This is a genomic window from Corynebacterium evansiae (assembly GCF_027570065.1).
Lineage (GTDB): Bacteria > Actinomycetota > Actinomycetes > Mycobacteriales > Mycobacteriaceae > Corynebacterium > Corynebacterium evansiae.
Genome location: NZ_JAKMUT010000001.1, coordinates 230,687 through 285,858 on the forward strand (window position 1 = coordinate 230,687; position 55,172 = coordinate 285,858).

At 61.7% G+C, this 55,172-nt stretch carries 62 protein-coding genes and 1 pseudogene (2 of these 63 running past the window's edge); 54 read left to right on the top strand and 9 right to left on the bottom strand.

Annotated elements, in window-relative coordinates:
- Both L8V00_RS00980 and L8V00_RS00985 read right to left on the bottom strand, forming a co-directional pair.
- A protein-coding gene (locus tag L8V00_RS00980) for a GntR family transcriptional regulator (protein ID WP_070488748.1) crosses the window boundary here: on the bottom strand, positions 1-11 show its 5' end (the start). Its footprint begins 748 nt before the window's first position; 11 of the gene's 759 nt are visible here — the first part of the coding sequence; the start codon lies at positions 9-11; its stop codon lies beyond the left edge, outside the window.
- On the bottom strand, positions 12-401 hold the full coding sequence (locus L8V00_RS00985) for a hypothetical protein (protein ID WP_269943973.1): 390 nt from the start codon (positions 399-401) through the stop codon (positions 12-14).
- Between the two features lie 714 nt (positions 402-1,115).
- On the opposite strand from L8V00_RS00985, the gene rpsJ reads away from it, so the two are divergent.
- The 15 genes from rpsJ to L8V00_RS01060 all read left to right on the top strand — a co-directional run bounded on the left by rpsJ (position 1,116) and on the right by L8V00_RS01060 (position 10,912).
- Entirely contained in the window at positions 1,116-1,421 is a 306-nt protein-coding gene (rpsJ, locus tag L8V00_RS00990; protein WP_010120790.1) for a 30S ribosomal protein S10, read from the top strand.
- Between the two features lie 46 nt (positions 1,422-1,467).
- Positions 1,468-2,124, top strand: a complete 657-nt coding sequence (gene rplC, locus L8V00_RS00995; RefSeq protein WP_011274167.1) for a 50S ribosomal protein L3 — start codon at positions 1,468-1,470, stop codon at positions 2,122-2,124.
- Positions 2,121-2,774 (top strand): 50S ribosomal protein L4, encoded by a 654-nt coding sequence (rplD, locus tag L8V00_RS01000; RefSeq protein ID WP_011274166.1) that lies wholly within the window; start codon positions 2,121-2,123, stop codon positions 2,772-2,774. Before rplC ends, rplD begins: the two co-directional genes overlap by 4 nt.
- Positions 2,771-3,076: a 50S ribosomal protein L23 gene (gene rplW / locus L8V00_RS01005; protein ID WP_011274165.1), complete on the top strand. Its 306-nt coding sequence runs from the start codon at positions 2,771-2,773 to the stop codon at positions 3,074-3,076. Before rplD ends, rplW begins: the two co-directional genes overlap by 4 nt.
- Positions 3,077-3,114: 38 nt before the next feature.
- Entirely contained in the window at positions 3,115-3,957 is an 843-nt protein-coding gene (rplB, locus tag L8V00_RS01010) for a 50S ribosomal protein L2 (protein WP_034986205.1), read from the top strand.
- Positions 3,958-3,973: 16 nt separating this feature from the next.
- The gene (gene rpsS / locus L8V00_RS01015; protein WP_269943974.1) at positions 3,974-4,252 is read left to right on the top strand and encodes a 30S ribosomal protein S19; all 279 of its coding nucleotides are present in this window, start codon (positions 3,974-3,976) and stop codon (positions 4,250-4,252) included.
- 2 nt (positions 4,253-4,254) lie between these two features.
- Positions 4,255-4,617, top strand: a complete 363-nt coding sequence (gene rplV / locus L8V00_RS01020) for a 50S ribosomal protein L22 (RefSeq protein WP_005291960.1) — start codon at positions 4,255-4,257, stop codon at positions 4,615-4,617.
- The gene (rpsC, locus tag L8V00_RS01025) at positions 4,617-5,360 is read left to right on the top strand and encodes a 30S ribosomal protein S3 (protein ID WP_005291959.1); all 744 of its coding nucleotides are present in this window, start codon (positions 4,617-4,619) and stop codon (positions 5,358-5,360) included. The genes rplV and rpsC overlap by 1 nt, the downstream gene beginning before the upstream one ends.
- A 5-nt stretch (positions 5,361-5,365) precedes the next feature.
- A complete protein-coding gene (rplP, locus tag L8V00_RS01030; protein ID WP_005291957.1) occupies positions 5,366-5,782 on the top strand; it encodes a 50S ribosomal protein L16 in 417 nt (138 codons plus the stop codon).
- Entirely contained in the window at positions 5,782-6,015 is a 234-nt protein-coding gene (rpmC, locus tag L8V00_RS01035; protein WP_005291954.1) for a 50S ribosomal protein L29, read from the top strand. The genes rplP and rpmC overlap by 1 nt, the downstream gene beginning before the upstream one ends.
- Positions 6,012-6,305, top strand: coding sequence for a 30S ribosomal protein S17 (gene rpsQ / locus L8V00_RS01040; RefSeq protein ID WP_005291953.1), 294 nt, complete (start codon positions 6,012-6,014; stop codon positions 6,303-6,305). Before rpmC ends, rpsQ begins: the two co-directional genes overlap by 4 nt.
- A gap of 727 nt (positions 6,306-7,032) precedes the next feature.
- A complete protein-coding gene (locus tag L8V00_RS01045; RefSeq protein WP_269943975.1) occupies positions 7,033-7,989 on the top strand; it encodes an iron-siderophore ABC transporter substrate-binding protein in 957 nt (318 codons plus the stop codon).
- Positions 7,990-8,025: 36 nt separating this feature from the next.
- On the top strand, positions 8,026-9,057 hold the full coding sequence (locus L8V00_RS01050; RefSeq protein ID WP_269944069.1) for a FecCD family ABC transporter permease: 1,032 nt from the start codon (positions 8,026-8,028) through the stop codon (positions 9,055-9,057).
- Positions 9,054-10,106, top strand: coding sequence for a FecCD family ABC transporter permease (locus tag L8V00_RS01055; protein ID WP_420840014.1), 1,053 nt, complete (start codon positions 9,054-9,056; stop codon positions 10,104-10,106). Before L8V00_RS01050 ends, L8V00_RS01055 begins: the two co-directional genes overlap by 4 nt.
- Complete coding sequence (locus L8V00_RS01060; RefSeq protein ID WP_005291949.1) at positions 10,103-10,912, top strand: ABC transporter ATP-binding protein; 810 nt, start codon at positions 10,103-10,105, stop codon at positions 10,910-10,912. The genes L8V00_RS01055 and L8V00_RS01060 overlap by 4 nt, the downstream gene beginning before the upstream one ends.
- Before the next feature lie 9 nt (positions 10,913-10,921).
- On the opposite strand, the gene L8V00_RS01065 is transcribed toward L8V00_RS01060, so the two are convergent.
- Entirely contained in the window at positions 10,922-11,845 is a 924-nt protein-coding gene (locus L8V00_RS01065) for a siderophore-interacting protein (RefSeq protein ID WP_269943976.1), read from the bottom strand.
- 162 nt (positions 11,846-12,007) lie between these two features.
- Positions 12,008-12,382, bottom strand: a complete 375-nt coding sequence (locus L8V00_RS01070) for a hypothetical protein (protein ID WP_269943977.1) — start codon at positions 12,380-12,382, stop codon at positions 12,008-12,010.
- Between the two features lie 611 nt (positions 12,383-12,993).
- Between L8V00_RS01070 and rplN the strand changes: the two genes are divergently transcribed.
- From rplN to rplE, 3 genes are read left to right on the top strand one after another with little or no spacing between them, the layout of a single operon-like run.
- Complete coding sequence (gene rplN / locus L8V00_RS01075; protein WP_034984969.1) at positions 12,994-13,365, top strand: 50S ribosomal protein L14; 372 nt, start codon at positions 12,994-12,996, stop codon at positions 13,363-13,365.
- On the top strand, positions 13,366-13,680 hold the full coding sequence (gene rplX / locus L8V00_RS01080; protein WP_005291939.1) for a 50S ribosomal protein L24: 315 nt from the start codon (positions 13,366-13,368) through the stop codon (positions 13,678-13,680). It abuts the gene before it with no gap.
- A gap of 2 nt (positions 13,681-13,682) precedes the next feature.
- A complete protein-coding gene (gene rplE, locus L8V00_RS01085) occupies positions 13,683-14,252 on the top strand; it encodes a 50S ribosomal protein L5 (protein ID WP_005291938.1) in 570 nt (189 codons plus the stop codon).
- Positions 14,253-14,389: 137 nt separating this feature from the next.
- Here the strand turns inward: rplE and L8V00_RS01090 are convergent, their stop codons facing one another.
- Positions 14,390-14,818 carry a hypothetical protein gene (locus L8V00_RS01090; protein ID WP_269943978.1) on the bottom strand — a complete coding sequence of 143 codons (429 nt, stop codon included), beginning with the start codon at positions 14,816-14,818 and terminating at the stop codon, positions 14,390-14,392.
- Positions 14,819-15,292: 474 nt separating this feature from the next.
- Here L8V00_RS01090 and L8V00_RS01095 point away from each other — a divergent pair, with 474 nt between their 5' ends.
- From L8V00_RS01095 to rplQ, 17 genes are all read left to right on the top strand, one after another.
- Positions 15,293-15,748 carry a hypothetical protein gene (locus tag L8V00_RS01095; RefSeq protein WP_269943979.1) on the top strand — a complete coding sequence of 152 codons (456 nt, stop codon included), beginning with the start codon at positions 15,293-15,295 and terminating at the stop codon, positions 15,746-15,748.
- A 287-nt stretch (positions 15,749-16,035) separates the two neighbouring features.
- Positions 16,036-16,434 carry a 30S ribosomal protein S8 gene (gene rpsH / locus L8V00_RS01100; protein ID WP_011274137.1) on the top strand — a complete coding sequence of 133 codons (399 nt, stop codon included), beginning with the start codon at positions 16,036-16,038 and terminating at the stop codon, positions 16,432-16,434.
- Positions 16,435-16,452: 18 nt separating this feature from the next.
- Positions 16,453-16,989, top strand: coding sequence for a 50S ribosomal protein L6 (gene rplF / locus L8V00_RS01105; protein ID WP_011274136.1), 537 nt, complete (start codon positions 16,453-16,455; stop codon positions 16,987-16,989).
- The gene (gene rplR, locus L8V00_RS01110) at positions 16,989-17,393 is read left to right on the top strand and encodes a 50S ribosomal protein L18 (RefSeq protein WP_011274135.1); all 405 of its coding nucleotides are present in this window, start codon (positions 16,989-16,991) and stop codon (positions 17,391-17,393) included. The genes rplF and rplR overlap by 1 nt, the downstream gene beginning before the upstream one ends.
- A gap of 40 nt (positions 17,394-17,433) precedes the next feature.
- Positions 17,434-18,075: a 30S ribosomal protein S5 gene (rpsE, locus tag L8V00_RS01115; protein WP_035003035.1), complete on the top strand. Its 642-nt coding sequence runs from the start codon at positions 17,434-17,436 to the stop codon at positions 18,073-18,075.
- Between the two features lie 3 nt (positions 18,076-18,078).
- Entirely contained in the window at positions 18,079-18,264 is a 186-nt protein-coding gene (gene rpmD, locus L8V00_RS01120; protein WP_011274133.1) for a 50S ribosomal protein L30, read from the top strand.
- Between the two features lie 2 nt (positions 18,265-18,266).
- Positions 18,267-18,716, top strand: coding sequence for a 50S ribosomal protein L15 (gene rplO, locus L8V00_RS01125; RefSeq protein WP_034984966.1), 450 nt, complete (start codon positions 18,267-18,269; stop codon positions 18,714-18,716).
- A 332-nt stretch (positions 18,717-19,048) separates the two neighbouring features.
- Positions 19,049-20,383, top strand: a complete 1,335-nt coding sequence (secY, locus tag L8V00_RS01130) for a preprotein translocase subunit SecY (protein ID WP_269943980.1) — start codon at positions 19,049-19,051, stop codon at positions 20,381-20,383.
- Positions 20,380-20,925, top strand: coding sequence for an adenylate kinase (locus L8V00_RS01135; RefSeq protein ID WP_035003036.1), 546 nt, complete (start codon positions 20,380-20,382; stop codon positions 20,923-20,925). Before secY ends, L8V00_RS01135 begins: the two co-directional genes overlap by 4 nt.
- Before the next feature lie 136 nt (positions 20,926-21,061).
- Positions 21,062-21,856 (top strand): type I methionyl aminopeptidase, encoded by a 795-nt coding sequence (gene map, locus L8V00_RS01140; RefSeq protein ID WP_269943981.1) that lies wholly within the window; start codon positions 21,062-21,064, stop codon positions 21,854-21,856.
- A 264-nt stretch (positions 21,857-22,120) separates the two neighbouring features.
- The gene (locus L8V00_RS01145; RefSeq protein ID WP_269943982.1) at positions 22,121-23,314 is read left to right on the top strand and encodes a dicarboxylate/amino acid:cation symporter; all 1,194 of its coding nucleotides are present in this window, start codon (positions 22,121-22,123) and stop codon (positions 23,312-23,314) included.
- Between the two features lie 250 nt (positions 23,315-23,564).
- A complete protein-coding gene (gene infA / locus L8V00_RS01150; RefSeq protein ID WP_003854422.1) occupies positions 23,565-23,783 on the top strand; it encodes a translation initiation factor IF-1 in 219 nt (72 codons plus the stop codon).
- A 244-nt stretch (positions 23,784-24,027) separates the two neighbouring features.
- A complete protein-coding gene (rpsM, locus tag L8V00_RS01155; RefSeq protein ID WP_005291872.1) occupies positions 24,028-24,396 on the top strand; it encodes a 30S ribosomal protein S13 in 369 nt (122 codons plus the stop codon).
- 3 nt (positions 24,397-24,399) lie between these two features.
- Positions 24,400-24,804 (top strand): 30S ribosomal protein S11, encoded by a 405-nt coding sequence (gene rpsK / locus L8V00_RS01160; protein WP_005291870.1) that lies wholly within the window; start codon positions 24,400-24,402, stop codon positions 24,802-24,804.
- A gap of 26 nt (positions 24,805-24,830) precedes the next feature.
- Entirely contained in the window at positions 24,831-25,436 is a 606-nt protein-coding gene (gene rpsD / locus L8V00_RS01165) for a 30S ribosomal protein S4 (protein WP_005291869.1), read from the top strand.
- A 144-nt stretch (positions 25,437-25,580) separates the two neighbouring features.
- Positions 25,581-26,594, top strand: coding sequence for a DNA-directed RNA polymerase subunit alpha (locus L8V00_RS01170; protein WP_035003040.1), 1,014 nt, complete (start codon positions 25,581-25,583; stop codon positions 26,592-26,594).
- A 55-nt stretch (positions 26,595-26,649) separates the two neighbouring features.
- Positions 26,650-27,186 carry a 50S ribosomal protein L17 gene (gene rplQ / locus L8V00_RS01175; RefSeq protein WP_049049757.1) on the top strand — a complete coding sequence of 179 codons (537 nt, stop codon included), beginning with the start codon at positions 26,650-26,652 and terminating at the stop codon, positions 27,184-27,186.
- Between the two features lie 400 nt (positions 27,187-27,586).
- On the opposite strand, the gene L8V00_RS01180 is transcribed toward rplQ, so the two are convergent.
- Positions 27,587-28,201: a cation efflux transmembrane domain-containing protein gene (locus L8V00_RS01180; RefSeq protein WP_070488718.1), complete on the bottom strand. Its 615-nt coding sequence runs from the start codon at positions 28,199-28,201 to the stop codon at positions 27,587-27,589.
- A 102-nt stretch (positions 28,202-28,303) separates the two neighbouring features.
- Between L8V00_RS01180 and truA the strand changes: the two genes are divergently transcribed.
- Positions 28,304-29,317, top strand: coding sequence for a tRNA pseudouridine(38-40) synthase TruA (gene truA, locus L8V00_RS01185; RefSeq protein ID WP_269943983.1), 1,014 nt, complete (start codon positions 28,304-28,306; stop codon positions 29,315-29,317).
- Positions 29,318-30,604: 1,287 nt separating this feature from the next.
- Positions 30,605-31,900: a type VII secretion protein EccB gene (gene eccB, locus L8V00_RS01190; RefSeq protein WP_269943984.1), complete on the top strand. Its 1,296-nt coding sequence runs from the start codon at positions 30,605-30,607 to the stop codon at positions 31,898-31,900.
- 218 nt (positions 31,901-32,118) lie between these two features.
- Here the strand turns inward: eccB and L8V00_RS01195 are convergent.
- Both L8V00_RS01195 and L8V00_RS01200 read right to left on the bottom strand, forming a co-directional pair.
- Positions 32,119-32,982: pseudogene (locus L8V00_RS01195) on the bottom strand (S8 family peptidase); the annotation flags it as partial.
- Positions 32,982-34,133: an EsaB/YukD family protein gene (locus L8V00_RS01200; RefSeq protein WP_049049760.1), complete on the bottom strand. Its 1,152-nt coding sequence runs from the start codon at positions 34,131-34,133 to the stop codon at positions 32,982-32,984. The gene L8V00_RS01200 and the pseudogene L8V00_RS01195, both read right to left, overlap by 1 nt.
- 232 nt (positions 34,134-34,365) lie before the next feature.
- Here L8V00_RS01200 and L8V00_RS01205 point away from each other — a divergent pair, with 232 nt between their 5' ends.
- The 11 genes from L8V00_RS01205 (at position 34,366) to L8V00_RS01255 (ending at position 46,098) form a co-directional block, all read left to right on the top strand.
- Positions 34,366-37,542, top strand: a complete 3,177-nt coding sequence (locus tag L8V00_RS01205; protein WP_049049761.1) for an FtsK/SpoIIIE domain-containing protein — start codon at positions 34,366-34,368, stop codon at positions 37,540-37,542.
- A 53-nt stretch (positions 37,543-37,595) separates the two neighbouring features.
- Positions 37,596-38,924, top strand: a complete 1,329-nt coding sequence (locus L8V00_RS01210) for a type VII secretion-associated protein (RefSeq protein ID WP_070488783.1) — start codon at positions 37,596-37,598, stop codon at positions 38,922-38,924.
- A 150-nt stretch (positions 38,925-39,074) separates the two neighbouring features.
- Positions 39,075-39,362 carry a WXG100 family type VII secretion target gene (locus L8V00_RS01215; protein ID WP_070488703.1) on the top strand — a complete coding sequence of 96 codons (288 nt, stop codon included), beginning with the start codon at positions 39,075-39,077 and terminating at the stop codon, positions 39,360-39,362.
- A gap of 60 nt (positions 39,363-39,422) precedes the next feature.
- On the top strand, positions 39,423-39,704 hold the full coding sequence (locus L8V00_RS01220; protein ID WP_034984950.1) for a WXG100 family type VII secretion target: 282 nt from the start codon (positions 39,423-39,425) through the stop codon (positions 39,702-39,704).
- A gap of 384 nt (positions 39,705-40,088) precedes the next feature.
- Entirely contained in the window at positions 40,089-41,024 is a 936-nt protein-coding gene (locus tag L8V00_RS01225; protein ID WP_035003054.1) for a PRC and DUF2382 domain-containing protein, read from the top strand.
- A gap of 297 nt (positions 41,025-41,321) precedes the next feature.
- Positions 41,322-41,765 carry a 50S ribosomal protein L13 gene (gene rplM, locus L8V00_RS01230; RefSeq protein WP_034984948.1) on the top strand — a complete coding sequence of 148 codons (444 nt, stop codon included), beginning with the start codon at positions 41,322-41,324 and terminating at the stop codon, positions 41,763-41,765.
- Positions 41,765-42,325: a 30S ribosomal protein S9 gene (gene rpsI, locus L8V00_RS01235; RefSeq protein WP_005291842.1), complete on the top strand. Its 561-nt coding sequence runs from the start codon at positions 41,765-41,767 to the stop codon at positions 42,323-42,325. Before rplM ends, rpsI begins: the two co-directional genes overlap by 1 nt.
- Positions 42,326-42,485: 160 nt before the next feature.
- On the top strand, positions 42,486-43,829 hold the full coding sequence (gene glmM / locus L8V00_RS01240; protein WP_035003055.1) for a phosphoglucosamine mutase: 1,344 nt from the start codon (positions 42,486-42,488) through the stop codon (positions 43,827-43,829).
- Positions 43,830-44,003: 174 nt separating this feature from the next.
- Positions 44,004-44,312 (top strand): hypothetical protein, encoded by a 309-nt coding sequence (locus tag L8V00_RS01245; protein WP_049049762.1) that lies wholly within the window; start codon positions 44,004-44,006, stop codon positions 44,310-44,312.
- Positions 44,309-45,862 carry a hypothetical protein gene (locus L8V00_RS01250; RefSeq protein ID WP_269943985.1) on the top strand — a complete coding sequence of 518 codons (1,554 nt, stop codon included), beginning with the start codon at positions 44,309-44,311 and terminating at the stop codon, positions 45,860-45,862. The genes L8V00_RS01245 and L8V00_RS01250 overlap by 4 nt, the downstream gene beginning before the upstream one ends.
- On the top strand, positions 45,859-46,098 hold the full coding sequence (locus L8V00_RS01255; protein ID WP_237746216.1) for a hypothetical protein: 240 nt from the start codon (positions 45,859-45,861) through the stop codon (positions 46,096-46,098). Before L8V00_RS01250 ends, L8V00_RS01255 begins: the two co-directional genes overlap by 4 nt.
- Positions 46,099-46,152: 54 nt before the next feature.
- On the opposite strand, the gene L8V00_RS01260 is transcribed toward L8V00_RS01255, so the two are convergent.
- Positions 46,153-47,028: a dienelactone hydrolase family protein gene (locus tag L8V00_RS01260; protein ID WP_035003060.1), complete on the bottom strand. Its 876-nt coding sequence runs from the start codon at positions 47,026-47,028 to the stop codon at positions 46,153-46,155.
- A 61-nt stretch (positions 47,029-47,089) separates the two neighbouring features.
- On the opposite strand from L8V00_RS01260, the gene glmS reads away from it, so the two are divergent.
- The 6 genes from glmS to tsaD form a co-directional block, all read left to right on the top strand.
- Positions 47,090-48,952 (top strand): glutamine--fructose-6-phosphate transaminase (isomerizing), encoded by a 1,863-nt coding sequence (glmS, locus tag L8V00_RS01265; RefSeq protein ID WP_269943986.1) that lies wholly within the window; start codon positions 47,090-47,092, stop codon positions 48,950-48,952.
- A gap of 78 nt (positions 48,953-49,030) precedes the next feature.
- The gene (gene alr / locus L8V00_RS01270) at positions 49,031-50,764 is read left to right on the top strand and encodes an alanine racemase (RefSeq protein ID WP_269943987.1); all 1,734 of its coding nucleotides are present in this window, start codon (positions 49,031-49,033) and stop codon (positions 50,762-50,764) included.
- Between the two features lie 391 nt (positions 50,765-51,155).
- Positions 51,156-52,007, top strand: a complete 852-nt coding sequence (locus L8V00_RS01275; RefSeq protein ID WP_269943988.1) for a hypothetical protein — start codon at positions 51,156-51,158, stop codon at positions 52,005-52,007.
- 6 nt (positions 52,008-52,013) lie between these two features.
- A complete protein-coding gene (locus L8V00_RS01280) occupies positions 52,014-52,697 on the top strand; it encodes an FHA domain-containing protein (RefSeq protein ID WP_041626214.1) in 684 nt (227 codons plus the stop codon).
- 21 nt (positions 52,698-52,718) lie between these two features.
- Positions 52,719-54,131 (top strand): serine/threonine-protein kinase, encoded by a 1,413-nt coding sequence (locus L8V00_RS01285; protein WP_269943989.1) that lies wholly within the window; start codon positions 52,719-52,721, stop codon positions 54,129-54,131.
- A gap of 112 nt (positions 54,132-54,243) precedes the next feature.
- Positions 54,244-55,172 carry the beginning of a tRNA (adenosine(37)-N6)-threonylcarbamoyltransferase complex transferase subunit TsaD gene (gene tsaD, locus L8V00_RS01290; RefSeq protein WP_269943990.1) on the top strand. Its footprint extends 1,633 nt past the window's final position, so the window shows 929 of its 2,562 coding nt (coding positions 1-929); the start codon lies at positions 54,244-54,246; the stop codon falls past the right edge of the window.

The window sequence follows — 55,172 nt, forward strand, 5'->3', positions numbered from 1 at the left end:
CGGGTGGGCATCTACTTGTCTCCCTCGCGGTAACCGCGCCGGAACTCCTGCGGCAGCTTGTGCAGCAGCGTGTGGCGGAGGTTGCCGGCGAAGCGTCCGGCGTTGCGGGCGAAGTTCTCAGCCACGCCCATGGCTTGTTCGGCCACGTCCATCGCCTGCTCGGCCTTGTCCTCGGGGATGAAGCTAGGCCGGTGCTCGCGGACTTGGCGGCGCAGGCGTGCGCGCCGGTCCCAGGCTTCGTCGAGGGCGCGCAGCGCGTCGATCAACTCGGCGTCCGTCCCGCCCGCATCGGGGTGGTGTTTCCGCACCAGGGCGCGCCGTTGCCGCTGGTACTCGGGGTTGTTGCGGTAGTCGCTCATTGCTGTTCCTTCTTTAGGTGACGCCACCTCATCGCCATTCACGTGAAGTCTGAACTTACGTGGCGATTCTAGTGCTCAAAGGGCTACGGAGGTAAAAGGTAACCGGCGCGTAGGGGCGTCAAGAAAGAAAGGACAGAAGTGATTTGGTTTCGGCACGCCCGGTGTGGTTGAATACTTGACGTTGCTTTAACACGGCACATGAGGCCAGCAGCGCAGCAGCGAGGCTGAGTCAAGAAGGTGTCGATGGTGAAGTGAGCATGATCCATCGTCGGTGAAGAACCTCGCGAAAGTGATCCGCAAAGGTCACAGTGGGGCTGCTTTGCTGTGCGGTACTTAAAAAGCGGAAAGGCGACACGCCCGACCGCGGGTGCCGGAGGATGGGGCATGGTAAATGAACAGCGGCAGTAAGCGAAGGGACTCCCTTCCAACAAGGCGCGGAACACGTTTCCAAGCTTGTACTCCATATATTTCGTATATAAGGCCTCGGTAAAACGAATCCGGCCATGGAGCGAGCAAAGGGGCGGGAACCGGGTGTTGTTACATCACTTGATTAACCAAGTGCGTATGGCGTGTGTTCATTAAAACCAAATGACCCGCTATCCGTCGATGGCACAAACAAGTAAATGTAAGACACAAGCGACACTGGCGACTGGACCAGGCCCCAAGGCCGGACAGCGTTAAGACTAAGACAGATAAGAAGCGTGACTACCAGCTGTTTTAAATAGCAGGGAAGCGCTTTGAAGGAAGAGGACAAGCGTGGCGGGACAGAAGATCCGCATTAGGCTCAAGGCCTACGATCACGAGGCTATCGACGCTTCTGCCAAGAAGATCGTCGAGACGGTTACCCGTACCGGCGCTCGTGTTGTCGGCCCAGTGCCACTGCCAACTGAAAAGAACGTGTACTGCGTCATCCGCTCTCCGCACAAGTACAAGGACTCGCGCGAGCACTTTGAGATGCGTACGCACAAGCGTCTGATCGACATTCTCGACCCAACCCCGAAGACCGTTGACGCCCTCATGCGCATCGATCTTCCGGCCAGCGTCGACGTCAACATTCAGTAAGCGGCAAACGAGTCTGAACTACTGAAACGGCAGCGGAAGAGAAACTATGAGTGATATTGAGATCAAGGGCATCCTGGGCAAGAAGCTCGGCATGACTCAGATCTTCGACGAGGAAAACCGTGTTGTACCGGTCACCGTCGTCGAGGCTGGGCCCTGTGTCGTAACCCAGGTGCGTTCCAAGGAAACCGACGGCTACGAGGCCGTACAGATCGCCTTCGGCGAGATCGACCCGCGCAAGGTAAACAAGCCTGCAGCAGGTCACTTCAAGAAGGCTGGCGTGACTCCGCGCCGCCACGTTGCTGAGATCCGCGTTGCAGACGCATCCAGCTACGAGGTTGGCCAGGACGTCACCGTCGACATCTTCAACGATGTCAAGTTCGTCGACGTGACGGGCACCACCAAGGGCAAGGGCTACGCCGGCGGCATGAAGCGCCACGGCTTCGCCGGCCAGGGTGCTGCTCACGGTAACCAGGCCGCTCACCGCCGCGTGGGCTCCATCGGACAGGCAGCCACCCCCGGCCGCGTGTTCAAGGGCAAGCGCATGGCAGGCCGCATGGGTAACGACCGCGTTACCCAGCAGAACCTGAAGCTGGCCAAGGTCGACGCAGAGTCCAACCTGCTCCTGATCAAGGGTGCAGTTCCGGGTGTCAACGGCGGCCTCGTCGTTGTCAAGACCGCAGTGAAGGGCGGTGCACACGCATGAGCAATCTAAAGCTTGATGTCCACACCGCTGACGGTAAGACCAACGGCACGGTCGAGCTGCCCGCATCCATCTTCGATGCAGAGGCCAGCGTCGCACTGATGCACCAGGTCGTTACCGCTCAGCTCGCAGCAAAGCGTCAGGGTACCCACGCTACGAAGACTCGTGGCATGGTGTCCGGCGGTGGCCGTAAGCCGTTCCGCCAGAAGGGCACCGGTCGCGCACGTCAGGGCTCCATCCGCGCTCCCCACTTCACCGGTGGTGGCACGGTTCACGGCCCGCAGCCGCGTGACTACTCCCAGCGCACTCCGAAGAAGATGAAGGCCGCCGCTCTGCGTGGCGCCCTGACCGATCGCGTGCGTCACGACCGCATCCACGTGGTCGAGGAGCTGGTCCCGGGCCAGACCCCGTCCACCAAGGCTGCACGCGCTTTCATCGAGCGTCTGACGGACCGCAAGTCCGTGCTGGTCGTCCTGACCCGCGAAGACGTCACCGCATGGAAGTCCGTGAACAACCTGCCGCAGGTGCACACCCTGGTCAACGACCAGCTGAACACCTACGACGTTCTGAACGCGGACGACGTTGTGTTCTCCGTGGAGGCACTGAACGCTTTCATCAACGCCGCTGATAAGACCAAGGAGGAGGCAAAGTGAGCACTGTAGCTGATCCTCGCGATATCATCATCGCCCCGGTCGTATCTGAGAAGTCCTACGGCCTGATGGAGCAGAACGTCTACACGTTCCTGGTTCACCCCAGCTCTAACAAGACCCAAATCAAGATTGCCGTCGAGCAGATCTTTGGTGTGAAGGTCGCCAGCGTTAACACCGTTAACCGTGAGGGCAAGCGTAAGCGCACCCGCACCGGCTACGGCCAGCGCAAGGCAACCAAGCGCGCCATGGTGACCCTGGTCGCCGGCAGCGATCCGATCGACATCTTCGGTGGAGCGACCGCCTAAGGCGGCCGGACACCGAAAGGTAAAGAGGAAGCAAAAGTATGGCTATTCGTAAGTACAAGCCGACTACGCCGGGTCGCCGCCAGAGTTCTGTCTCCGAGTTCGCGGAAATTACCCGTTCGACTCCCGAGAAGTCTCTGCTGCGCCCGCTGTCGAAGACCGGTGGCCGTAACGTTCACGGCCACATCACGACCCGTCACAAGGGTGGTGGCCACAAGCGCCGCTACCGCGTTATCGACTTCCGTCGTAACGACAAGGACGGCGTGATCGCCAAGGTCGCTCACATCGAGTACGACCCGAACCGCACCGCTAACATTGCGCTGCTGCACTACCGCGATGGCGAGAAGCGTTACATCATCGCCCCCCGCGGCCTGAAGCAGGGCACGCTGCTGGAGTCCGGCCCGAACGCCGACATCAAGGTTGGCAACAACCTGCCGCTGCGCAACATCCCGACCGGTACCACCATCCACGCTGTGGAGCTGAAGCCGGGCGGCGGCGCCAAGATGGCTCGTTCCGCTGGGGCCTCCATCCAGCTGCTGGGTAAGGAAGGCAAGTACGCAGTTCTGCGTATGCCGTCTTCCGAGATCCGTCGCGTAGACATTCGCTGCCGCGCCACCATCGGCGAGGTCGGCAACCAGGAGCAGATCAACATCCGCTGGGGCAAGGCCGGCCGTATGCGCTGGAAGGGCGTACGCCCGACCGTCCGCGGTGTTGTTATGAACCCGGTTGACCACCCGCACGGTGGTGGTGAGGGTAAGACCTCCGGTGGTCGTCACCCTGTGTCTCCTTGGGGTCAGCCTGAGGGACGCACCCGCAAGCCGAACCGTCCCAGCGACCGGATGATCGTTCGCCGTCGTCGCTCCAACAAGAACAAGAAGCGCTAAGAGGAGGTAGTAGAGAATGCCACGCAGCCTGAAGAAGGGCCCATTCGTCGACGAACACCTCCTTGCGAAGGTGGACGTTCTGAACGAAAAGGGCAACAAGAACGTCATCAAGACGTGGTCCCGTCGCTCGACCATTCTCCCCGATTTCATCGGGCACACTTTCGCCGTCCACGACGGTCGTAAGCACGTGCCGGTGTTCATCGATGATTCCATGGTCGGTCACAAGCTAGGTGAGTTCGCTCCTACGAAGACCTTCAAGGGTCACGTCAAGGACGACAAGAAGGGTCGTCGATAATCATGTCTGACACCGTAACCACCGCACGCGCAACCGCGCGTTTCGTCCGCGTCACTCCGATGAAGGCACGCCGCGTGATCGACACGATCCGTGGCAAGTCCGTCGAGGACGCACTGGCGATCCTGAAGTACGCTCCGCAGGCCGCTTCCGAGCCGGTCGCGAAGGTCGTTGCTTCGGCCGCCGCCAACGCCGAGAACAACTTCGGCTTGGACCCGCAGACGCTGGTCGTCTCTGAGGCTTACGCCGACGAGGGCCCGACCATGCGCCGTTTCCGCCCCCGCGCCCAGGGTCGTGCATTCCACGTCCGCAAGCGCACCAGCCACATCACTGTGGTCGTCGAGAGCCAGAAGGGAAGTGCTCAGTAGTGGGCCAGAAAATCCACCCCCACGGCCTCCGGCTGGGTATCACTTCCGAGTGGCGCTCCCGCTGGTACGCCGACAAGCAGTACGCTGACTACCTCGCCGAGGACATCAAGATCCGCGACTTCCTGTCCGAGGGTCTTGACCGCGCCGGCATCGCCAACGTTGTCATCGAGCGCACCCACGACCGGGTCCGCGTTGACATCCACACTGCCCGCCCGGGCATTGTGATTGGCCGTCGCGGCTCCGAGGCTGACCGCATCCGCGGCCAGCTGGAGAAGCTCACCGGCAAGCAGGTTCAGCTGAACATCCTCGAAGTCAAGAACATCGATGCCAACGCACAGCTGGTGGCACAGTCCATCGCTGAGCAGCTGACCAACCGCGTTGCCTTCCGTCGCGCTATGCGCAAGGCAATCCAGGGCGCTATGCGCCAGCCGCAGGTCAAGGGCATCAAGGTTGTTTGCTCCGGTCGCCTGGGCGGCGCGGAGATGGGCCGCACCGAGCGCTACCACGAGGGTCGCGTTCCGCTGCACACCCTCCGCGCTGAGATCGACTACGGCACCTACGAGGCCCACACCACCTTCGGACGCATCGGCGTCAAGGTGTGGATCTACAAGGGTGACGTCGTCGGCGGCCGTCGCGAGAGCCTGATGAATGCACGCGACGAGCGCCCGTCCCGCGGTCGTCGTGAGCGTCCACGTCGCGGTGGCGCACGTCGCCAGCGCGCTGAGCAGAAGCAGGAGGGCTAAGACACATGCTTATCCCGAAGCGCGTTAAGTACCGTCGCCAGCACCGCCCGACCCGTCGTGGCGTGTCCAAGGGCGGCAACCGCGTAACGTTCGGTGACTACGGCCTGCAGGCCCTGGAGCCGACCTACATCACCAACCGTCAGATCGAGTCCGCTCGTATCGCCATTAACCGCCACATGAAGCGTGGTGGCAAGGTGTGGATCAACATCTTCCCGGACCGTCCGCTGACCCAGAAGCCGCTCGGCGTGCGTATGGGTTCCGGTAAGGGCCCCGTGGAGAAGTGGGTTGCCAACATCAAGCCGGGTCGTATCCTCTTCGAGGCCTCTTACCCGAACGAAGAGGTCGCCCTGGAGGCACTGCGCCGTGCTGGTAACAAGCTGCCCTGCAAGGTTCGCATCGTGAAGAAGGAGGATCAGTTCTAATGGCTACCGGAACTCCGGCACATGAGCTCCGCGAGCTCAACAACGAAGAGCTGACCACCCGCCTGCGTGAGGCGAAGGAAGAGCTGTTCAACCTTCGCTTCCAGGCTGCGACCGGCCAGCTGACCAACAACCGTCGTCTGGGTGTTGTCAAGCGCGACATCGCCCGCATCTACACCGTCCTGCGCGAGCGCGAGCTCGGGCTGTCTACCAACCCAGGTGGTGACGCAGCATGAGTGAGGCAACCGTGAATGACAACGCAGCTGTGGAGAACGAAAAGGGCGCCCGCAAGGTCCGCTCCGGATACGTTGTTTCCACCAAGATGAACAAGACCATTGTGGTCGAGCTTGAGGACCGCAAGCAGCACGCACTGTACGGCAAGATCATGCGCCGTAACTCCCGCGTGAAGGTCCACGATGAGAACGAGACCGCCGGCGTAGGCGACCGCGTTCGCATCGAGGAGACCCGCCCGCTGTCCAAGGACAAGCACTTCCGCCTGACCGAGATCATCGAGAAGGCTCGCTAGTCCCAGCAGCTCTGGCTGCTTAGATGGCAGTAGCGCCAGGCCCCCTGCCGCACATTGTTGCGGTAGGGGGCCTATTTTTTCTTATTGACGCCCACGCTTCCCGCTTGGCTGCAGCGCCAGCGGAATGTGAGATTGTGCGAGCGCAGTGCTGGGGGGATTGCGTCACGGGAGGCGCCGGCGCCCTATTTGGCGGCGTGAGGATGTGCAGATGTCGCTAGACCGGGAATGCGTGGCCGACGGCGCCGTATTTGGGGCGCTAGCAGGGGTGAATGTCGCTAGAACGGGAATGCGTTAAAGACACTGATTTGCAGCTCCGCAAAACTGCAGGTCAGGGAATTGTCGCAAAATTCGGAGGCGCGCCCGTGCTGACGGATTCCCGTTCTAGCGACATTTAGCCCTGCGAAGTGCAACTTTTCCGACACTTGGCGCCACGAGTTGCAATAGCGCGAGCATCTCGGCACTGAGAGCCAGCGTGGCGACAATGACCAGGGTGGCCAGCGTGGCGACAGTGGCCAGGGGGGGGTGACGGTGGCCAGGGCGGCGATGGAGCCGGTAGCGGCCGAGCAGGAAGCGGGCTAACTTAGGGTAGCTTGTTGTGTGGTTAGCCTTACCTGTGTAATATAGGTGCGACTGCTGTGTTGGCCGTAGCCGAAAGAGGCCATCAGTCTTTTGGGGCTACGGGTACTTTACAGCGCCTCAAAGAGTTCCTTACACGTTAGGCTTTCACATGTTTCGAAACAATTCGCTGACCCGTCGAGCGGCGCTGAAGACCGCCGCTGTCTTGGCAGCATCCACTCTTGTTCTGTCTGGTTGCTCCCGAGGCGACGACGCGGCGGCGTCAAAAGATGAGGGCACCGGGGACGAGCGCATCGCCGCAGTTGGCCTGGGAGACAGCGATACCTTGCTCGCTCTAGGTATCCAACCAGTCCTCGTAGCGCCCTGGGGTGCTGAGGGAGATGTTGATGCGTCTGGCGTCGGCCCATGGGCTACCGAAAAGCTCGGCGACAACAAGCCTGAAGTGGTTTACGGTACTGCCAACGGATTCACTGCTGAAATCCTGGAGAAGATCTCCGCCGCTGATCCGGACAAGATCATTGCGGTGAACTCTGCCGTAGACGCGCAGGCGAAGAAGGCGCTTAATGACATCGCCCCAACCACCGTTAAGCCAGACGGTGCCACGGACTGGCAGATCCCATGGCGGGATCAGGTCAACCAGATCGCCGGCGCTGTAGACAAGCAAGAAGAAGGCGACAAACTCGTCGAAGAAACGCAGAAGGCCTTCGAAGATTTCCAACAGCAGCACCCTGAGCTCAAGGGCAAGCGTGCGGCTATCGTCATGCCTTATCAGGGAAAGATCGGCCTGTACACCTCCGGTGACGGGCGTGGGCAGTTTATCAAGAGTCTGGGCTTCGAGATCCCGAAGGAGCTCGAAGGTAACGGTGGCGAGTTCTACCGCGACATCGCACCTGAGAACTACAGCGACCTCAACAACGTCGATTACCTCTTCGTCCTTGATTATCAGGGTGCCGCCGATACCTTGAAGAAGGATCCAACATTCAGCAAGCTGGACGTTGTTCGCGAAGGCAAGGTCCGCTGGATGGACGAAAACGTGGGCAACGCGATGAGTATGCCGAACCCATTGACCATCCCCTGGGCGGTCGAGCAATTCTCTGACGCAATTTAATTGAAAGTGTCCGTTTCAAGAACTCGACATTCTTTGGTGTTTTCCCGGCGGTTGCTTACTTCGGCCGCACTCGTTGGTTTGGCATTGCTGCTGGTTGCCTCCCTGTACTTGGGTTCCAAAGATCTTTCCATTGGCGAGGTGACCAGCATCCTCATGCATGGTCCGCACCCATCTACGCAATCCGGCATCAATGCTGAACAGTCCGGCATCATTTGGGACTTGCGCGTTCCGCGCACGCTCTTGGCTGTGGTCACAGGTGCGGCCCTGGCGATGGCGGGTGCCATTGCTCAGAGCTGGACCCGCAACCCCTTGGCAGATCCCGGCATTATCGGCGTGAACGCTGGAGCGAGTTTCGCAGTCGCCGCGGCACTGACCTTGGGTTGGGCAACGACGGTCGGGGAGCGGACACTTGTGGGGCTCGTCGGGGCGGCCGTCGCCGCTCTAGTCGTGCTGTTGATTTCCCGCGTATCGCGTAACCCGCTAACTCTGGTACTCGTGGGCGTGGGAGTTACCTTCGCCCTGCAAGCGGCCACGAATATGCTGAGCCTCTATTCTTCCGACACCCTGGAAGGGCTCCGCCGCTGGACCGTCGGCTCTACGGCTGGGCGGGGTATGGAAGACGTGGCCTTAGCTGCTTTAGGTCTAGTACTAGGTGCTCTATGTGGTGCGCTTGCAGCACGCCCGTTGGATCTACTTGCGATGGGTGAGGATTCCGCCCGTTCCCTTGGTAGCTCGCCCTCGAGAACCCGCTTGTTGGCTGCCGCAGCGGTGATCATCCTCGCCGGTTCTGCGACTGCCACCGTGGGGCTTGTGACCTTCGTGGGCTTCGCCGTGCCGCACCTACTGCGTCCGTTCACTGGTCCGGCGCTTACCCGCCTCTTGCTACCAACTGGCATCGTCGGTGGCGCGGCTGTACTGCTAGCCGATATTGTGGGTCGCTTCGTCTTGCAGCCTAACGAGCTGGAAATGTCCATTGTCCTAGCTATTGTCGGTGCCCCAGTGATGATTCTGGCGGTACGGCGTAAGAAGAGCTCACCGACCTCGAATGACTCGGAGCTGGCGATATGAGCGATATGACGTCTATCCGTAGTATCAAGCGTTCACGAAGCAGACGCATCCTGGCAGCCACATCGGGGTTCGCCCTCATAGCGGCGCTTTGTTATTGCCTAATTCTGGGGCAAGGTGCGGTGAAGCTCAGCCCGATGGAAGTCATCGAAGTGCTCACTGGTGGGGGCACACAGCAAGCAATCAACGTGGTGTGGGATCTCCGCCTGCCTGTAGCAATCGCTACCGTTCTGGTCGGCGCGGCGCTGGGGCTGGCCGGCGCGTGGACCCAGACCATGGCTCGCAATCCGCTAGCTAGCCCGGACATTCTCGGTGTCTCCGGTGGCGCAGCGGTTCTGGTTGTGGCGGGCACCGTAGTCACCCGCCCCGCATGGAGCGAGGAGTTGCCGACGTTCTGGTGGCGTGCTGCACTCGCTTTGGTTGGCGCACTAGTAATCGTTGGTTTGCTCGTTCTACTCGGTGGTTTCGGGACGTCCCAGCGCGTAGTGGTCATCGGCCTGGCACTGTCGTTCCTCACACAGTCCTTAGTGCAGTATCTGTTGCTCAGGGCTGACTTGACTCGTGCCACGGATGCTCAAACCTGGCTCGCTGGGTCTACCGGCTTTGTGCGCACGGAAGCTTTGTTGCCTATGGCGTTGGGCCTATTGCCCTTCGTAGTTTTAGGCCTTTGCGTTACGCGCGACGTTCCTCTTCTTTCTCATGATGACGCCACCGCGTCCACACTTGGAGTAAATGTCACAAGGGTGCGAGCTATTTTGCTCATCGCCGCAACGGGCATCGTCGCGGTGGTGGTTTCGTTTGTCGGCCCGATTGGATTCGTCGCACTGTTGGCTCCTCAGCTGGCCAAGCTGGTGGCGGCCACTCCCACGCCCCATCCGCTGTGCTCTACTTTCGCAGGCGCCGCTCTATTAGCTGCGTGCGCCGTCGTGGCGGGCGCACTGCCATTTACATCCCCTGTGGGTTTGGTTACCGCCATCATCGGTGGCCCCGCGCTGGTGCTGCTTGTGTGGTTGGCGGCCCGTCGCGGAACTCTGAAAGGAATGGTTCAATGAACGTTCGTGTTGATCGCGTCACCGTGGGCTACAACGACGGCCCAAGCATCGTTAAAGACGTGTCTTTCGATGCAGAGCCCGGGAAGGTCACCACGCTCTTAGGCCCCAATGGTTGTGGCAAGTCGACGTTGCTGAAGATGCTTTCTCGGCTGCTTGCTCCCACCGAAGGACAGGTACTTGCCCAGGAGAAAGACGTGCATAGTTTGCGGGCGCGTGAAGCCGCCCAACTAATTGCGCTTTTGCCACAGCACCCGCTGTGTCCGGCGGGGTTGACCGTTGGAGAACTCGTGGAGCGCGGACGGCACCCTTATCGTCGTTCGCTCTGGGGTGGGGGAGCGTCGGCGTCAGAAGATAAAGAAAAGGTTCGCGAGGCGCTGAAGAAGACGAAAGTTGACCATCTTGTTGCTCGCGACGTGGCGGAGCTATCCGGCGGCCAGCGGCAGCGCGTCTGGATGGCGATGGTGTTGGCGCAGGATACGCCGATTGTGCTGTTGGATGAACCGACTACCTACCTAGATCCGGCGCATGCGATAGAGATTCTAAGTATCGTGCGGGAGCTTGCTCAAGAGGGCAAAACGGTGATTACCGTGCTTCATGATCTTGGTCTGGCGGGAGCTTTTAGCGACGAGATGATCGTCATGAAGGACGGGCAAAAGATCGCCGAGGGTTCTCCAAAGGAGGCTTTGACGGTAGATGTACTGCGCGAGGCATATGGTCTGAATGCCGAGGTGTGGGAAGATCCCCGCGGTACGGCTCCGGTGATCGTGCCGCGGGGGATCGTTGCTAACCCGCCACAGGGTTCTTGAGCGGAGGGCCTAAGGCCTAGCCCTCCCAAGGAACCAATAGGGGCACCACTGCACAGATTCGCTATTGAGGCCCCATGTGTGGATTGCGTGGCGTCGAACTTCCTTGCAAAGCTGGCCTTCGCCCGCGACCCAGACGTACCTCGACTGGGTCGCAGGGTGTTCGACGCGGTCCAGTTGCTGCAGGTGGGACATAACGGTCGCGCTGAAATCCGTTGTAGCGCTAAACAACACTTCTAGGCTGCCCAGTTTGCTCTCCCAGTCGGCGACGAGGGATGGTTCGAGGTCGTCGTGGTTCTCGGCGACAATCACGAGGTGCATGTCGCACAACTGTTCCGGGGCGAAAGCTTGCGCGTATTCCAAGATGGCTCGAATGGAAGGTGCGGCAGATGGGTCTGCGATTAGCGTTTGCGAATTGTGCGCGCGGTGCCAGAGGCCCTGGCATGTCCAGATGCCTACCTGGTCGTCAACACGAGCACTAAGAGCCCAGGCGAGCCCTGGTCCGACGTGCTCACCATTGGGACTATCGACGCCATGCGTCGCCACGTCGAAAGCCATCTGGCCGCGTTCGGGGTCGAATGTGCGAACGGTGTACCAACGCAGGTTTGGGCGTTGAGTCTCCGGCATAGCTGCAACGCTTGCGCGGATATTGGCGCCACCACCGTGGAGGGGTAAATGGAGATCCTCGCCGGGCTTAGCGGGCATAAAGAGGCCAAAGAATTCGTCAGGGCCGGAAAGCTGAAAGCCGACTAGCTCAGGGGAGTGGATGACAATCCGTTTCAGGTTCTCTGCCGGGGTGCTGACGTCACAAACAGTGGCGCGGATGATTCGATGGTGCGGTTCAGAAGGGGCGGCCAAGAGTAGGTGGTCAGAAAAGGCCGCGCGGTAGGCGGAAGTGTTCGTCGGAGTGTTCAGGGTAAAAGGGCTCGAAACCATAGTAGAAGTGAGCCTACCCTTACCAGAAGTAGAGTGAAAGAGTGGGGCATAGATAACGCCCCGCGGCGATCCGGGGATCGCCGCGGGGCTTGAAACTGTATGGCTGACCTGTCTGCTTAAGAGATCAGCCGGAACCTAGTTCCTAGTGGGAACCGGCTGTTCTTACTTGGCCAGCTTGCCCAGCTTCTGGAAGTTGTTAGCCAGCGTGATGATGCCGGCCAGCAGTGCACCGACTGCGGTGACCAGAGCGGTAACGTCCTTGAACTTGTCCAGACCCTTGGTGCCCTCGTCCCAGCCGAAGAAGTTAGCGGCGGAACCAGCCAGCTTGGACGGCTTCTTCTTGCCGTCGTCGTTCTTGCCCGGCTCCTTCTGGTCGCCGTCCTCGGCCTGGTCCTTCTTCTTGGTCAGGCTGCCAGCGGTGATGGTGGGGGTTTTAGAGCCGTTGGCGTCGTTGTCCTCAGCAACAGCAGCGGTGGAGCCAGCAACTGCAACGGTAGCGGCGGTGGTCAGAGCCAGCAGGGACTTCTTGAGCTTCATGTGTTTAATCCTCACGTGAAAGATGGTGTGTCGGCCTGAACCGGCCGTGGTACGGGAATCAATTTAACATGGCCGTGCACTTTAAGCACAGTGCAAATTTGCTACCTGCGTGCTGAAAGAGCTCATAAATGATCCTTGATTGCATCTGGGTGCAGTCTGAAAAACTCCTGCCGGGCTGAAGATGCGCCCTGCCTCAAGCCTCTAGTACGGGCGCCTTAATCCCCTTATAGTGCTGAAGATTCTGGATATAACCGCATGCCACAGTTGTGATCTGACTAGTCATTTTGTAGTGCAAAGCACCATGCCGGTTCAGTATTAGCAGACCTGCTGGAATGGCGAGGCAGCGGAGCGTGAGGGGGCGTCAACAAGAAAGAAAAAAGAATTGCGCGGGGGTGAGCTAACATACCCCCGCTGCGCGAAATCCGCCGCCACTCAGAAAAACTCTGATACGGGGATTTGGTTGCCTGAATAGGGGTGTGGAAGAATATAGCGGTTGCCAGAAGGCGAACCGAGTTCACGATGAACTGAACGCGCTGGCACAGACCGCGTGCGCGAGGGTCGGAAATCCCACGCACGGCAAGCAAAAATCTAGGTCAAATTAGGAGACTCAAGTGATTCAGCAAGAATCGCGTCTGCGAGTTGCCGACAACACCGGTGCCCGGGAAATCCTGGTCATCCGTCCGCTCGGTGGTTCCGTTCGACGCTCCGCTGGTATCGGTGATGTCGTCGTAGCTACCGTCAAGGAAGCTGCACCGGGCGGCACCGTCAAGGCCGGCGACATCGTCAAGGCTGTCATCGTCCGCGCAAAGAAGGAGACCCGTCGTCCGGACGGCTCCTACATCTCTTTCGATGAGAACGCGGCTGTCATCATCAAGGCAAACGACAACGATCCCCGCGGCACCCGTATCTTCGGCCCGGTCGCACGTGAGCTTCGCGACAAGAAGTTCATGAAGATCGTTTCCCTGGCTCCGGAGGTGCTCTAAATGAAGATCCGTAAGGGCGACACCGTACTGGTAATCTCCGGCCCGGACAAGGGTGCAAAGGGCAAGGTCATCGAGGCCTACCCGCAGCGCGACAAGGTCCTGGTCGAGGGCGTCAACCGAATCAAGAAGCACGTTGCAAACTCCGCTCCAGAGCGCGGCGCTGAGTCCGGCGGCATCGTTACCCAGGAAGCTCCGATCCACGTGTCCAACGTGATGGTCGTTGACTCCGACGGCAACCCGACCCGTATCGGCTACCGCTTCGACGAAGACGGTAAGAAGATCCGCGTGTCCAAGCGCAACGGGAAGGACATCTAACGATGAGCGAAAACTACACCCCACGTTTGAAGACTCGCTACCGTGAGGAAATCCGCGAGAAGCTGAACGGCGAGTTCAGCTACGAGAACGTCATGCAGATCCCGGGCGTCACCAAGGTTGTCGTCAACATGGGTGTCGGCGACGCTGCTCGCGATTCCAAGCTGATCAACGGTGCAATCGAGGACCTGACCAAGATCACCGGTCAGAAGCCGCAGATCCGTACCGCGAAGAAGGCTATTGCTAACTTCAAGCTGCGTGAAGGCATGCCCATCGGCGCCCGCGTTACCCTGCGTGGCGACCGCATGTGGGAGTTCCTGGACCGCCTGCTGACCGTCGCTCTGCCGCGTATTCGTGACTTCCGCGGCCTGAACGACAAGCAGTTCGACGGCCACGGTAACTACACCTTCGGCCTGTCCGAGCAGACCATGTTCTACGAGATCGACGTCGACAAGATCGACCGTCCTCGCGGTATGAACATCACTGTCGTTACCACTGCAACCAACGACGACGAAGGTCGCGCGCTGCTGCGCGAGCTGGGCTTCCCTTTCAAGCAGAAGGGCTCCGCTGAGTAATTCAGCGTAACGAAACCCCGCTTCCCATCGAGGATCTCCTCGATAATTAGGGAAGCGGGGTTTGTTGTGTCCGGAGTCTGGCATCCGGAGCCCGGTATCTGGTACCCGGAGCCCGGAAGCCGGAATTCGCGACGGATTTACAGGAAGATCTTCACGATCTTGCCGATGAAGCCGATAACATCCTTGATCTTGTCCAGGGTAGAGGTGGAGTCGTCCCAGCCCAGCAGCTTGTCGACGGAGCCCTTCAGCTTCTCCTTCTTCTCGTCGTCGATGGAGCCCTGGGTGCCCTCCTCGGTGGAGCCTTCGGAAGTGCCCTCCTCGGTGGAGCCCTCGGAAGCGCCCTCGTTCTCGTCTGCGGCGTCGCCAGCCTCAGCCTCGTCGTCTGCAGCCTGGTCATCACCAGCGGTAGCGTCCTCAGCCGGCGCGGTCTCGTCGGCAGCCGGCTGGGTGGCGGTCGCGGAAGCGGCCGGTGCCTCGGGAGCCTCGTCTGCAACTGCGGCCGGAACGCCAGCCAGGGCAACGGAGGATGCTGCGGCCAGGGTGATGAGGGACTTCTTGAACTTCAAAGGAATCTCCTTCCGAGAGGGGTGTAAAAAACTGCGGTATGGCGACAAGTTGGGGCTCGGTTCTGCGAGTTCCGATCCGCTGCCGCCCGGTCTGTACTTCGTGTACGTAGAACATGTGTAGTGAATCGCCCCTCACCCTCGCAACGGATGCAGTAAAAGTGTGACATAACTCATGTAACGAACGAAACCCGCAGGTGGGAAGTCTTAAAGCCTCTGTCTCGACGCTAATGTAGCACAAATGCTACACACAGTTTCTACTCATTTTTCACCGCTTGACAAACCACTCAAACCCCGCATGCCACCGTTTTAATCGCCACTCAAGCCCTGCATGCAGCCACCGTTGCAGGCGCCGGCCTGTACTTTTGAGCTATGCATCCACACGGCGCCCCAGATCCAGCGCACTCTCACTCCACTGGTCCGCACCACACCGCCCTTAACTGGAACGGCCTCGAGACCTTTCAGTCCTTCGACTCTATGAGTCTCGCCGCCCTCTGCGGTGGCCGCGCGCACATGACCATGGTTGCGGTCCAACAACTCCTCCGCGAAGGTGACCTCAAGGTCGGAACCCTTGCCGACAAGCTCGGCCCGATAGCTCGGCGCCTACCGTCCTCGGCCAAGAACAGCCTCTCCGTCTTGCTTCCCGTCGAGCCCATTCGCGCTAACCAGCCGTATCAACGCGCGGTTCTGCGCCGCACCAAGGGCCGCCTTTACTTTTTCGGTCGCCGGCGGTTGTCGAAGGCGGTTGATTCTTTTGTGACGCCCCTTGCCTCCGCCGGTCTTGTTCACCGACCGAAGCGCCTACGCATCCGCGGGTTCAAAGATTGCCGCGATCCCCAGCTCACGGAAGCGGGTATGCGGGCGCGCGGGCCTTTCGGGTTCGGTCGTGACTGGGATTGGCCTACTCCTGATCTGCTGGATTTCTGGCTCTAGGGGCGTCACAAAACAAGAGAAACAGCGATTTGGGGAAACCCGCAGGTGATTGCTAGAGTTATCAGGTCTTGCGTTGCCCCATGCCCAAAACTGGGTTGGCAGCGTGAGCAGTGTAAACATCAAACCACTTTGTTGTAGGCCCCTCGCCCAATAAAGCGGCCGCGCGGACACGGCGGCGAGCACCCCACGTTATTTAGCATGGGGCGCGCTAGTAGCCAGCAAGCGCGCGGTACACGCATCCTGGGTGGGCTGGGAACCGCAATGAGAAAGGCTATAGGTCAAAACTTATGACCATGACTGATCCCATCGCGGACATGCTGTCCCGCGTGCGGAACGCATCCAACGCGTTCCACGAGTCCGTCTCCATGCCTTCCTCCAAGATCAAGGCGAACATCGCCGAGATTCTGAAGGAGGAGGGTTACATCGCTGACTACACCGTCAATGACGCCAAGGTTGGCAAGACACTGGACATCGAGCTGAAGTACGGCCCGTCCCGCGAGCGTTCTATCTCCGGGCTGCGCCGTGTCTCCAAGCCGGGTCTTCGTGTGTACGCAAAGTCCAACGAGCTGCCGCAGGTTCTCGGCGGCCTGGGCGTGGCCATCATTTCCACGTCCCACGGCCTGCTGACCGACCGTGAGGCTCAGAACAAGGGTGTAGGCGGAGAAGTTCTCGCCTACGTCTGGTAACTAGAGGAGGTCTAAACCATGTCTCGTGTTGGCAAGGCACCGGTGGCTGTCCCCTCTGGCGTCACCATCAACATCAACGGCCAGTCTGTCGAGGTCAAGGGTCCGAAGGGCACCCTGAGCCAGGACATTCCGGCCCCGATCACCGTGGCTCAGGAAGGCGAGGAGCTCGTCGTTTCCCGCCCGGATGATCACCGCAAGAATCGTTCCCTGCACGGCCTGTCCCGCTCCCTGGTCTTCAACATGATTGAGGGCGTGACCAAGGGCTACACCATCAACATGGAAATCTTCGGTGTTGGCTACCGTGTGCAGCTCAAGGGCAAGAACCTGGAGTTCGCACTGGGCTACTCCCACCCTGTGCTGATTGAGGCACCGGAGGGCATCACCTTCGCCGTGGATGGCAACACCAAGTTCTCCATCGCAGGTATCGACAAGCAGCAGGTCGGACAGATCGCCGCGAACATCCGCCGTCTGCGTAAGGATGATCCTTACAAGGGCAAGGGCATTCGCTACGAGGGCGAGCAGGTCCGTCGCAAGGTCGGAAAGACGGGTAAGTAATGAGCAACACTGCACAAAACGAAAAGCGTCTGCCGGTGGGCAAGGACATTTCCACCCGCCGCCGCACCGCACGCGCACGTCGTCACTTCCGTATCCGCAAGACCCTCTCTGGCACCCCGGAGACCCCGCGTCTGGTAATTCACCGCACCTCTCGCCACATGCACGCACAGGTCATCGACGATGTTGCAGGCCACACCCTGGTCGCAGCATCCACGATGGAAGCCGATGTGCGCGCTATGGAGGGCGACAAGAAGGCTCGCGGTGCGAAGGTTGGTCAGCTGATCGCCGAGCGCGCCAAGGCCGCTGGCATCGAGGCTGTCGTCTTCGACCGTGCGGGCTACAAGTACCACGGCCGCGTCGCCGCTCTGGCTGATGCTGCCCGCGAAGGTGGTCTGAAGTTCTAATGACCAACTCCACGAACAACACCAACGGAAGGAACGCGTGATGTCGGGACGTGAACGTAACGGCGGACGCTCCGCCGAGAACAACGACAAGAACGAGCGCAACGAGCGTAACGGCCGCAACGACCGCGGTGGCCGCAACGATCGTCGCAACCAGCAGGATGAGCGCAGCCAGTTCATCGAGCGCGTGGTTACCATCAACCGCGTCTCGAAGGTTGTGAAGGGCGGTCGCCGCTTCAGCTTCACCGCGCTGGTCATCGTCGGCGACGGCCAGGGCATGGTCGGCGTCGGCTACGGCAAGGCCAAGGAAGTCCCTGCCGCCATCCAGAAGGGCGCAGAAGAGGCTCGCAAGAACTTCTTCCGCGTACCGATGATCAACGGCACCATCACCCACCCGGTTCAGGGCGAGGACGCTGCAGGCATCGTCATGATGAAGCCCGCAGCACCCGGTACCGGTGTGATCGCTGGTGGCGCTGTCCGCCCGGTGCTGGAGTGCGCCGGCGTGCAGGACATCCTGTCGAAGTCCCTGGGCTCCGACAACGCCATCAACATTGTCCACGCAACCGTGGCTGGCCTGAAGCAGCTGGTCCGTCCGGAAGAGGTTGCCGCACGCCGTGGCAAGTCCCTGGACGAGGTTGCTCCGGCCGCTATGCTGCGCGCCCGTGCAGCAGGACAGGGGGCATAAGCAATGGCTTTGAAGATCACCCAGGTTAAGGGCTTGGTCGGAACCAAGCCGAAGCAGCGCGATTCCATGCGCTCTCTCGGCCTGAAGCGCATTGGCCAGACGGTCGTCCGTGAGGACAACCCGATCGTCCGCGGTCAGATCAACACTGTGCGCCACATGGTCGAGGTCGAAGAAGTGGCAGGAGAGTAAACATGAGCGATCCAATTAAGCTCCACGACCTCCGCCCCGCTCCGGGCGCCAAGAAGGCCAAGACCCGCGTGGGTCGTGGTGAGGCGTCTAAGGGTAAGACCGCAGGTCGTGGTACCAAGGGCACCAAGGCTCGTAAGCAGGTTTCGGCAGCATTCGAGGGTGGCCAGATGCCACTGCACATGCGCCTGCCTAAGCTGAAGGGCTTCAAGAACCCCGCCAAGGTCACCTACCAGGTGGTTAACGTGTCTGACCTGGAGAAGGCATTCTCCAACGGTGGCGACGTCACCGTTGCAGACATCGTTGCAGCTGGTCTGGCTCGTAAGAACCAGCCGGTGAAGGTTCTGGGTAACGGCGAGATCAGCGTGAAGCTGAACGTCACCGCTAACAAGTTCTCGGGCTCTGCAAAGCAGAAGATCGAGGCTGCCGGTGGCACCGCTACCGAGGCTAAGTAAACAAGACGGCTAGCCCGCTCTAGCCGCGCTTAGCTCTTAAGAATCGCCCCGCCAGTGCATTGTTGCGCTGGCGGGGCGATTTCTTTCTTTATCTATTGACGCCCTCATTTCGGCGGGCGATGATTCCAGGTAGATAGAGCCGGGGTAGTAGCAGGGCAGTGGCGTTTAATTTGTAGTCCGCTATGGGTGGTACAGTATCGTAAGCATTTGTCCTGTCTGCTAACCTGTACAGGTTGCAATTAGTGTCGCCTCTATGCGGGCGTATCTTGAAGTGCAGGTGCGCTGGCCAGTAGATCCCGCACGAAGGTAAGAAACTACACAGGAGGCAAAGTTTGTCCGCCCTCACCTCGGCGTTCAAGAACGCTGATCTTCGCAAGAAGATCTTGTTCACGCTTGCGATGATCATCCTCTATCGCATCGGCGCTCAGATCCCCACCCCAGGCGTGGATTACGGCTCGATCCAGTCGCAGATCTCCGATCTAACCGACAGCTCGGCCATGTACTCGCTGATCAACCTGTTCTCAGGTGGCGCGCTGCTGCAGCTTTCGGTGTTTGCCGTCGGCATCATGCCGTACATTACGGCCTCCATTATCGTGCAGCTGCTGACAGTGGTGATCCCCAAGTTCGAGCAGCTGAAAAAGGAAGGCCAGTCCGGCCAGGCGAAGATGACGGAGTACACCCGTTACCTGACCGTGGCTTTGGCGCTGCTGCAGTCTGCGGGCATCGTGGCACTGGCGGATCGCCGCCAGCTGCTGGGCCAGGGCGTGCAGGTCCTGAAGGATGGTACCGGCGTGTTCGGCCTGGTAGTCATGGTGCTGGTCATGACCTCCGGTGCAGTGCTGCTGATGTGGATGGGTGAGCTGATCACCGACCGCGGTATCGGCAACGGCATGTCGCTGCTGATCTTCGCGGGCATTGCCACCTCTCTGCCGGCGCAGGGCGCCTCCATCCTCTCCGGCTCCGGCGGCTTCGTCTTCGCAGCGGTGCTGGTTGGTGTGCTGATCCTGGTCGTCGGCGTGGTCTTCATCGAGCAGGGCCAGCGCCGCATCCCGGTCCAGTACGCAAAGCGTATGATCGGTCGCCGTCAGTACGGCGAGACCTCCACCTACCTGCCGCTGAAGGTCAACCAGGCCGGCGTTATCCCAGTGATCTTCGCCTCCTCGCTGCTGACCGTCCCGATCCTGATCACTCAGATCATCCAGTCCGGCAACCCGGAGGGCGCGGGCCAGGAGAACTGGTGGAACCAGAATGTCATGACCGTGCTGACGGACCCGGCTGCCTGGCAGTACATCCTGCTGTATGTGGCACTGATCATCTTCTTCTCCTTCTTCTACGTTTCCGTCCAGTACGATCCCTACGATCAGGCGGATAACATGAAGAAGTACGGTGGCTTCATTCCGGGCATCCGCCCGGGCCGCCCGACCGCGGAGTATCTTGGATATGTGATGAACCGTCTGCTGATCGTCGGTTCCATCTACCTGGCGCTCATCGCCGTTCTGCCTAACATCCTCATCAACATGGGTGTGCAGACGGCGCAGGCCGCAGGCCAGGGGCAGATGCCGTTCGGTGGTACCGCCATCCTGATTCTGGTGTCCGTTGCCCTGACCACGATCAAGCAACTCGAATCGCAAGTTATGCAGTCTAACTACGAAGGATTCCTCAAATGAGACTAGTTCTGCTCGGCCCTCCCGGCGCTGGCAAGGGCACCCAAGCATCCCTGCTGTCCGATGCGCTGAAGATCCCGCACATCTCCACTGGCGATCTGTTTCGCGCCAACATCTCCCAGGGCACCGAACTGGGCAAGCAGGCGCAGGAGTACATGGACGCTGGCAAGCTTGTCCCGACCTCCGTCACCGCCGACATGGTTCGCGACCGCCTGAACCAGGACGATGCCGCCGACGGATTCCTGCTGGACGGCTTCCCCCGCACCATCGAGCAGGCAGAGCTGCTGGAGAAGATGCTGCAGGAGGACGGCCACTCCCTGGACGCAGTCATCAACTACGTAGTCTCCGAGGACGTTGTTGTTGATCGCATGCTGGCCCGCGGCCGCAACGATGACAACGAGGACACCATCCGCACCCGCCTGGAGGTCTACCGTGAGGAGACCGCCCCGCTGATCGACCACTACAAGGACGTTCTGCTGAATATCGACGCAGAGGGCACCGTGGAGGACATCTCCTGCACCACGCTGAACGCGCTGGACAAGTAAACACCCTGCGCAAGAATCGCTGATCCCGCCAGCCGGCCCCACACGGTCCGACCTGGCGGGATTTGTGGTTATTCGCCCCGCGAGGGGGCGTCACTAAGAAAAAACGAGTAAGCAAAGAGAACAGAAGCGAAACCACATGGGCTTTAGGCGAAGGAATAAAAAGATCGCGGCGAAAACTGCCGAGCAGCTGGATGCGATGCAGGCCGCCGGGGAGATCGTCGGGCTGGCGCTGCAGGAGGTTAAGAAGGCTGCGGCGCCGGGAAAGACCACGCTTGACCTGGACCGTGTGGCCGAGCAGGTCATCCGCGACCACGGCGCCACCCCGACCTTCAAGGGCTACGGCGGCTTCCCGGGTTCCATTTGCGCGAGCCCGAACGACATGATCGTCCACGGCATCCCGTCCGCAGATGTGGTGCTGAAGGAAGGCGATCTGATCTCCATCGACTGCGGCGCAACGCTCGACGGATGGGTGGGGGACTCCGCCTGGACCTTCGGCATCGGCGAGATCGCAGACGAGCACGACCGCCTAAACCACGCGACCGAATGGGTGCTGTACGAGGGGCTGAAGGCGATGGTGCCCGGCAACCGCCTGACGGACGTGTCCTGGGCATTGGAGAAGGCGACCGAGGCCGCCGCGCGGAAGTTCGACGTGGAGCTGTGGATCGTCGATGGGTACGGCGGCCACGGCATCGGCCGCACCATGCATGAGGATCCGTACCTGGCTAACGAGGGCCGCGGTGGGCGAGGCCCGGAGATCCAGGAGGGCTCTGTGCTGGCCATCGAGCCGATGCTGGCGCTGGGCACGGCGGATTCCTACGTGCTGGACGACGAGTGGTCGGTGCTGACCGATGACGGCAGTTTCTCCTCGCACTGGGAGCACACCGTCGCCGCGACCGCCGACGGCCCGCGGATCCTTACGCCGCGCAAGTAGCTCCTTCTTTCTTGGTGACGCCCCCTGCCGCCTGCCCCGGCTGGCGCGGTGTCGGGGGCGCAGCAGTGTTGGGGATGGCAGGGGAGCGTAGTTGGGGAGAGCCGTAGTAGGGAAGACGGCAGTGGTGAAGGGGCAGTAGTGAGGGGGCAGCTGGGGTGGGGTTAATGGGCGGCGGGCGATTATTGGGGAATCAAGTATTGCGAGTAGGCTAAACATAATCGTTTCTTGAGGACCTACAAGTATGTGCAAAGGGAAAGCGCCAGCATGAATGGATCCCGATTCTTTAATTCTCTGATATTCAAGATCATCGTCGCGATCGTCTTGGGTATCGTCTGCAGCCTCTTCTTCCCGGAATGGGCCGGCCGCGTATTTGCGACCTTCAATGGGTTGTTCGCTAACTTCCTGGGATTCTTCGTCCCGGTTCTGATCTTCGCGCTGATCGCCCCGGCTATCGCCAGCCTGGGGCGCGGGGCAGGTAAGTGGCTGGCTGTGACCGCCGGCATCGCCTACGTCTCCACCATCATTTCCGGCCTGATCGCCTACGGCGTGGCGGAAGGGCTTTACCCCTCGCTGCTGGGCAATGAGTCGATGATCGAGGCCAAGGATATTGACGAAGGCGCGCTGGCGCCGTTCTTCTCCGTAGAGATGGACCCACCGCTGGGCGTGATGTCCGCGCTGCTGCTGGCATTTACCGTAGGTATCGCTATGGCCTCGATGCGCACCGAAGTTTTGTACAAGGGTGCTGAGGAGCTGCGCGAGGTGACCATGAAGGTCATCCAGAGCTTCATCATCCCGCTGCTGCCGTTCTACATCTTCGGCGTGTTCCTGACCATGGGGATGAACGGCAACCTGAAGCTCACGCTGACGCAGTTCTCTAAGGTACTGATCCTCGCCGTACTGATGACATGGGCCATCTTGGCGCTGCAATACCTGCTGGCCGGACTCTTCGCGCAGCGCAACCCGTTCACGGCGCTGAAGAACATGCTGCCCGCCTACTTCACCGCCCTGGGTACTTCCTCTTCTGCCGCAACCATTCCGGTGACCCTGGAGTGCACTCGCAAGAACGGGGTATCCCAGTCTGTCGCCGACTTCGTGGTGCCGCTGTGTGCAACGGTGCACCTATCCGGTTCCATGCAGAAGATCGCTCTGTTTGCGTTCTCCATTGTCTACATGACGGGCGTGGACATGACCGCAGGCATGGCCCTGGGCTTCATCTTCTTGCTGGGCGTGATGATGATCGCAGCTCCAGGTGTGCCGGGTGGTGCGATTATGGCGGCCGTGGGTCTGCTGCAGTCCCAGCTGGGCTTCGACGATGGCCAGGTGGCACTGATGATTGCCGCTTACATCGCCATCGACTCTTTCGGTACCGCATGTAACGTCACCGGTGACGGCGCGATTGCGCTGACCGTGAACCGCCTGGCGAAGGGCGAACTGCGCCGCGAGGAGCAGCCCGCCTAGAGGTGTAGTCCCGGGCCGCCGTCAAGGTGCGGCCGCTAGAAAAGAAAAGCGCTCGTGTTAGCTCCCGAAGGGACTGGCGCGAGCGTTTTGGCATCCGTGCAGGTCGCGTGTATTGTAAGCAGTTGGTGCATGAGGCTTCCGCATCGGTAAGTGCCCTAGGTGGCTGCCATGTGGGAGATCTTGAGACTGCACCGTATGTAGCAAAACATCACCCATACCAGCCATCTGAGCTGGGGAAACGTTGGAGGATATGGCAAAAGAAGGCGCCATCGAGGTTGAGGGTCGCATCGTCGAGCCCCTGCCAAATGCGATGTTCCGTGTCGAACTGGACAACGGCCACAAGGTTTTGGCCCACATTTCCGGCAAGATGCGCCAGCACTACATCCGTATTCTCCCCGAGGATCGGGTTGTCGTGGAGCTGTCTCCTTACGACCTGACCCGTGGGCGTATCGTTTACCGCTACAAGTAAATCGTTAAGCCTCCATACATCCAATCTAGGTAGCCCCGCCGAGGCGGCAGCTACCTGGTCACTACCTCTGGCCGCGGCGGCCGGAGCCCTCCTTCCAACACCCCAATAGTTGGGGTGTTGGTTTCGCACGTTCAAGGCACCTAGTGCCCGAACAGTCTCTTCCGTGACTGTTGGCGAAATACTCGAAGGATCAAAAGGGACGAGTGTGGAGAAAACCGTCGCTAAACCGGAAGGAAAATGCCCTATGGCACGCCTTGCTGGTGTTGACCTGCCACGCGAGAAGCGCATGGAGGTCGCACTGACCTACATCTTCGGAATCGGCCCCGCCCGTTCCAAGGAGCTGCTGGAAAAGACCGGCATCTCCCCTGATCTTCGCTCCAAGGATCTGACCGACGAGCAGCTGTCCGCTCTGCGTGACGTTATCGAGAACACCTGGAAGGTGGAGGGTGACCTCCGCCGCGAGATCCAGGCCGATATTCGCCGCAAGATCGAAATTGGTTCCTACCAGGGCCTGCGCCACCGTCGTGGCCTGCCGGTCCGCGGTCAGCGCACCAAGACCAATGCTCGTACCCGTAAGGGCCCCAAGAAGACGATCGCAGGAAAGAAGAAGTAACCTATGCCTCCGAAGACTCGTTCCGGCGCGCGCCGTACTGGCCGTCGCGTCGTAAAGAAGAATGTGGCCAACGGCCACGCATACATCAAGTCCACCTTCAACAACACCATCGTGTCCATCACGGACCCGAAGGGTGCAGTGATTTCCTGGGCTTCCTCGGGCCACGTCGGCTTCAAGGGCTCCCGTAAGTCCACCCCCTTCGCCGCTCAGATGGCTGCCGAGTCCGCTGCCCGCAAGGCAATGGACCACGGCATGAAGAAGGTTGACGTTTTCGTGAAGGGTCCGGGCTCCGGCCGCGAGACCGCTATCCGTTCCCTGTCCACCGCGGGCCTCGAGGTTGGCACCATCGCCGACGTCACCCCGCAGCCGCACAACGGCTGCCGCCCGCCGAAGCGTCGTCGCGTCTAAAGAGAAGAAAGGATTAGGGATCAAAAATGGCTCGTTATACCGGCCCCGTAACCCGTAAGTCCCGTCGCCTCCGCGTCGACCTCGTCGGCGGCGACAACTCCTTCGAGCGTCGCCCCTACCCTCCGGGGCAGGCTGGCCGTGCTCGCATCAAGGAGTCCGAGTACCTCCTGCAGCTGCAGGAGAAGCAGAAGGCGAAGTACACCTACGGCGTTCTGGAGAAGCAGTTCCGCCGTTACTACGCAGAGGCCAACCGTCGCCCGGGCAAGACCGGTGACAACCTGGTCATCCTGCTGGAGTCTCGCCTGGACAACGTTGTCTACCGCGCAGGTCTGGCACGCACCCGCCGCCAGGCTCGCCAGCTGGTTTCCCACGGTCACTTCACCGTGAACGGCAAGAAGGTCAACGTTCCTTCCTTCAAGGTCTCCCAGTACGACATCATCGACGTGCGTGAGAAGTCCCGCTCGATGCTGTGGTTCGAAGAGGCTCAGGAAGCCCTGGTCGATACGATCGTTCCTGCTTGGCTGCAGGTCGTACCGTCCACTCTGCGCATCCTCGTGCACCAGCTGCCCGAGCGCGCTCAGATCGACATTCCGCTGCAGGAACAGCTGATCGTCGAGCTCTACTCGAAGTAAACCTGACGAACCTATTCGTTAGAATTACTTCGGATAGAACACCAAACGCGGTTTTCTACCGTCCGCACCGTCTACCAAACCTGGTGGCGGTAGTCCCCCTAACGGCGTCATATAGCGGTCGCCGAAAAAGGAGAAGCTTAAACAATGCTCATTTCACAGCGCCCCGCGCTCACGGAAGAGTTCATCGACGATTCCCGCTCCCGGTTCGTCATCGAGCCGCTGGAGCCGGGCTTCGGCTACACGCTGGGTAACTCCCTGCGCCGGACCCTGCTGTCGTCCATCCCGGGCGCGGCAGTGACCTCCCTGCGCATCGAGGGTGTGCTCCACGAGTTCACCACCATCCCGGGCGTGAAGGAAGATGTTTCCGACATCATCCTGAACATCAAGTCCCTGGTTCTGTCCAGCGACTCCGACGAGCCCGTCTCGATGTTCATCCGCAAGGAAGGCCCGGGCGAGGTTACCGGCGCCGACGTTGAGGTTCCGGCTGGCGTGGAGGTTCACAACCAGGACCTGCACATCGCCACCCTGAACGAGCAGGGCAAGCTGGAAATCGAGATGACTGTCGAGCGTGGCCGCGGCTACGTTCCGGCTGCTGCAGCTTCTTCTGAGATCGGACGCATCCCGGTCGACCAGATCTACTCCCCGGTTCTGAAGGTCAGCTACAAGGTCGAGGCAACCCGTGTGGAACAGCGCACGGACTTCGACAAGCTGATTCTGGACGTGGAGACGAAGAACTCCATCACCGCCCGCGATGCCATGGCATCCGCAGGCAAGACCCTGGTGGAGCTGTTCGGTCTGGCCCAGGAGCTGAACCACGAAGCAGAGGGCATCGAGATCGGCCCGTCGCCGCAGGAAAGCGAGCACATCGCTGCCTACAGCATGCCGATCGAGGACCTGAACTTCTCCGTCCGCTCCTACAACTGCCTGAAGCGTGAAGAGATTCACACCGTCGGCGAGCTGGCTGCACGCACGGAGTCCGACCTGCTGGACATCCGTAACTTCGGCCAGAAGTCCATCAACGAGGTCAAGGTCAAGCTGGCTGGCTTGGGTCTGGGCCTGAAGGACGCTCCGGAGGGCTTCGATATCACCGATATCGAGGGCTACGACGCAGAGACCGGCGAGTTCATCGACACCGAGGGCGAGGACATCGCGGAATAACCCGGTGGTTAACCGCACGCGCTCACTGATTTAAAGATCCACACGAGGAGAACTAATGCCTACCCCAAAGAAGGGCGCCCGCCTGGGCGGTTCTGCTTCCCACCAGAAGAAGATCCTGTCCAACCTCGCTGCTCAGCTGTTTGAGCACGGCGCCATCAAGACCACGGACGCAAAGGCGAAGCTGCTGCGCCCCTACGTCGAGAAGATCATCACCAAGGCCAAGCGCGGCACCCTGGCGGATCGCCGCAACGTGCTGAAGCTCATCCCGAACAAGGAAGTTGTTGCTTACCTGTTCAACGAGCTGGCTCCGAAGTTCGAAGGCCGTCCGGGTGGCTACACCCGCATCATCAAGCTGGAGAACCGCAAGGGCGACAACGCTCCGATCTCCCAGATCTCCCTGGTGACGGAGCCGCTGGCCTCCACCGAGGCAGAGCGCGCTAACCGCGTTGCTGCTTCCAAGGCCAAGAAGGCTGAGGCCGAGGCTGCTGAGGCTAAGGCTGAAGAGGCTGAGGAGGCTCCGGAGGTTGAGGCTGACACCGCAACCGACAAGGCCGCTGAGGCTGAGGCTGCTGAGGCTGCCGAGGACAAGTAAGTCCGGCGCTCTCGCCTAGCTTTGAGGCGGGTCACGGTTACCCATTCGGGTAGCTCGTGGCCCGCCTTTTTTGTTGCCTATTGGTTGCTTATTTATTGACGCCACCCGCCTCCGCCGGCCCCGATGTCACCGAACAGGCAAGGGTGCGCCTGCTGGCCTGTGCGGGGCGGGGTTTGTGGGTTTGTGTTGGGTTTGGGCGGGGTTTGTGGTGGGTTTGGGTGCCGAATGTCGTTAGATCGGGAATGCGTTAATGCGAACGATTTGCAGTTCTGCAAAAGTGCAGTTCAGAGAGTTTTCATTTTGCCGGCACTTTACTTTCGTCGCACGTATTCCCGTTCTAACGACATTGGCCGGAGTTGGACCGCGCGTATTCCCGTTCTAACGACATTGGCCGGTTCGCCTAGTCCATCTCGAGCTCCGGCTCTTCCGCTCGAGCTTGCTCAAAGACCTCCTTCGCCGCCGAGAGGTTAATCAGACCGATGACCACGCCGACCACAATGTCCGGCCACGCGCTGGCCCAGAAGATCATCACCACACCGGCGCCGAGGATCAGAACATTAGCCGCCGCATCATTCCGCGCGGCCAGCCAAGCACCCTGCACCAACGCACTATCCGCCCCGCGCAGCCGCAGCAAAAGCACTGCGCAGACGAGGTTAATCACCAGCGCTCCGATGGCCGTCACGCTCAGAGTCACGGGCTCCGGGGGAGTGCCCGTCACCACCTTCCACGCGGCCGTGCCGAAGGCCGCGAAAGCCGGAATCAGAATCAACCCTGCCAGGGCATAGCTGGCCTTCCGGCGGCTGGCGACTGACCACCCCAGGGCGGTGAGAACCAGAACGTTGATGAGGGTGTCTTCGAGGAAGTCTGCGGCGTCAGCAAAAAGGGCAGCGGAGCCGATGACCAGCGCGATCGTCACCTCAACGACGAAGCCAAGGCCGTTTAGGGCAGCAACCCAGGCGACCAGGCGGCGGGCGCGCGAGTCGAGGGTGGAGGCGGAGAATTCGTTGTCTTGCACGCAGGCTAGACTAAGGCGCGCACAGTGCCCATGGCGAATGCAGCAGTTCAGCAGCAGCTTGCCGAGTTAGCCGAACGTCCATCTGAAGGAGGCGCCCCGCCCATGCCCGAAACGTCGCAGGTTCCGCAGGCCGACCCGGCCGGTCAGGCTGACCAGCCAAACCAAGCGGGCGAGCTGGTGCGCGTGCGACTGGACGTTGCCTACGACGGAACGGACTTCCACGGTTGGGCCACTCAGTCCGGGGGCTTGCGCACGGTCGCGGGAGTGCTGCAGGAGAAGTTGTCACTGGTCACGCGCCATCCCATTGAGCTGGTCGTTGCCGGGCGAACTGACGCGGGCGTGCATGCCAGCGGCCAGGTCTGCCACGCGGACATCCCTGCGGACGCCTTCGAGCAGCGCTCGCTGACTCGCCCGGAGGATCTGGTGCGGCGCCTGTCGCGCATGTTGCCGGCGGACGTGCGGTTGCACGGGGCAAGTGTTGCTCCGCAGGGTTTTGACGCCCGCTTCTCCGCGCTGCGCCGGCACTACATTTATCGCGTGACGACTCATCCGGCCGGCCCCGTGCCGGTGCGGGCGCGGGATACGGCAGCGTGGCGCCACCCGATTGATCTGGGGAAGACTCAGGCGGCTTCCGATGCGTTGATCGGTTTGAACGACTTCGCGGCGTTTTGCAAGGCCCGCGAGGGGGCCACGACAGTTCGCGAGCTGCAGGAGTTCCGCTGGGTGGACGTCTCCACGGAGGCGGAACCGCAGACTTACGAGGCGCACGTGACCGCGGATGCTTTCTGCTGGTCGATGGTGCGTTCCCTGGTAGGAGCGGCTCTGACGGTCGGGTCGGGCAAGCGGCCGAGGGATTTCACTTCGGGGCTTTTGCAGGAGACGAAGCGCAGCTCCGCCGTGCCGGTGGCACCCGCGGCGGGGTTGAACCTGGTGCGGGTGGATTACCCGGCCGACGAGGAACTGGCGGAACGCGCGCTGACGACGCGCGCCAAGCGCTCCCCGGTCGGCAACGGGAGCGGGTCGGCGGGAGCAGACGCAGTAGATGCGGAGCCAGCCGCCGGGTCAGATACCGCGCCGGATGCAGAGCCAGCCACGGAGCCAGATACCGCACCGTGAGGGAAGCGGTGCTTGTGAGCATTCGCCCTCGCGCGGCGGGGCCTTGCGCGCCTTGAACGAGCGGGCGCGGGAGTGGCCGCGGCCGCCGCCGGAGCTGTAGCCACAGCGGCAACCGGCGCGTTCTGTGGAACCGGCTGCGGCGCAGGTTTCGGCGCTGGCTTCGGCGCGGGCGCCGAGACGGCGAAGAAGTTGAAGTACTCCCGGTGTTCACCGTGAGCCAGGATCGTGCCCGTGCCAACCGGCGGAACCGCGATATACACATCCACTGTAGGGTGCCCCAACAGTTGCAGGCGCTCGCGCCCCTGGGCGAGCACGTCCTCCGCAGCGGCGAAGCCAACACTCCCATGACGTGAACCGCGCAAGGCTGCAGGAATCTCCACGAGCAGCACCCGAGTTTTCGTGTCCTCTTTGCTTGAAGCTGGATCTGTCGGATCCGCCGGACCCAGCTGTTCCGCCATACCCGACGCATTCGGCACGTGCGCTGCGTCCCTTGGGGCGGTTGCCCCGCCAACACCACCGCTAAACCTGCGCAGCTCGAAGAGCTCCTCCGGCCAGTTCATCGACCCCTCCAGCGCGCGCAGTTGCGCACTCGTTCCAAACACCGCAAAGGTCGCGCCGGGGATGGGGTGCACCAGCATGGGTTCGCCGGCATCGGTCAGCCCGATAAACCAGCCCGGCGCAGCCGGAACGCTCAACTGGTCCGCCAAGCCGGATACCTCCGTGCCCACCGGCGGAGCCTCCGCGGGCAGAGCCCACACCCCGCACCCGCTGGCGGCAAAAGGCATCCGCGCCGCCGCGTGCTCCGGCACGCCCACCAGCGTGGCAGAGGCATCCCCCAACCAGCCACGCCCGAAAGGCTTGGTGGGGACGGTAGCGGTGGAGAGGGTGGCGTCCATAAGAGAAAGACCTAAACCACCGGCCAACCGGTCGCCAGAAATCCGCCGTGACGACGGCTCGCCCCACAACCTGTCGTGCACGCAGAGCAGCCGGAACCAGCGCGTGCCCTGACCCGTGGTGGCGCGGCTGCGAGCGAAGGCGAACCAGCCCGCCACGATGCACCCGATCGCCACCAAACCGCATAAAACCCATGCCCACCAGGCGGTATGCCTAGCGTCAGAAGTCTCGGCAGCAAAAAGTGCCACTGAACCCATTATTCCCATCCCCCAAAGTATGAAATTCCCCCGAATGCGAAGTTCGCCTCGCGCCCGCAATTCAACCATGAAATACTTAAGCGCGCTAGCGGGGGCTAGAAACAACAAAAACAACAAAGGGGGGAGCGCAGTCACCATGCGCACAACGGGGATACAAGTATCTGGATTCAACTTTCTGCTGCGCAGGCTCGAGCTGGCGCTGGTTATTGGGGATCCGCGGATGGCCCACGATCCACTCCGCAGCCAACGGCGGGCGCTGGTCGTCGGCGTGCTGCTGAGTCTGCTGATCGCCGGGGGAGCGGTGATGCTGGGGCTACTGCGCCCACAGCCGAGCCTGGACGGGGCCGACCTGGTGGCCGACGAAACCGGGACGCTGCACCTGCGCCTGGAGGATTCCTATCATCCGATCACCAACGTTGCCTCCGCGCGGCTGATTCTGCAGCAGCCCGTTGAAGTGCAGAAGACCACCGCTGAGCAGCTGTCCCAAGTTCCGTTGGGCCAGCCGATTGGTATTCCGCAGGTGCCGGCGCTTTCCGCCGCGCCGGACCGCGAGTGGCTGTACTGCGACCATTCGGCCGGTGACGTGGGCACGGTCGTGGCCGTCGAACACATCAAGGAGCATCGCCACGCTCTGCTGGCTGCGCCTTCGGGTTATTGGCTTATTGACGCCACCACTCGCGCCCGCATAACCCCAGACGCAGCCCGGGCTTTCGGCACGGAGGCGGTGCCCGCCAGCGATGGGTTGGTCCAGCAATTCCGCCGCAGCCCCGACATTGCGATGCCGGCGGGGAAGACGAAGATGCCCGCGCCTTTTGACGTGGCGGGCAGGGTAGTGACGGCCGGCGACCGGGTGTTTCTGGTGGACCGAGCGGGCGTGGGGGAAGTCAAAGGTTCGCGGCGTGACTTTGCTTTGGCCAGCAGCCCCGTGCCGCCGGTGGAGGCGCCGTTGTCAGATGTAATGCGCCAGCCGAGCGTGGACGTGTTGGCGGGAATCCCAGAGTTCGACAACGAGCAGCCCGTGGTGTGGGCGCAGCCGCAGATGGTGTGTGCGGGGCCGCAAGGGTTGGCGGAGCCGGAGGATGGAGCCACAGTCGGCAGCGGCGCAGGAAAGAATGGCACAGGCGCGGACTCAGCCGGAATCAGCGCCGTGCTGGCTGCCGACGAACCTACCGCCTACTACGGCCCGCGGGGCACGTCGGCGCTGAAGACGGAGCGCGGATACGTGCTGGTCAGTGATAACGGAGTGCGCTACTCCGTGGGCAGCCAGGCCGAGTTGCGCGCCCTGGGGTTCACCGCGGAACAGGAGGTTCAGTTCGCCCGCGTGGCCTCGCTGCCAGACGGCGGCCTGCTGTCTGCGGAGAAAGCCCGGCAGACGACCGTGGCGATGATGCCTAGCGCCAGCACGAGGGAGAGCACGACCGGCACGGAATAGTCGGCGGCCCCCGGCTGGTGAGGCTGGGTGCTGACGGTCTGCAGCTCGTAGTGTGCGCCGGTCGAGCCATCGCTGCCAATGCTGCCATTGTTGCCGTCGCTGCCGTTGTCGCCAACGCGGATCCGCGCATCCCGCAGGTCGAGCGCCTTATCCACGGCCGCGGCGGGATTCACAACCAGCATTTGCTTCCCCAATCCCGGTCCGCTCGCGCCGGGAGAGGCTGTGGCGGTCAGCAGCTCGCGGACCTCCTGCACACTAAGGTGCGGGACGATCTGCCAGACTAGCGCCGCTGTCCCGGACACCACCGGCGCGGCGAAACTGGTGCCCTCGAAAGGATCGGGGTTACCGACGATGGTGTGCACCTTCCCGCGCACATCCACCTGCCCTTCGACCGGCCCGCCGGGGGCGAACAGATCCACCCAGTGCGTCGGCGCGCTGTACTGCGCGGGCACGCGACCCTGGTCGGCGGAGTTCTCCTTCCCGGCAGCTGGCCCTGCAACTGACCCTGCACCGGCCCCTGCGCCTGCCGCCAGCTCCTGTGCCCGCGGCGCCACCGCGCCCACGGCCAGCACGGAATCCAGGCTGGAAGGAAATGTCGGCGCCCCCTCCGGGCACTGGCCCGTGTTGCCCGTGGAAGCCACCACCAGCACCCCGGCCTTCTCTGCCCGCCCTATGGCCTCCCGCAGTTCCGCCGTATCCTCGCAGGCCACCATCGAAATATTGATGATCTTCACCCGCGCCTTCAGCGCCCGGTCGATCGCGCGAACCAGATCCTCCACCGTGCCCTCAGCCCGGGAGGCAACCGCGTTATGCCTAAACGAATGCACCTTTGCCTCCGGCGCTATTGCCCGCAACACGCTGGTCACCACGGACCCGTGCAGCACGCAAAAATCACGGTCTCCCACCACGCCCGGCCCGGCGGAACCCGTATCAACCACAGCCACGTCCACGTCCCGGCCCCGGGACAGGGCGTGCAGCGCTGGGTACGAGGGGGCGTCAATATCCGGCAAAGGCAAGGTACCCGGCGCCGCAACGGTGCCTTCCTGGCAGTTCCCGTGCGGCGAGGAATCCTGGATGATCATCAGCCGATGCCCCGAATCGCCTCGAAGATCCCTGTGGTCTGCAGCGCCAGGGGGATGGCCAGACAGAACGCAACGGCCTCCACCATGTCGATCACCCGGCCCAGCATCGGCGACTGCACGCGCACCGCCGGCAGACCAACCAGCACCAGGCACACCGCACCCCAGGGTTCGTGCAGCGCCAACCACAGAATCGTCGCCGCGGAAAGCACCGCCAGCGCCACCGAATGCACCGGCCGGGTGCTGCGAGCACTCACGCCCAGCACGGCCACCAGCACCAACAGCGCCGCACGCCACAGGCTCAGCGGCTCACCCCACGGCGCCAGCTGGTACACGCACGCACCCAACACCGCCACGATTGCTACCACCAGGGCGGAATGGACCTCCACCACCTGGCCCGCTCGGGTGGTCGTCGGTTGAGTAAACACACCAGTCGCGGGCACCTTTGGCAGCTTGATGCCCGCCAGCCCGATCGCAATCTGTCCCGAGTAAGCCAGCGCGAACATCGCCAGCAGCAGAGTAACCCCCGGCCAGAAATTCACCGCCGCGAACACCACCCACGTAACCATGACGATCCGCGCCGGGCCGCTGCGCCACACCATGAGAGCCGCCACAAAGCACGCGCACAGCACATTCACGTGCAGCCCCAACCCGAAACCAAGGATTGCGGCGAGGTAGGTGAAGTTGCGGTGGTGCAGCGAAGCCGCCGCCGTGGCCAGTGCTGCCACTGCGGTTGCCACGATCGTTGCGGTGTCTGCCGAATGGTTGAGGTTAAGGACGCCCCCAGCTCCAACCAGCTGATTATCCAAAGGGTGCCACGCGGGAGTGGCTTGAAGGCTGAACAGCGCAACGATGGCCGCGGCGATCCAGGCAGCAGGGCTGGAGGGGATAGGGCCGGAGAGCTCCTCGACAGCCTCGGCCGGCGGGGCGGGAACGGTGGCGATCTGCAAGGTCAGCGACTCTCCGGGGCGCACCCCTGCCTCCGCCAGAGTGTGCTGGGGCTGAACCTGCCCAACCGCCCGGTGGAGGATCCAGTGTTCCCCCGGCTCCGCATCCACAAGGTGCGGTATGAGCTCCGCGACAGGCACATGGTCGGCGATTGCAGCGTTGATAGTGGTGCCCTTCGCAGGCACGGAAATGCTGAGAGCTAGCACAGTAGAAATCCCCCTGGTGGTGCACGTTTAGGCCGTGCCCGATTGAATCTGCAGCGAGGATCCCCCCTTTGGACCCCGCCGGTGTTTATTACACGGCACAGATAGTAACCCAGGCGAGACGAGCGCGCTTGCCCTGCGGGCTGTCCGGGGAAGGTTTAGAATCAAAAACCACATCCAGGGGGTTGGATGGGGGTTTATTGGGGACAAGCAGGTAACCGGGGGATTTTTCACCATGCAAACACAGGCGCCGCCGACGCTGCCGAAAGACAAACAACCGTTCATCAGGCTGCTCTTGCCTGCCGTCATGCTGGTCGCTGTGGTGGGCATGGTCGCCGCCATGGTGCTTTCCGGGTCAGGGCGCAACCCGATTAGCTTCATCTTTCCGCTGATGATGCTGGGCAGCATGGCGATGATGTTCCAGCCAGGGGCGAATGTGGACGAGACGCGGCGCTCGTTCCACCGGCATATCGACGCGCTGAAAGATAGCGTGCAGCGCAGCCACGACGAGCAGCTGCAGGGCATGCTGGCGGCCCACCCGCACCCGCAAGCGTTGTGGACGCATGTGCACACCGGCACCGACGTGACTGCCGAGCCGGGCGTGGTGCGCATCGGCACCGCAGTGCAGACCCCGGACGATCCGCTGGAAGTGCCGGTGAACGCCCCGCCGGAGGACCTGGAGCCGGTCAGCGCCATGAGCCTGCGGGAGGTTGCGCTGCGCTACGCCACCATCGAAGCCCCAGTGTCCGTGGAGCTGGCCAGCTTCCACTGCATCGTGCTGCTCGGCGACGGGGCTGCTGGCCTGGCACGTGCCATGCAGGCGCAACTGGCGATGCAGGACCCGGACATCATCGGGATCACCGGGCCTTTCGAGGAGTGGTTGCCGCACGACGGGCCGCGCAAGGTGCACTTCTGCACGGGACAAAGCCCCGTGGTCGCCGGCGCGGTGGTTACCGACCCGAGCGACGAGTGGGTGGAAAATGCCAAAGGGCATGGCCTGTTGCTGCAGGTGGACGATGCCGCCGGCGGGTGCCTGCTGAGCGCCTGGACCGTCGACGGCTGGGTGCCCTTCGGAGTGGCCGACCAGCTCAGCGCGGTGGAGCTGGCGCAGATTTGCCGCGCCAGGTCCACCGTGAAATCCAGTACCTCACTGCTGGAACTGCCGGGCGGTGACCTGCGTGCGCCCATCGGTTTTTCTGGCGCGCCGGTGTACCTGGACATCAAGGAATCCGCCCTGGGAGGCATCGGCCCGCATGGCCTGTGCGTGGGCGCGACAGGTAGCGGGAAGTCGGAACTGTTGAAAAGCGTAGTGATTAGCTTCGCCCACCAGCACAGCCCGGAGGAGCTGAATTTCGTGCTCGTGGACTTCAAGGGCGGCGCCAGCTTCCTGGGAATGGACCGGTTGCCCCACACTTCTGCGCTGATCACCAACCTGGCTGAAGAGGCGGGGCTGGTCGACCGAATGCAGGATAGTTTGCTGGGGGAGATGCATCGGCGTCAAGAAAAGCTCCGCGCCGCAGGCCTGACTACGGCGGCGGAATACAACCGCGCCTACCCGGGCCAGATGCCGGCGCTGTTTATCGTGGTGGACGAGTTCTCCGAGTTGCTGCACGCCCGGCCCGAGTTCGCTGAGGTGTTCGCCGCGATCGGTCGGCTGGGCCGCAGCCTGCGAATGCACCTGCTGCTGGCCACCCAGCGCCTGGAGGAGGGACGCCTACGCGGCCTGGAATCCCACCTGAGCTACCGCATTGCCCTGCGCACGTTCTCTGCTTCCGAATCCCGCGCGCTGATCGGCACCACCGAGGCCTACGAGCTGCCCGCCACCCCAGGCGCGGCGATCCTTTCCGCCGGGGACAAGGTGCGCTTCCACTCGGCTTATGTTTCCGGCCCGGAATTGCCCCGCGACCAGCGGCTGGTGCGGGTGCTGGGTTCCACCGTGGAGGCGGAGACCACCACCATGCAGATGGTGATCGACCGGCTGGAGGGGCCGAATAAGAACCCGGTGTGGCTGCCGCCGCTGCCGGAAGACCTGCCCGCCAGTGAGGTCATGGAGCCCCGCGCGCCGGGCGTGGCCCGCATCGGCCTGGAGGACCTGCCCTTCGAGGGGCTGCAGGTACCGATGGACGTGGACCTGCGCCGCAAGCATTGGGCGATCGTCGGTCAGCCGCGCACGGGCAAGACCACGGCCGTACGCAGCCTGGTGTTGGGGTGGGTTCTCAGCTCGCCGGGCTGGCCCGTGTACATCTTCGACCCGGGCGGCGGCCTGCGGGATCTCGCGCGTTTGCCGCAGGTGGCGGCAGTGGTGGGGCCCGATGGGTTGGCGCGCCTGTTCGATGAGATGGAGCAGACGGAGGGCCAGCGCCTGCTGATCATTGATGGGCTAGACCAGGTGGGGACGGCCAGCGGTGGGACGGGCGAGGAGGAGCAGCGCCTCATCCGCCTGGCCACCACCGGGCTGGAGCGCGGCCTGCACGTGGTGGTCACAGCACTGCGGTGGAACTTCCGCCCCTCGCTGCGGGACGTGCTGACCGGCCAGATCGAACTGCGGATGACCCCGCTGGATGCGCACTTCCGCGATGCGCAGAAATCCCTGCCCGACGTGCCTGGCCGGGGTGTGTCGCCCCGCGGCAAGCACGTGCAGTTCGCAAACTCCACCGCGCAGGACGTCGAGCACGTACGGATGGAAAGTGCCCGTCGCGGCGAGACGGAGGTGGCCATGCGGGTGCTGCCGGAGCGCATCGGTTGGAAGGAGCTGGGCGACCCGCAGGCATTCGCTATCGGCGGCCCGCGCCTGGATCCGGTCCGCTGGGATCGGGGTACTTTCCCCCACCTGGTGGCCATTGGCCAGGCGGGCAGCGGTGTGACGACCGCCCTGCGCGCCGTGATGCAATCCGTCGCTGACACCCGCAGCCACACCGGCGAGCCGCCGGAGTTCCTGGTCACGGACACGCGCCGCGGGTTGCTGGGGGTTGCGGGCTACCGCGTGCCGGAGGACTTCCGCGCGGACTTGGCCGAGTGGGTTGCCACGCTACGGGAGCGCATTCCAGGCAGCGACGTGACCCCGCAGCAGCTACGGGAACGCTCCTGGTGGTCCGGGCCGGAGCTATTCGTGGTGGTCGACGATGCGGACGCCGATCCCGGTCTCGACCAGCTGCTTCCCCTGTTGCCGTACGCCGCCGACATTGGTCTGCACCTGGTGCTTGGCCGCCGCTCGGGGCAGTTCGCCCGCGCGGCCTATCAGCCGTTGACGCAGGCCATGCGCGACCAGAGCGCGTGGTTGCTGTTTTCTGCGCCGCGCGAGGATGGACCGATCGCGGGGGTTCGTTTAGTACGACGCCCACAGGGGCGCGCCGCCTATGTGCACAAAGAAACCTGGACGGTGCACGTGGCTGAAGCGGCGGAACAGAACTGAGAACGGTTGAGAGTAACTAGGAACGATTGAGAGTAATGAGCGGGGTGGGGAAAATGAGGGTAGATCAGAGGATTGGGGAAGCCCGGGGACTGCTGGCCGAGGCGCTGGCGCTGCAGGAATCGGGTGTGCTGGTCAGTGGCATGACGGTGACGGATCTGGCCACGGGGTTCGTGGTGACCGGCGATGCCGAGATGCAACGGCCGGGATACTTGCAGTACGAGGGAGCCGATAGCGCAGCGGGGGCCACGGGCACTGCGAGCGCCGCGGGTGCCGTGAGTAGAGCGGACGCAATGGACGACGTGGAGTTCCAGCGTTCCGGGCTGAGCCTTGGCAGGCTCTCTGAACTCTTTGAGATGGTCAGCGAGGTGCTGGAACAAAGGCAGGAACACCCGGAGGCTGCGGCGGTGAACCCGCCGGAGCCTCGCGAGCTGTTCCCCTGGGGCATCGGACTGCGGGAGGTAGACGTTCTCGTCACCGGTTCCTTTGCAGTGCAGGTTGTGCACTATCTGCGGATCATGGGCGTGCGTGCGCGGCTGGTGGATAACGACATGGTGCTGCGGGTGGCCAGCGAGCTCGCGCTGGCGCAGCAGGAGCTGCAACACCTTAACCTTGCCGAACCCGTTCGCCTCGGAGAGGTAGACAGCGGGGCAGCAGAGCCCGTAGAGGAAACGGATGAGTGGCAGGAGGTGGAGGAGGGGGCGTCAATAAGAAAGGAAGAAAGAAAAGACAACCGCAGGCTGCCCGCGGCGTTGGCCGCCTTGGCGCTGTTTATCGTCGGCGGGCTGGTGGCGACGTTCACGGTGTTCGACTCGCAGGCAGCAGAGAACACGGTTAGCGCCGATGGTGCGGGAAGTACAGGAAGCACTGGAATTACTGGAAGTACCGAGAGCACTGCGAGCGTGCAGGGTGACTCGAGTGTCGAGTCGGAGGAACCCGTTGCAGACGAACCCTTCCCCGAGCCGCGCAGGAGGGGTGTGACCACGGCCGACCAGAGTTCACGGCGCGCGGACATACCGATCAGCGTGAACGTGGACGGGTGGCGCTTAGGTAGTGCGACTCGTGCGCGGGAGGAATACGTCGGCGACGACGAGGGGATGCGCGTGCTGGTGGCGGCCAAGGAGACGCCGCTGAAAACACAAGAGGAGATGGATGCGGCGATGCTCGGCGCGCTGAACGACGTGAGCAGCAGCGACGATGGGGTGACAGTGGTGTCGACCCAGCCGGTGAGTTACGAGGAGAACTATCCGAGTTCGACGACCCTGTGGCACGTGCGGCTGGTGGACGGGCATCAGATCTCAGTGGGCTGCCAGTACCGGCAGTGGAATGAGCAGAGGGAAAAGGTGTGCCAGGAATTTGTGGAGACGGCGCGTCCGGAAAAATAGGGGAAAGCATGAAATGTGGGGACTACCGTGAACCTTTTCGCAGGACGGCGAGTATAACCCTTACGATGGCGCCTTCAACAGGGTTTTCAAGGGGATACCCGGCGACATGATCGAAAGATTGCAGAATTTTCAACAGGGGGATTTTAAGGCATGAGCTTTAAAACAGATGTCAGCACGATGAACCAGGCGGCGAACAACGTCGACCGTGTGAAGGACGAGGTCCAGGGCGAGCTCAGCCGACTGCGAGGCGTTGTGGACGACGTTTCCGGCAGCTGGAAGGGGCAGGCTCAGGTCTCCTTCCACTCGCTGATGGAGCGCTGGGACGAGAACGCGCGGAAGCTCAACGAGGCACTGCAGAGCATCGCGGACAACATCCGCGCCAACGCAGGCGACTTCGATACCACTGACGTGGACAACGCGGCAGCTTTCAACGCCTAACCCGGGTCCGTTGGACCCACAAGAGATTCATTACAGAATTCATTACAGAAGGGGACAGGAATGATTCAGTACAACTTTGCACAAATCGCCAATGCTGCGGATGACATCAACCGTGGCAACGGCACTATCAACGGTCTGCTGGGAGACCTCAAGCGCGATCTGCAGCCGATGGTTAGCGAGTGGGAGGGCGCGGCCTCCGACAGCTACCAAGCTGCTCAGAAGAAGTGGGATGACTCCGCACAGGAGATCAACGAGGTGCTGGGGCAGATCGCCCGCACCGTCCGCCAGGCAAATGATCGCATGAGTGAAATCAACACCAATGCAGCAAATAGCTGGGCATAAAGCCAGCTAAACAATCTTCTCCCGTCATATTCTCAGGCCCCCTTTGAAATGGAAAAGGGGAGCCTGAGATTTTTCTTTAATTGACGCCTCGCGTTGTGGAATAAGCGGGCGGGTTGCAGTGCTAGAAAACTTGACACAATCGTGATGTTTGCAATGACCTGGGAGAATGGGTGGATAAATCTAGCTTCATGCCTATTGGAAAGCATTTTGGTTGAAGTGTTAATAAAACCATGCGTAGCGTCTTTTGTGTACGGGAAAGACGACAACAATCAGCTACACCACTGCTGTTGTTACACCACTACGTAATTCCCCACTGTTGGTACTCACCAAGCAAGACAAACCCCCGTATTGCGTACCAACAAGGTGAAAGGATTTATTAACAAAATGAGCAACGACATCAAGGATCTTTTCAAGGCAACCGCATACGACAACGCTGGCGACAAGCTGGGCAGCGTCAAGGAAATCTTCGTTGACGACAAGTCCGGCCAGCCCACCTTCGTTGAGGTTAACCACGGCCTGTTCGGCATGAACTCCAGCCTGGTTCCGATGCGCGGCCACAAGTTCGACGGCGAGAACCTGAACCTGGCTTTCGCCAAGGACCGCGTCAAGGACGCGCCGGACTTCGACGCTGACCAGGCTCTGACCCCGGAGCAGCAGAACGAGATCTACCGCCACTACGGCCTTGACAATGTTGAGGACACCACCCGTTACGGCGAGGGCGCTGGCAACCAGGATGCAGGCGCGAAGGATGCAGGCGAGGAGCGCTCCACCCTGGATCGCCACGAGGCTGCCGGTGGTAACACCACTGCTGGCGCTGGCGTGGGTGCTGCAGGCGCAGGTGTTGCTGGTGCAGGCGTTGCAGGTGCGAACGCGGACCAGGCGGGTGCCACCGAGCGCGAAGCTGCTAACACTGACGCCGCCAACCGCGAGGCTGCCGTGAACAATGAGGGCGAGATCATCCGCTCCGAGGAGCGCCTGAATGTTCAGAAGGACAAGGTGCAGACCGGCGAGGCTCGCCTGCGCAAGTACGTAGTCACCGACACCGAGACCGTAGAGGTTCCGGTCACCCGCGAAGAGGTTCGCGTCGAGCGCACTCCGATCTCCGAGGAAGAAGCAGCTAACCTCAAGGGCAACATCGACGAAGCTGGTCAGGAAGCCTCTGTCACCCTGAACGAAGAACGTGTCTCTGTGAACAAGGAGACCGTCCCGGTGGAGAAGGTATCCCTGAACAAGGAGCAGATCACCGAGACCGAGCGTCACACCGAAGAGGTCCGCAAGGAGCAGATCGACTCCAACCTTGACGGCGACGTCCGTAAGTAACAACAAGGACTCAGCGACAGAGCCCCGGCTCGCCCTCCCCAATGGCAGGGGAGAGCTAAAGCCGGGGTTCTTTACTGTGCAACGTTGGCGGCGACCAGCTCGCGCGCCCAGGTAGGCGTTTTGGTCTGCGCGCCAACCTGCACTAAACTCCCAAGGGTTGTGTGCACAGTGCCCGGCCTGCCCGGGCGCATGCATTTCTGCGGGTCCCAACCGGCCGCCGCAGAAGCACTCACGTACTTCACGTTTAAGTGTTCATCTGGCTGGCAGTTCCAAGATCAAGACTTTAAGGAGTCCCCTGTGACTACTTTCCACCCGAAGAGCGGTGACATCACCCGTAAGTGGTACGTCATCGACGCCACCGACGTGGTGCTGGGTCGTCTTGCTGTTACCGCAGCTGACCTGCTGCGCGGCAAGAAGAAGCCCTACTTCGCACCAAACGTTGACTGCGGCGACAACGTCATCATCATCAATGCGGACAAGGTCCACATTTCCTCCAACAAGCGCGAGCGTGAGATGCGCTACCGTCACTCCGGCTACCCGGGTGGTCTGAAGACCATGTCCCTGGGTCGTTCCTTGGAGCTGCACCCGGAGCGCGTCATCGAGGAGGCAGTCAAGGGCATGATGCCGCACAACAAGCTGTCCCGCGCGTCCATCAAGAAGCTTCGCGTCTTCGCTGGCCCGGAGCACACTTTCGAGGCCCAGAAGCCTGAGACCTACGAGATCAAGCAGGTGGCACAGTAATGACTGAGTACAACGAGAACGTAACCGACGAGCAGAACGCTGCTGTCGAGGAGAACTTCGAGGGCGAGTACACCGCTACCGACGCAGTGAACGAAGAGTTCGTTGCCACCATCGGTGACTCCATCGCTTCCGAGGACGAGGCTGAGCAGGTTGAGGCTGAGCCGGTCGTCTTCGAGGGCACCATCCAGACCGTTGGCCGCCGCAAGGAGGCCGTCGTCCGCGTCCGCATGGTTCCGGGCTCCGGCGAGTTCCTGTGCAACGGCCGTTCCCTGGAGGACTACTTCCCGAACAAGCTGCACCAGCAGCTGATCAAGGCTCCGCTGGTCCTGCTGGACCGCGAGAACCAGTTCGACATCCAGGCCAACCTGAATGGTGGCGGCCCCTCCGGCCAGGCTGGTGCTTTCCGCCTGGCTATCGCCCGCGCACTGAACAAGTACAACCCGGCAGAGCGCACCGACCTGAAGCGCGCTGGCTTCCTGACCCGCGACGCTCGCGCCGTGGAGCGCAAGAAGGCCGGCCTGCACAAGGCACGTCGCGCACCGCAGTACTCCAAGCGCTAAATCGCTCCATCTTTTTGGTGGCGACGCCCCCACGCCCCAACCGATCAACTTTTCGGTTGGGACGTGGGGGTTTCCCTTTTGTCTAGCTTTCGGATGAATTGCCTTTACACGGGAGTGGCACCCACCCGACCTGCGGGGTGGCCGGGTAAGATCTCGCCCTATGGGTAAATTGTTCGGAACTGATGGTGTGCGCGGCCTGGCGAACAGGAAGCTGACCGCGCCGCTGGCGATGAAGCTGGGTGCCGCCGCCGCGCGCGTGTTGGTATCCAAGGAGGAAGTGGGTGGCCGCCGCCCGACCGCTGTGGTGGGCCGCGATCCGCGCGTATCGGGGGAGATGCTGACGGCCGCTCTGTCGGCGGGCATGGCCTCGCAGGGTGTGGACGTGTTGGATGTTGGTGTGATCCCGACGCCGGCCGTGGCCTTTCTCACCGACGACTTCGGCGCCGACATGGGCGTGATGATCTCCGCCTCCCACAACCCCATGCCGGACAATGGCATTAAGTTCTTCGCTGCCGGTGGCCGCAAGCTGCAGGACGACGTGGAGGACGAGATCGAAGCCACCATGCTGGAGCTGCCCGAGACGGGCCCAACCGGCGCGGCGATCGGCCGCATCCTGGATGAGTCCAACGACGCCCTGGAGCGCTACCTGGCTCATGTCGGCACGGCGATTAACCACCCGCTGGATGGCATCCGCGTGGTGGTGGACTGTGCCAACGGCGCGGCCTCCACTGCCGCCCCGGAGGCCTACCGCCAGGCCGGCGCGGACGTTGTGGCGATCCACAGCCGCCCGAATAGTTTCAATATCAACGATGGGGTGGGCTCCACTCACATCGAAGTTCTACAGAAGGCCGTGCTGGAGCACCAGGCGGATCTGGGCCTGGCTCACGACGGTGATGCGGACCGTTGCCTGGCCGTGGATTCCGAGGGCAATGTCGTAGACGGCGATCAGATCATGGCGATCCTGGCCGTGGCGATGAAGGAAAACGGGGAGCTGAAGCAGAACACCCTGGTGGCCACCGTCATGTCCAACCTCGGCATGAAGCTGGCCATGCGGGCCAACGGCATCAAGGTGCTGGAGACGCAGGTGGGCGATCGTTACGTGCTGGCTGAGCTGCTGGCCTCTGATCTTTCGCTGGGCGGCGAGCAGTCCGGCCACGTCATCATCTCCGAGCACGCTACCACCGGCGACGGCACCCTGACGGGACTGACGTTGATGGCGCGCATGGCGCAGACCGGCAAGCCGCTGTCCGAACTGGCCAGCGTTATGACGGTTCTGCCGCAGACGCTGATCAATGTGCCGGTGGCGGATAAATCCGTGATCGCCGACGACGAGCGCGTGGTCGAGGCCATCGCCAAGGCGGAGGAGGATCTGGGCGACGCTGGCCGCGTGCTACTGCGCCCTTCCGGCACCGAGGAGCTGTTCCGCGTGATGGTGGAGGCCGCCGATCCGGGCACGGCCCGTCGCATCGCGGGGAAGCTCGCAGCCGTGGTGGCGGAGGTTTAGGCGCACACTCTCACGACAGCCCCAAGACCCCCGGAAATTCCGGCGAACCTTTTTAACATCCGCGCAGTCTAACTGTGCGGATGTTTTGTTGTGCAGCGCGAAGCGCTTGTGTGAGGCGCTTGTGCGGGACATTAGTGCTGAGCGCTGCAGGGGAGTTCGAAGGGGGATGAGACCGTGGGAGAGTTACACATAGATCCAGTGCCCGCCGCCGATCGGGTGGCGGAGTTGCGGGATGCGCAGCTGAACTGGGCGAATCATTTGGATGGCAACCGGCCGACCGTGCCGGTGGCCGCGTTCGGCACGGGACTGCAGGCCAAGGCGCAGCAGTTTCTGGATCTAGTTGATCGGGGGCACAACGTGCGGGTGAACCACGCCCACAGGCTGGCTCAGGCAGGCGAGGACCTGACGGGCCTGGTGGATCGCGTGGGGCAGGCCGAGCAGGAAAACTCCGCCAGCCTGAACGCAGGGGGTGGCTGGGCATGACGGGCTCTCTGGACCTCCGGCTGAACGCTGCGCTCGCTGTGATGGCCGGCTTTGGCGCTGACGTGGAGGGGGCGAAGGCTGCGGCGTCATTTACCAACGGCATGAACCCAGAGACGATCCTTACGTCGCTTGGGCCGGCGAGCAACCAGAAACAACAGGCGCCGGAGCTGGCCGCAGAGGCGTGCGTGAAAGACAGCCTGAGGGGCACGGGCGATGCACAGCCGGGGACGGCGACGGAGAAGGCGGGGAAGGAGCAGCTGAACCACGAACACTGCGTGCAGGATCGTTGTGTGGCGGTGCGGGATACCGCTGAGATTATGGGCACGACCTCGGAGAACTCGGTGAGTCTGATCGAGGATATTGCCGAGAAGTTGGAGCTTTTCGGCATGGCGGCGGTCGGCCTGATCAGCGGTGGAAAGCCGTTGCTCGATCTGCTGGCGAAGTTGGCGGGGAAGCTCTCGGAGGATATTCTGCGCAGCCGCAACAATTGCCTGGATACAACCATGGATCAGCTGATCCGCGATGCGAAGCCCGCCGCCGAGCCCGGCAATTCGGACAAGACGGTCTGTCAGGATCCCAAGCCTGCCGAGACCAAGTGCCCGGAGCCTGTGAAGTCCCCTGAGGGTGATTACCCAGCGCCGAAGAAGGTAGTGACGCCCCCTCCGGCGGCCGAGCAACCGTGTGAGACGGGGCCTTCACAACACCCCGCGCCACAGGCGGCTGCTCAGGTGGTCACGCAGACGGCTATGGCTCAGGCTCCGCAACCGGCGCCCGCGCCTGCACCTGTGCCAGCCCCAGAGCCCGCGCCTGCACCGCCGCCTATGCCCGCGCAGTCCTTGGTGCCGCCGCCTCCGCCGCCTGCTCCACCGGCGCCTCTGGCTCCTCCGCTGGCTGGCTCTCTGCAGATCAACGTCGAGGGGGCGGTGAGGCTGTGGGAGCAGATCGTGCACTGTGCGACGGAGGCGCTGGCTCCACCGGCGGATCACTGTCCAGCTTCTGCCCCGGAGCCGGCGCCGGAACCAACGCCAGAGCCACCAACGCCAGAGCCTGAGCCGTGCCCGGAGTCGAAGCCGGAGCCGTGTCCGGAACCGGAACCTAAGCCCGAGCTGGCGGAGCACTGTGAAAAGTCAGAGCAGGAGGTGGAGCAGAAGCCGGTTGGAAACCCACAGCCAGAGCCGAAGCTAGAGCCGGAACCGGAACCATCTGAGCCCTGTGAGGAGCAGAAGCCCGAGCCGAAACCGGAGCCGAAGCCGGAACCACCGCAGCAATGCGAAGAACCGAAACCTGAGCACAAGGCACCGACACCGCCGTCAAGCGATACGAAGGGCGAACCGATCACGCCCGCAGCACCCAGCCAGGAACCTGCACCGGAGCCAAATGTGGAGAATCATCCAAAGCCGCAGCCGGCGCCCTCTAAGCAGTGGACTCCGGACGTGTGGGTATCGGCAGCGGGAGCTGCATCCATTGAAATGACAGGCGCCTCTGTGGAATTGGCTGCTGCGGGGGCTGCGGCAGTGGGCGTCAATATCGAAAGGAGCGGTGAGTGGTGACCAGTAGGGAAGAACTAACAGAGCGTTACCAGCGCATCGTCGACGACTACATGGCAGAAGTAGAGGAATCGGTGCGTGAGTTCGAGGAAACCCTCAAGGAATGCACACGCCAACTCGAGGAGGCCAAGAAGGCTCAGGGGGACAAGGCAAATAAGACAGTCGGAAATGCGAGCGCAAATGTGAACGCGACCGCGAGCACTGGCGCCCGCGGAGTGCGCGGACGGATCTTCGACTAACAGGCCTAGCTTGAAGAGCTAGATTAAAGAGGTCGAACTCTTAGAATCTGAGCCCTAGAAGATCTCCGCCAGGCGCTCGTCCAGATCCACGTTCTCTGGCAGGTTCTTGTACAGCTCGTGCTGGGTGGCGGTGCGGGTCTTCTTCAGCTCGGCGTGGCTATCGCGGAAGGAGGCGTACTTCTTCTCATCCTCGGCCAGAACGAAGCCAGTCATCAGGCCGCGAGCCAGCTCTTGCTGGCTGAACTGAGGCAGGCCGGCGCCCAGAGCAAAGTTGCGGCCATACTTCTCGTGGAAGCCACTGGAGGAAGCACCCAGCAGCTCACGGTAGACAACGTCCCCGCCCCAGTGGGCGGCCATGCGCTTGGCGTTACCCATCGGGGTCTCGCCCAAACGGCCAGCCTCCAGCACCAGCCCCGGAGCCTTCACATACTTCGCGGCCTCCGTCGCATCCGGGGAAGTATCCGCCGGGTACACGGCCATCACACCATTGATGGTGGGCTCAGTATCGTAGCCCTTCAGCTCGCTACGGTGGCGGCGACCCGTCGCAGCCAGCACGGCAGCCGAAGCACCCATGCCGTGGCCAGCGAGGTAAAGCTCGTTCGGCTGCACCGTGACGTTGCCGTTGCCCAGGCGCACACCAGCCAGGATCTGCAGCGCGGTCTCCAAGTCAGCGGCAAAACCCCGGTGGTTTGGGGAGAGGCCCTTCTCCGTATCCGGCGCCGCCACTGCGAACCCCCAGCTGGCCAGGTGGCGCAGCGTCGCGTGGTACGCATCCACGCCGACACGCCAGTCGTGCCCGAAAGCGATGCCGGGGATGCCGTTGCCTTCCGCCGGGGTGTAAACGCGCCCCGGAATTCCAGCGAAGTTCAGGTCACCGACCATCACGCGGTGCGGGCCACGCTTGCCCAAACGAGTAATCAGGTTCTTCATCTTATCTGCCACAGCCCCACAGCTTACCGAAACGGACAAGCCATTGTGTATCGTCAGAGGCATGTGTGCAATTGTTGGCTACGTAGGTGACTCCGAGGCCCTCCAAATCGGGTTGGATGCGCTGGAGCGAATGGAATACCGCGGATACGATTCCGCTGGCATCGCAGTTGTCGAGCAGGGCTCCCTGCACCTCGAAAAGAAGGAAGGCAAACTGCAAAACCTCATCGACCGCATCGATGAGGTCGGTCGCGATTCCTTCCACGGCTCTACCTGTATCGGCCACACCCGCTGGGCAACCCACGGTCGCCCGAACGACGTGAACGCACACCCGCACCGTTCCTTCGACGGCAAGGCCGCCATCGTCCACAACGGCATCATCGAAAACTTCTCCACCCTGCGCGCGGAGATCGAGGCCGCGGGCATCGAGCTGGAATCCGAGACTGACTCCGAGGTCGCCGCACACCTGCTGGCGCTCGCCTACAACGAAGGCGAAACCGCGGGCGACTTCCAGGCCTCCGCGCTGAAGGTCCTCTCCCGCCTGGACGGCGCGTTCACCGTTCTGTTCGTCCACGACGACCACCCGGGCACCATCGTTGCAGGGCGCCGCTCCACCCCGCTGATCGTCGGCGTGGGCGAGGGCGAAATGTTCCTCGGCTCCGACGTAGCGGCCTTCATCGACCGCACCAAGAACGCCGTAGAGCTAGGCCAGGACAACGCGGTGGTCATCACCGCCGATTCCTACGACATCTACGACTTCGACGGCAACCCGGTGGAGGGCAAGCCCTTCACCATCGACTGGGACCTGGATGCGGCGCAGAAGGACGGCTTCGATTCCTTCATGATGAAGGAAATCCACGAGCAGCCCGCCGCCGTCCGCGACACCCTGGCAGGCCACTTCGACGGCCGCCGCATCGTGCTGGACGAGCAGCGCCTCTCCGACGAGGACCTGCGCGGCGTGGAGAAGGTCTTCGTCGTTGCCTGTGGCTCGGCCTACCACTCCGGCCTGCTGGCCAAGTACGCCATCGAGCACTGGGTGCGCCTGCCCGTAGAGATCGAGGTCGCCAGCGAGTTCCGCTACCGCGACCCGGTACTGGACCAGCGCACCCTTGTGGTGGCCGTGTCCCAGTCCGGTGAGACCGCCGACACGCTGGAGGCCGTACGCCACGCGAAGATGCAGGGCGCCCGCGTGCTGGCCGTCTGCAACACCAACGGCTCGCAGATCCCGCGCGAGTCCGATGCCGTGCTGTACACCCACGCCGGCCCCGAGATCGGCGTGGCCTCCACGAAGGCTTTCCTGGCGCAGGTCGCCGCCAACTACCTGGTGGGCTTGGCCCTGGCACAGGCCCGTGGCACCAAGTACGCCGATGAAATCGCGGAGATCTTCTACTCGCTGGAGGCTCTGCCAGAGAAGATCGAGAAGACCCTTGGCCTGCGCGAGCAGATCCTGCAGCTGGCCGAGGAGCTCGGCCCGGTGAAAACCATGCTGTTCCTGGGCCGCCACGTGGGCTTCCCGGTCGCTCTTGAGGGCGCGCTGAAGCTGAAGGAGCTGGCCTATATCCACGCGGAGGGCTTTGCCGCCGGCGAGCTGAAGCACGGCCCGATCGCCCTGATCGAGGACGACCTGCCCGTCGTTGTCGTGGTGCCCAGCCCGAACGGCCGCCCGGTGCTGCACTCCAAGATCGTCTCCAACATCCAGGAGATCCGTGCCCGCGGTGCGAAGACCATCGTCATCGCAGAGGAAGGCGACGAGGCCGTGCGCCCGTACGCCAACTGGCTGCTGGAGATCCCGGGCACCACGTCGCTGATGCAGCCGCTGCTGTCCACGGTGCCGCTGCAGTTCCTGGCCGCCGACATCGCGCGCCAGTGCGGCAACCAAGACATCGACAAGCCGCGCAACCTGGCCAAGTCCGTCACCGTCGAATAGTTCGGGGTTCTTTCTTAGTGACGCCCCCTGCCGTGCCCCTTTCCTGGAATCCCAGGAAGGGTGGCTAAGGTTATGAACATGTCGGATCGTCACCTTGCGGAACTAGTCGTTGACCTGGATGCCATCGCGCATAATGTGCGCGTGTTCCGGGAGGCCGCGGCCCCCGCCGGGGTGCTGGCCGTGGTGAAGGCCGATGCGTACAACCACGGGGTGGACGTGGTGGCGCCCGCAATGCTGGACGCGGGGGTGGAACAGCTGGGCGTGGCCACGCTGGGGGAGGCTCTGCACCTGCGCGAGATTCTGCAGGGACTGGGGGAGCGCTACGCTTCCGCGCCGATCACTGCCTGGATGTGGACACCCGATGAGGACCTGGCGGAGGTATTCGCCGCGGACATTAACGTTGGCGTGCCCTCGCTGGCGCACGCGCGTTCCTTGGTGGATCAGGCCGAAAAGGCGCAACAGGAGGCGCAGGTCAGTGCTCCCGTGCGGGTGACGCTCATGGTGGATACTGGCCTTTCCCGCTCCGGGGTGAGCCCCGCCGAGTGGCGGGAAACTGTTGAGCTGCTGGCATCCAAGACGGAACTGGTGGAAGTCACCGGCGTGATGACCCACATGGCCAGCGCCGACGATCCCAAGTCGGAGGCGAACAACCTGCAGGCTGCCCGCTTCGCAGAAGCGATCGAGTTCTGCCGCTCCCGTGGCCTGCAGGTGCCCCGCAATCACATTGCAAACACACCGGCTACGTTGCACCGCCCTGATCTCGCTTATGAGCTGGTGCGACCGGGCGTCGGACTATATGGCATCGACCCAATCGGCGTGGGCGTTGAACTAAAGGCGGCGATGACACTGCGCGCCCGCGTCACCACAACCCGGGTGGTGCCGAAGGGCGAGGGCGTGAGCTACAGCCACACCTGGCGGGCGCAGCGCGATACCCGCACCGCCGTGGTGGCGCTCGGCTACGCCGACGGGCTGCCGCGAAGCGTATCCGGAAAGATGCAGGTGACGATCAACGGGAAAACATATCCGCAGATCGGGCGAGTATGCATGGATCAGATCGTCGTGGAGCTGGGGCCGGCCGATGGTGCTGAAGGATCTACCAACGGCGCCGCAGACGTGAAACCGGGTGACTGGGCGGTGATCTTCGGCGAGGGTGGCAACAGTGCAGACGAGTTCGCGGAGCTGGCGGGCACGATCAGCTACGAGGTGCTGACGATGCCGCGGGGGCCGAGGGTCAAGAAGGTATTTAAGGGTGGCCGCCCGGATTTCTCCGCCGACGGTTCCTGCGCTGCTGCGACTGCCGATGACATGCGGGCTCTCGGCGAGCAGCTGGGCAAGCAGCTGGATGCCGGGACCGTTGTGGTGCTTTCCGGTCCGCTGGGTGCGGGCAAGACGACCCTGACCCAGGGGCTGGCCGCTGGTCTGGGAGTGAAGGGGCGCGTGCAGTCGCCGACGTTCACCATCGTGCGGACTCACCGCGCCGGGCAGCGCGGGGTGGGGCTGTTGCACATGGACGCCTACCGCCTGCTGGGCGCGGACGTGGAGGAGGGCATCGAGCCGGGGCGCCACATTGACCGCAACGAGGTGCTAGACGCCCTGGAGAGCTTGGACATAGACGCGGATATCGACGACGTGGTCGTGGTTGCCGAATGGGGTCGCGGAGTGGTGGAGCCCCTAAGCGATAAAGTGCTTGACGTGCAGATCGACCGGAGTAGCGTGGACGGCACTGCCGGTGGCGTGGAAAGCGCCGCTGACCCGGCAAATCCTGAAGCTTCGGCCACGGACGCACGCACCGTCACGTGGCGCTGGGCCTAGCTCAACTGGGAGCGGCTGGACACTTCCTGGCAAATTCTTAGGAGAAACTGGGGAACCTCTCGGACGGGGTTGCTTTGAGAAGCTTGGCCGTGCAATGATAGTTGACGAATCACCGTGAGGGGTGTTTCACAAGACGCTGGCATTTACGGGCCTGATCAACCCGCCAGTCGTATACCGTCCCTGAGAGGTTTACTGCGAGAGCCTCTCGGGGACTTCTTGTCTTTGTTGGTACTCCACATCAGATCTAGTTGGTCGGGGTTCGCTGAACTGGTGATGTGTTGAGGCCGATGCGTTAAGACCGATGCGTGAAGACCTAACCGCGTATCTCCGCGTCTGGGGAGTGCTCCCTACAGAGCGACAAATGTTCCAGGCAGCGAGCAATGATGGATTCATGAGTAACGACATGTCCCTCAACGACCCGACCAAGCGGACAGTTGCATTTCCGCAGTCTGCTCAGAGGTATGATTCCCAAGAGAGAATGCCTGACGATGATAATTTTTCGAGGAGTACTCACATGACCGTCCCAAAGAAGTTGCTGGCGTTGGGGGCTGCGGCAATTACTACCCTGTCGACTGCCGCGTGTTCAAAGGACGAAGCTCCGCAGGCGGAGCAGTCTTTTGAGGTGCAGTCCTCGAGTGCAGAAGCTTCTACCCCGGAGTCCACGAGTTCTGAGGCTGAAACTCCTACTACTTCCGCAAAGAATGAAAAAGAAGCTGAGCCAACGTTGATTGATCCAGCGAAGTCCTTGGAGCTGAGCAACGGAAAGTTCCGTTTGACCAAGGACGAAGCGGGCCCAGGTTCTCCGGAGGAAATCGTCACTTCCTATCCTGAAATGCCAGATTATGGTTTTTCTGAGCTGCAGGTCACTGTGCCACGTGCAGAACGTAACGGAATCATGCAGTACAAGAAGGGGTCAAAGCTTGAGCTAAAGATTGCTGCAGCCGACCTCTCGAAGGTTCCTTTCGAAGAAAGGGAGTGGGCAGAACTTAGTTTCAAGCTGCTCGATGAAAGTGGTTCCGATGTCTTGAAGGGACAAAACGTTCGTCCCGAGTGGCTTCCTGGCTATCAGAATGTGAACTACGACGAGATCAAGTTTGAGAACAAGGATATAAAGCTGTCGGACTACTCCGAAGCAAACATTGCCTACAACCTTGAAAAGGAGGGGAAATTCACCCTTGAAATTGAGATCGCAATACCGGGGTACAAGCCGTTTAACATCAGCCAGCCTGTGATCGTTGCTTAGGCTGAAATGGTAGCTGCCAATGATGGAGCCCACCTTATCGTCGATGATTTGATTGGGACCCGCAGGGTTGTGCCGCAAACAGCGAGCGTGACCCTTGGCCGGGCGTCTGAATTCCCAATTGGGGTAGACGACCCCTCTATGCATCGCGCGTTTTTGCATTTCTGGTGTGATCACGGAATGTGGATGGTTCGCAACGTAGGCAGTTTTATTTCCGCTACCATTCAGCCGTCGTATAGAACCACCAAGTATTCACCTGTTCGTCTTACTCCCAGAACGCAATGGCCTCTTCCAGCAGGTGTGAACTCTATTCTGTTTGCGACGAGAAACCTCCAGTATGAGCTTGAGGTGACGGTTGCCCGACCAGTTGAATCCATTCCGCGAATGGATGTCCCGTTGGCGCCGTTTACTATGGGCACATTCGATCCGAATATCGAGCAACAGCAGGTATTAGCTGCACTAGCGGCGCCACTTCACCGTGATCCAAGTGCGGATCCGCGTATCGTAGTTCCCTCTGTGAAAGACCTTGCAGGCCAACTAGGTTGGGGAGAAAAGAAAACTTCACAGAAAATCCAGTACATAGCGGAGACTCTGAAAAGGTTGGGTGTTCCACAGTTTCAAGATGGTGTGAACGTCCCGTGGCGAATTGTGCTTGCGAAATTCGCTGCGGAGAATCCGCATTTGTACGCTTAACCCTACCTGTCCATATTCACCATGAATCTTTCCCATCCCCCTGCGCCTGAAGACTTCTTGAATGACTTAAGTGTCTTAGGGTATTCGAACGTCCAGCAACTTGGACAAGGAGGAATGGGCACGGTATTTCGCGCCTACAAGCAAAACCTAGATCGAACTGTGGCAATCAAGGTGGTGTCACACGATCGCGTCTCCGACACCGAATATGTCAATAGATTCCATGCGGAAATGCGTACGATGGCAGCGCTGGATCATCCTGCGATTGTTCCTGTGTACGACGGGGGCGTGACTGCACACGGCTTTCCTTACTTCGCGATGAAGTACATCGAAGGCGAGAATCTCCACGACTTCTTGCGCCGACGCCGAGCCATTCGCCAGCCACTTGCTGTTCAGGAAGTTGCGCAAATCTTGGCGCCGATTGCTAGCGCACTCGATTATCTGGCGGCGCTACCGAATCCTGTGGTTCATCGCGATATCAAACCGGCAAATATACTGTTGCCATCTTCCGATGTGAACGACCCTCCGGCTTTGCTGACGGATTTCGGTATTGCGATTGATCGGGAATCTACGCGCATGACCCGGGTAGGGATGCGTATCGGCACGGATGGTTACACTGCTCCCGAATTGTTGGCTACGAAGGACGTGACGAAACCTCCCCAACCCAACGCGTTGAGTGAACAGTATTCACTGGGCCTGGTTGCTTTTGAACTGTTGACAGGCATCTACGTTCGTGGCTCCGTAACGGACGAGCAATGGGCGGTGAACCGCCCCGTGCCAGAACTTAAAAGTCACTTGATGCATCCAGCGGATGTTTCGAACATTAAGGCTGTCAACGGAGTTTTTGCGAGGGTTTTGGCCGTTAACCCGCACAAGCGTTTCGCTACCGCTTCGGAGTTTATTTCTGCTCTGCAGTCTGCAGCTGCTGCGCATCAGTCGGCGAATTTGGTGCGAGATGTAGGGCGAAGCGCTCTTTCCAAGAAGCTCCTCACGCTTGTCGCAACTGTGGTTGTAATTGCCACGATCGTTTCAGCGGGCGTTTGGCATTTTTCCGCATCTCAATGGGAAGGTGAAGATGCGCGGCTAGCTGGTAAGTTTCCGGAAATCGTGAGCGAGAAATCTGGGGGAGCAGGTTGGCAGTCTACGTCGTGTGAACATCGAGAACCTGGCACGGGCGAGCTTGCCCGCATTGCTTGTAATTCGGATCGACTTAGTGTTGTCATCGCCCACTTCGATTCGGTTGAAGCTAGGGATGCTGTGGTTCCAGCTGAAGGTGCCCAAACAATGAAGTCGAGTCGTTGCAGCGCGTTAACTATGCCAATGGAATCGAGCGATTCTGCTTTCGGGGTGTTCCCTCAAGGTGATCTTTCTACCTACGGGATTATCGTCTCCGGCGAGAATGCTGAGGACCTGCGTCTGAAACTTCCGATTTGTTAATGATCAATGCTTGGCTGCAGTAGCAACCAGATTGTTCACCGCAGCTCTAGATGCCGGGCCTGCTGAAGAACCAATTCGAGCTGGCCGCGCAAGAGGCCTAAACTTGTTCACCATGATCAACGTGCTGGCCGTCGATACCTCTACCAACTATGTCACCTGCGGAATCGTCCAAGTTTCCGCGAATGGCCAGGTGAACGTACTTTCCGAACGACTGGTGGATAACGTTCGCGGTCACATGGAGCTGCTCGCCCCTAACATTCAGGTTTGCCTCGCCGAGGCGGAACTTTCCCCTGGGGATCTTCACTCGGTCGTCGCCGGCACCGGCCCGGGGCCGTTTACGGGGTTACGGGTTGGCATGGCTACCGCTGCTGCCTTTGGTGACGCCCTCTCGATTCCAGTCCACGGCATTCCCAGCGCGGCCGCCACGGCGTGGGAGCACGCAACCTCCCAGGTCGGGTCTAAAGCCTTCGGCGATTATTTGATTGTCTCCGACGCCCGCCGCCGCGAGTTCTACCACTCGCGTATGAGTTTCTTTCCCGGGCTGGCAGGGCGGCTGTGCTCTGAAGTGCAGGTTCCGGCTTCCGTTCACGCGCCAGATGTGGCGCGGGAGATCCAGAGTGAGTTCGACCGTTGGCCGCTGCGGGTGCTCAGCGCTTCTGCGGTAGCAGAACAGGCGGAAGAGCTTTTTGGCTCCCAGGAGGGCTGCCAGATCGAAAGCGTGGATGCCCACCCAACGCCTCGTGGGCTGGTACTCGCTGCGCTAGAGTCTCTCGGTTCGGTTCCGGGGTTGCTCGCCGACGCGCCCGCGCTGCGTGCGCTTTACCTGCGCCGTCCGGATGCGAAGGAGCCGAAGGCGAAGGCTGTCTCGAAGGCGCTGGACTTTTCCCGCGTGCACGAGCTGGGCGCCCAGGTCTCTGCGACAGGCGCCGATAGCGATGTTGTGGAGGAAGGTCCGCATGCAGGCTCCCAGTCCGCCCGCGTGCGTCTGCTCACTCCTGCCGATGCGCCCGCCTGCGCGGAGATCGAGCAGATCCTCTTCCC

What these genes read in the sequence shown, in the direction of transcription:
- rpsE (WP_035003035.1), top strand. Translation starts at nt 17,434, where the DNA reads ATGTCGGGACGTGAACGTAACGGCGGACGCTCCGCCGAGAACAACGAC.
- rplF (WP_011274136.1), top strand. Translation starts at nt 16,453, where the DNA reads ATGTCTCGTGTTGGCAAGGCACCGGTGGCTGTCCCCTCTGGCGTCACC.
- L8V00_RS01225 (WP_035003054.1), top strand. Translation starts at nt 40,089, where the DNA reads ATGAGCAACGACATCAAGGATCTTTTCAAGGCAACCGCATACGACAAC.
- glmM (WP_035003055.1), top strand. Translation starts at nt 42,486, where the DNA reads ATGGGTAAATTGTTCGGAACTGATGGTGTGCGCGGCCTGGCGAACAGG.
- rpsK (WP_005291870.1), top strand. Translation starts at nt 24,400, where the DNA reads ATGCCTCCGAAGACTCGTTCCGGCGCGCGCCGTACTGGCCGTCGCGTC.
- rplX (WP_005291939.1), top strand. Translation starts at nt 13,366, where the DNA reads ATGAAGATCCGTAAGGGCGACACCGTACTGGTAATCTCCGGCCCGGAC.
- L8V00_RS01260 (WP_035003060.1), bottom strand. Translation starts at nt 47,028, where the DNA reads ATGAAGAACCTGATTACTCGTTTGGGCAAGCGTGGCCCGCACCGCGTG.
- rplV (WP_005291960.1), top strand. Translation starts at nt 4,255, where the DNA reads ATGTCTGACACCGTAACCACCGCACGCGCAACCGCGCGTTTCGTCCGC.
- rpsI (WP_005291842.1), top strand. Translation starts at nt 41,765, where the DNA reads ATGACTGAGTACAACGAGAACGTAACCGACGAGCAGAACGCTGCTGTC.
- L8V00_RS01170 (WP_035003040.1), top strand. Translation starts at nt 25,581, where the DNA reads ATGCTCATTTCACAGCGCCCCGCGCTCACGGAAGAGTTCATCGACGAT.
- L8V00_RS01220 (WP_034984950.1), top strand. Translation starts at nt 39,423, where the DNA reads ATGATTCAGTACAACTTTGCACAAATCGCCAATGCTGCGGATGACATC.
- rplP (WP_005291957.1), top strand. Translation starts at nt 5,366, where the DNA reads ATGCTTATCCCGAAGCGCGTTAAGTACCGTCGCCAGCACCGCCCGACC.
- rpsH (WP_011274137.1), top strand. Translation starts at nt 16,036, where the DNA reads ATGACCATGACTGATCCCATCGCGGACATGCTGTCCCGCGTGCGGAAC.
- L8V00_RS01210 (WP_070488783.1), top strand. Translation starts at nt 37,596, where the DNA reads ATGAGGGTAGATCAGAGGATTGGGGAAGCCCGGGGACTGCTGGCCGAG.
- rplB (WP_034986205.1), top strand. Translation starts at nt 3,115, where the DNA reads ATGGCTATTCGTAAGTACAAGCCGACTACGCCGGGTCGCCGCCAGAGT.
- rplE (WP_005291938.1), top strand. Translation starts at nt 13,683, where the DNA reads ATGAGCGAAAACTACACCCCACGTTTGAAGACTCGCTACCGTGAGGAA.
- rplR (WP_011274135.1), top strand. Translation starts at nt 16,989, where the DNA reads ATGAGCAACACTGCACAAAACGAAAAGCGTCTGCCGGTGGGCAAGGAC.
- L8V00_RS01275 (WP_269943988.1), top strand. Translation starts at nt 51,156, where the DNA reads ATGAGTAACGACATGTCCCTCAACGACCCGACCAAGCGGACAGTTGCA.
- alr (WP_269943987.1), top strand. Translation starts at nt 49,031, where the DNA reads ATGTCGGATCGTCACCTTGCGGAACTAGTCGTTGACCTGGATGCCATC.
- eccB (WP_269943984.1), top strand. Translation starts at nt 30,605, where the DNA reads ATGCGCACAACGGGGATACAAGTATCTGGATTCAACTTTCTGCTGCGC.
- rplD (WP_011274166.1), top strand. Translation starts at nt 2,121, where the DNA reads ATGAGCAATCTAAAGCTTGATGTCCACACCGCTGACGGTAAGACCAAC.
- L8V00_RS01250 (WP_269943985.1), top strand. Translation starts at nt 44,309, where the DNA reads ATGACGGGCTCTCTGGACCTCCGGCTGAACGCTGCGCTCGCTGTGATG.
- L8V00_RS01055 (WP_420840014.1), top strand. Translation starts at nt 9,054, where the DNA reads ATGAGCGATATGACGTCTATCCGTAGTATCAAGCGTTCACGAAGCAGA.
- rpmC (WP_005291954.1), top strand. Translation starts at nt 5,782, where the DNA reads ATGGCTACCGGAACTCCGGCACATGAGCTCCGCGAGCTCAACAACGAA.
- L8V00_RS01280 (WP_041626214.1), top strand. Translation starts at nt 52,014, where the DNA reads ATGGTAGCTGCCAATGATGGAGCCCACCTTATCGTCGATGATTTGATT.
- rplQ (WP_049049757.1), top strand. Translation starts at nt 26,650, where the DNA reads ATGCCTACCCCAAAGAAGGGCGCCCGCCTGGGCGGTTCTGCTTCCCAC.
- L8V00_RS01065 (WP_269943976.1), bottom strand. Translation starts at nt 11,845, where the DNA reads ATGGTTTCGAGCCCTTTTACCCTGAACACTCCGACGAACACTTCCGCC.
- rplC (WP_011274167.1), top strand. Translation starts at nt 1,468, where the DNA reads ATGAGTGATATTGAGATCAAGGGCATCCTGGGCAAGAAGCTCGGCATG.
- rpsM (WP_005291872.1), top strand. Translation starts at nt 24,028, where the DNA reads ATGGCACGCCTTGCTGGTGTTGACCTGCCACGCGAGAAGCGCATGGAG.
- rpsQ (WP_005291953.1), top strand. Translation starts at nt 6,012, where the DNA reads ATGAGTGAGGCAACCGTGAATGACAACGCAGCTGTGGAGAACGAAAAG.
- map (WP_269943981.1), top strand. Translation starts at nt 21,062, where the DNA reads ATGGGCTTTAGGCGAAGGAATAAAAAGATCGCGGCGAAAACTGCCGAG.
- L8V00_RS01045 (WP_269943975.1), top strand. Translation starts at nt 7,033, where the DNA reads ATGTTTCGAAACAATTCGCTGACCCGTCGAGCGGCGCTGAAGACCGCC.
- rplO (WP_034984966.1), top strand. Translation starts at nt 18,267, where the DNA reads ATGAGCGATCCAATTAAGCTCCACGACCTCCGCCCCGCTCCGGGCGCC.
- L8V00_RS01145 (WP_269943982.1), top strand. Translation starts at nt 22,121, where the DNA reads ATGAATGGATCCCGATTCTTTAATTCTCTGATATTCAAGATCATCGTC.
- infA (WP_003854422.1), top strand. Translation starts at nt 23,565, where the DNA reads ATGGCAAAAGAAGGCGCCATCGAGGTTGAGGGTCGCATCGTCGAGCCC.
- rpmD (WP_011274133.1), top strand. Translation starts at nt 18,079, where the DNA reads ATGGCTTTGAAGATCACCCAGGTTAAGGGCTTGGTCGGAACCAAGCCG.
- L8V00_RS01205 (WP_049049761.1), top strand. Translation starts at nt 34,366, where the DNA reads ATGCAAACACAGGCGCCGCCGACGCTGCCGAAAGACAAACAACCGTTC.
- L8V00_RS01095 (WP_269943979.1), top strand. Translation starts at nt 15,293, where the DNA reads ATGAGTCTCGCCGCCCTCTGCGGTGGCCGCGCGCACATGACCATGGTT.
- truA (WP_269943983.1), top strand. Translation starts at nt 28,304, where the DNA reads ATGCCCGAAACGTCGCAGGTTCCGCAGGCCGACCCGGCCGGTCAGGCT.
- rpsS (WP_269943974.1), top strand. Translation starts at nt 3,974, where the DNA reads ATGCCACGCAGCCTGAAGAAGGGCCCATTCGTCGACGAACACCTCCTT.
- L8V00_RS01060 (WP_005291949.1), top strand. Translation starts at nt 10,103, where the DNA reads ATGAACGTTCGTGTTGATCGCGTCACCGTGGGCTACAACGACGGCCCA.
- L8V00_RS01135 (WP_035003036.1), top strand. Translation starts at nt 20,380, where the DNA reads ATGAGACTAGTTCTGCTCGGCCCTCCCGGCGCTGGCAAGGGCACCCAA.
- L8V00_RS01070 (WP_269943977.1), bottom strand. Translation starts at nt 12,382, where the DNA reads ATGAAGCTCAAGAAGTCCCTGCTGGCTCTGACCACCGCCGCTACCGTT.
- rpsD (WP_005291869.1), top strand. Translation starts at nt 24,831, where the DNA reads ATGGCTCGTTATACCGGCCCCGTAACCCGTAAGTCCCGTCGCCTCCGC.
- glmS (WP_269943986.1), top strand. Translation starts at nt 47,090, where the DNA reads ATGTGTGCAATTGTTGGCTACGTAGGTGACTCCGAGGCCCTCCAAATC.
- L8V00_RS01285 (WP_269943989.1), top strand. Translation starts at nt 52,719, where the DNA reads ATGAATCTTTCCCATCCCCCTGCGCCTGAAGACTTCTTGAATGACTTA.
- L8V00_RS01215 (WP_070488703.1), top strand. Translation starts at nt 39,075, where the DNA reads ATGAGCTTTAAAACAGATGTCAGCACGATGAACCAGGCGGCGAACAAC.